At 59.2% G+C, this 54957-nt stretch carries 60 protein-coding genes (2 of these 60 cut by a window edge); 27 read left to right on the forward strand and 33 right to left on the reverse strand.

The annotated features are described in order from the left end of the window. A protein-coding gene (murJ, locus tag MRK42_RS18305) for a murein biosynthesis integral membrane protein MurJ (protein ID WP_042025857.1) crosses the window boundary here: on the reverse strand, positions 1-588 show its start. It extends 978 nt beyond the left edge of the window; 588 of the gene's 1566 nt are visible here — the first part of the coding sequence; it begins with the start codon at positions 586-588; its stop codon lies off the left edge, out of view. 191 nt (positions 589-779) lie between these two features. Here murJ and rpsT point away from each other — a divergent pair, with 191 nt between their 5' ends. Next, on the forward strand, positions 780-1043 hold the full coding sequence (gene rpsT / locus MRK42_RS18310; RefSeq protein WP_042025858.1) for a 30S ribosomal protein S20: 264 nt from the start codon (positions 780-782) through the stop codon (positions 1041-1043). 49 nt (positions 1044-1092) lie between these two features. On the opposite strand, the gene MRK42_RS18315 is transcribed toward rpsT, so the two are convergent. The 5 genes from MRK42_RS18315 to MRK42_RS18335 form a co-directional block, all read right to left on the reverse strand. Further along, complete coding sequence (locus MRK42_RS18315; RefSeq protein ID WP_026457879.1) at positions 1093-1395, reverse strand: metalloregulator ArsR/SmtB family transcription factor; 303 nt, start codon at positions 1393-1395, stop codon at positions 1093-1095. A 48-nt stretch (positions 1396-1443) separates the two neighbouring features. Then, positions 1444-2376: a transcriptional activator NhaR gene (nhaR, locus tag MRK42_RS18320; protein WP_042025859.1), complete on the reverse strand. Its 933-nt coding sequence runs from the start codon at positions 2374-2376 to the stop codon at positions 1444-1446. Then, positions 2363-2767, reverse strand: a complete 405-nt coding sequence (locus MRK42_RS18325) for a hypothetical protein (protein ID WP_354688465.1) — start codon at positions 2765-2767, stop codon at positions 2363-2365. Before MRK42_RS18325 ends, nhaR begins: the two co-directional genes overlap by 14 nt. Continuing rightward, positions 2764-3954 carry a Na+/H+ antiporter NhaA gene (nhaA, locus tag MRK42_RS18330; protein WP_026456084.1) on the reverse strand — a complete coding sequence of 397 codons (1191 nt, stop codon included), beginning with the start codon at positions 3952-3954 and terminating at the stop codon, positions 2764-2766. The genes MRK42_RS18325 and nhaA overlap by 4 nt, the downstream gene beginning before the upstream one ends. A 468-nt stretch (positions 3955-4422) precedes the next feature. Next, positions 4423-5004, reverse strand: a complete 582-nt coding sequence (locus tag MRK42_RS18335; protein ID WP_354688466.1) for a YjaG family protein — start codon at positions 5002-5004, stop codon at positions 4423-4425. Positions 5005-5167: 163 nt separating this feature from the next. Here MRK42_RS18335 and MRK42_RS18340 point away from each other — a divergent pair, with 163 nt between their 5' ends. Beyond that, entirely contained in the window at positions 5168-6112 is a 945-nt protein-coding gene (locus MRK42_RS18340; RefSeq protein ID WP_354688467.1) for a D-2-hydroxyacid dehydrogenase, read from the forward strand. A gap of 75 nt (positions 6113-6187) precedes the next feature. On the opposite strand, the gene mepM is transcribed toward MRK42_RS18340, so the two are convergent. Next, positions 6188-7525, reverse strand: coding sequence for a murein DD-endopeptidase MepM (gene mepM / locus MRK42_RS18345; protein ID WP_354688468.1), 1338 nt, complete (start codon positions 7523-7525; stop codon positions 6188-6190). 260 nt (positions 7526-7785) lie between these two features. Between mepM and MRK42_RS18350 the strand changes: the two genes are divergently transcribed. Together MRK42_RS18350 and MRK42_RS18355 are read left to right on the forward strand one after the other, a co-directional pair. After that, positions 7786-9084 (forward strand): LapD/MoxY N-terminal periplasmic domain-containing protein, encoded by a 1299-nt coding sequence (locus MRK42_RS18350; RefSeq protein ID WP_354688469.1) that lies wholly within the window; start codon positions 7786-7788, stop codon positions 9082-9084. After that, positions 9081-10010 carry a TAXI family TRAP transporter solute-binding subunit gene (locus MRK42_RS18355; RefSeq protein ID WP_354688470.1) on the forward strand — a complete coding sequence of 310 codons (930 nt, stop codon included), beginning with the start codon at positions 9081-9083 and terminating at the stop codon, positions 10008-10010. The genes MRK42_RS18350 and MRK42_RS18355 overlap by 4 nt, the downstream gene beginning before the upstream one ends. Here the strand turns inward: MRK42_RS18355 and MRK42_RS18360 are convergent. Together MRK42_RS18360 and znuA are read right to left on the reverse strand one after the other, a co-directional pair. Further along, a complete protein-coding gene (locus tag MRK42_RS18360; RefSeq protein WP_042071052.1) occupies positions 10005-10679 on the reverse strand; it encodes a transglutaminase-like cysteine peptidase in 675 nt (224 codons plus the stop codon). The two genes, MRK42_RS18355 and MRK42_RS18360, sit on opposite strands and share 6 nt — an antisense overlap. Positions 10680-10752: 73 nt before the next feature. Beyond that, complete coding sequence (gene znuA, locus MRK42_RS18365; protein WP_354688471.1) at positions 10753-11667, reverse strand: zinc ABC transporter substrate-binding protein ZnuA; 915 nt, start codon at positions 11665-11667, stop codon at positions 10753-10755. A 95-nt stretch (positions 11668-11762) separates the two neighbouring features. Here znuA and znuC point away from each other — a divergent pair, with 95 nt between their 5' ends. Both znuC and znuB read left to right on the forward strand, forming a co-directional pair. Then, positions 11763-12527: a zinc ABC transporter ATP-binding protein ZnuC gene (znuC, locus tag MRK42_RS18370; protein WP_026456078.1), complete on the forward strand. Its 765-nt coding sequence runs from the start codon at positions 11763-11765 to the stop codon at positions 12525-12527. Between the two features lie 21 nt (positions 12528-12548). Next, a complete protein-coding gene (gene znuB, locus MRK42_RS18375; protein ID WP_201979686.1) occupies positions 12549-13328 on the forward strand; it encodes a zinc ABC transporter permease subunit ZnuB in 780 nt (259 codons plus the stop codon). A 99-nt stretch (positions 13329-13427) separates the two neighbouring features. On the opposite strand, the gene MRK42_RS18380 is transcribed toward znuB, so the two are convergent. After that, positions 13428-14345 (reverse strand): LysR substrate-binding domain-containing protein, encoded by a 918-nt coding sequence (locus MRK42_RS18380; RefSeq protein WP_342013167.1) that lies wholly within the window; start codon positions 14343-14345, stop codon positions 13428-13430. Between the two features lie 91 nt (positions 14346-14436). On the opposite strand from MRK42_RS18380, the gene MRK42_RS18385 reads away from it, so the two are divergent. Continuing rightward, positions 14437-15294 carry a DMT family transporter gene (locus tag MRK42_RS18385; protein WP_042071044.1) on the forward strand — a complete coding sequence of 286 codons (858 nt, stop codon included), beginning with the start codon at positions 14437-14439 and terminating at the stop codon, positions 15292-15294. A 13-nt stretch (positions 15295-15307) separates the two neighbouring features. Here the strand turns inward: MRK42_RS18385 and MRK42_RS18390 are convergent, their stop codons facing one another. Continuing rightward, positions 15308-15889, reverse strand: a complete 582-nt coding sequence (locus MRK42_RS18390) for a uracil-DNA glycosylase family protein (protein ID WP_354688472.1) — start codon at positions 15887-15889, stop codon at positions 15308-15310. A 98-nt stretch (positions 15890-15987) separates the two neighbouring features. Here MRK42_RS18390 and rarD point away from each other — a divergent pair, with 98 nt between their 5' ends. After that, complete coding sequence (rarD, locus tag MRK42_RS18395; RefSeq protein WP_124240271.1) at positions 15988-16875, forward strand: EamA family transporter RarD; 888 nt, start codon at positions 15988-15990, stop codon at positions 16873-16875. On the opposite strand, the gene MRK42_RS18400 is transcribed toward rarD, so the two are convergent. Beyond that, on the reverse strand, positions 16857-17591 hold the full coding sequence (locus tag MRK42_RS18400) for an ABC transporter substrate-binding protein (protein ID WP_124240270.1): 735 nt from the start codon (positions 17589-17591) through the stop codon (positions 16857-16859). The genes rarD and MRK42_RS18400 overlap by 19 nt on opposite strands. 44 nt (positions 17592-17635) lie before the next feature. Between MRK42_RS18400 and MRK42_RS18405 the strand changes: the two genes are divergently transcribed. Beyond that, positions 17636-17971, forward strand: coding sequence for a GIY-YIG nuclease family protein (locus MRK42_RS18405; protein WP_216993659.1), 336 nt, complete (start codon positions 17636-17638; stop codon positions 17969-17971). A gap of 75 nt (positions 17972-18046) precedes the next feature. Here the strand turns inward: MRK42_RS18405 and pspG are convergent, their stop codons facing one another. The 4 genes from pspG to MRK42_RS18425 all read right to left on the reverse strand — a co-directional run bounded on the left by pspG (position 18047) and on the right by MRK42_RS18425 (position 20119). Then, positions 18047-18265 carry an envelope stress response protein PspG gene (gene pspG, locus MRK42_RS18410; RefSeq protein ID WP_042025875.1) on the reverse strand — a complete coding sequence of 73 codons (219 nt, stop codon included), beginning with the start codon at positions 18263-18265 and terminating at the stop codon, positions 18047-18049. Positions 18266-18310: 45 nt separating this feature from the next. Then, positions 18311-18517 (reverse strand): PspC domain-containing protein, encoded by a 207-nt coding sequence (locus tag MRK42_RS18415; RefSeq protein WP_026457503.1) that lies wholly within the window; start codon positions 18515-18517, stop codon positions 18311-18313. Positions 18518-18519: 2 nt separating this feature from the next. Then, a complete protein-coding gene (gene pspA, locus MRK42_RS18420) occupies positions 18520-19182 on the reverse strand; it encodes a phage shock protein PspA (protein WP_216993658.1) in 663 nt (220 codons plus the stop codon). 208 nt (positions 19183-19390) lie between these two features. Next, complete coding sequence (locus MRK42_RS18425; RefSeq protein ID WP_216993657.1) at positions 19391-20119, reverse strand: 1-acylglycerol-3-phosphate O-acyltransferase; 729 nt, start codon at positions 20117-20119, stop codon at positions 19391-19393. A gap of 164 nt (positions 20120-20283) precedes the next feature. Between MRK42_RS18425 and MRK42_RS18430 the strand changes: the two genes are divergently transcribed. The 8 genes from MRK42_RS18430 (at position 20284) to MRK42_RS18465 (ending at position 26861) form a co-directional block, all read left to right on the forward strand. Then, positions 20284-20658 (forward strand): hypothetical protein, encoded by a 375-nt coding sequence (locus MRK42_RS18430; protein WP_354688473.1) that lies wholly within the window; start codon positions 20284-20286, stop codon positions 20656-20658. Positions 20659-20709: 51 nt separating this feature from the next. Next, positions 20710-22764, forward strand: a complete 2055-nt coding sequence (locus MRK42_RS18435; RefSeq protein ID WP_354688474.1) for a protein-disulfide reductase DsbD domain-containing protein — start codon at positions 20710-20712, stop codon at positions 22762-22764. Between the two features lie 10 nt (positions 22765-22774). Further along, a complete protein-coding gene (locus MRK42_RS18440; RefSeq protein WP_354688475.1) occupies positions 22775-23521 on the forward strand; it encodes a DsbA family protein in 747 nt (248 codons plus the stop codon). Positions 23522-23524: 3 nt separating this feature from the next. Further along, positions 23525-24046 carry a protein disulfide oxidoreductase gene (locus MRK42_RS18445; RefSeq protein WP_354688476.1) on the forward strand — a complete coding sequence of 174 codons (522 nt, stop codon included), beginning with the start codon at positions 23525-23527 and terminating at the stop codon, positions 24044-24046. A gap of 299 nt (positions 24047-24345) precedes the next feature. Further along, complete coding sequence (locus MRK42_RS18450; protein WP_026458058.1) at positions 24346-24630, forward strand: DnaJ domain-containing protein; 285 nt, start codon at positions 24346-24348, stop codon at positions 24628-24630. Positions 24631-24636: 6 nt separating this feature from the next. Continuing rightward, complete coding sequence (locus tag MRK42_RS18455; protein ID WP_042025881.1) at positions 24637-25167, forward strand: hypothetical protein; 531 nt, start codon at positions 24637-24639, stop codon at positions 25165-25167. Positions 25168-25179: 12 nt separating this feature from the next. After that, positions 25180-25947: a hypothetical protein gene (locus tag MRK42_RS18460; RefSeq protein WP_042025944.1), complete on the forward strand. Its 768-nt coding sequence runs from the start codon at positions 25180-25182 to the stop codon at positions 25945-25947. 11 nt (positions 25948-25958) lie between these two features. Then, positions 25959-26861 carry a hypothetical protein gene (locus MRK42_RS18465; protein ID WP_354688477.1) on the forward strand — a complete coding sequence of 301 codons (903 nt, stop codon included), beginning with the start codon at positions 25959-25961 and terminating at the stop codon, positions 26859-26861. A gap of 85 nt (positions 26862-26946) precedes the next feature. Here the strand turns inward: MRK42_RS18465 and MRK42_RS18470 are convergent, their stop codons facing one another. The 4 genes from MRK42_RS18470 to MRK42_RS18485 all read right to left on the reverse strand — a co-directional run bounded on the left by MRK42_RS18470 (position 26947) and on the right by MRK42_RS18485 (position 31654). Beyond that, complete coding sequence (locus MRK42_RS18470; RefSeq protein ID WP_042072636.1) at positions 26947-28161, reverse strand: aromatic amino acid transporter; 1215 nt, start codon at positions 28159-28161, stop codon at positions 26947-26949. Between the two features lie 82 nt (positions 28162-28243). Beyond that, positions 28244-29701, reverse strand: coding sequence for a tryptophanase (gene tnaA / locus MRK42_RS18475; protein WP_354688478.1), 1458 nt, complete (start codon positions 29699-29701; stop codon positions 28244-28246). Positions 29702-29881: 180 nt separating this feature from the next. Further along, entirely contained in the window at positions 29882-30001 is a 120-nt protein-coding gene (tnaC, locus tag MRK42_RS18480) for a tryptophanase leader peptide (protein ID WP_082037478.1), read from the reverse strand. A gap of 735 nt (positions 30002-30736) precedes the next feature. Then, entirely contained in the window at positions 30737-31654 is a 918-nt protein-coding gene (locus MRK42_RS18485) for an IS5 family transposase (RefSeq protein WP_354688479.1), read from the reverse strand. Between the two features lie 119 nt (positions 31655-31773). On the opposite strand from MRK42_RS18485, the gene MRK42_RS18490 reads away from it, so the two are divergent. After that, positions 31774-32025 carry a hypothetical protein gene (locus MRK42_RS18490; RefSeq protein ID WP_042025886.1) on the forward strand — a complete coding sequence of 84 codons (252 nt, stop codon included), beginning with the start codon at positions 31774-31776 and terminating at the stop codon, positions 32023-32025. A 139-nt stretch (positions 32026-32164) separates the two neighbouring features. Here MRK42_RS18490 and MRK42_RS18495 read toward each other — a convergent pair whose 3' ends face one another. Together MRK42_RS18495 and MRK42_RS18500 are read right to left on the reverse strand one after the other, a co-directional pair. Further along, complete coding sequence (locus tag MRK42_RS18495) at positions 32165-32377, reverse strand: hypothetical protein (RefSeq protein ID WP_026457462.1); 213 nt, start codon at positions 32375-32377, stop codon at positions 32165-32167. A gap of 64 nt (positions 32378-32441) precedes the next feature. After that, complete coding sequence (locus MRK42_RS18500) at positions 32442-32765, reverse strand: hypothetical protein (RefSeq protein ID WP_342013159.1); 324 nt, start codon at positions 32763-32765, stop codon at positions 32442-32444. A gap of 425 nt (positions 32766-33190) precedes the next feature. Between MRK42_RS18500 and MRK42_RS18505 the strand changes: the two genes are divergently transcribed. Next, on the forward strand, positions 33191-33610 hold the full coding sequence (locus tag MRK42_RS18505) for a hypothetical protein (RefSeq protein ID WP_354688480.1): 420 nt from the start codon (positions 33191-33193) through the stop codon (positions 33608-33610). Between the two features lie 46 nt (positions 33611-33656). On the opposite strand, the gene MRK42_RS18510 is transcribed toward MRK42_RS18505, so the two are convergent. The 8 genes from MRK42_RS18510 to nudF form a co-directional block, all read right to left on the reverse strand. Next, positions 33657-34637 (reverse strand): IS5-like element IS5 family transposase, encoded by a 981-nt coding sequence (locus tag MRK42_RS18510; RefSeq protein WP_279458731.1) that lies wholly within the window; start codon positions 34635-34637, stop codon positions 33657-33659. Positions 34638-35173: 536 nt separating this feature from the next. After that, entirely contained in the window at positions 35174-37465 is a 2292-nt protein-coding gene (gene parC / locus MRK42_RS18515; protein WP_354688481.1) for a DNA topoisomerase IV subunit A, read from the reverse strand. Positions 37466-37528: 63 nt separating this feature from the next. Further along, on the reverse strand, positions 37529-37840 hold the full coding sequence (locus MRK42_RS18520; RefSeq protein WP_354688482.1) for an antibiotic biosynthesis monooxygenase: 312 nt from the start codon (positions 37838-37840) through the stop codon (positions 37529-37531). 20 nt (positions 37841-37860) lie between these two features. Then, positions 37861-39747 (reverse strand): DNA topoisomerase IV subunit B, encoded by a 1887-nt coding sequence (gene parE, locus MRK42_RS18525; protein ID WP_354688483.1) that lies wholly within the window; start codon positions 39745-39747, stop codon positions 37861-37863. Positions 39748-39879: 132 nt separating this feature from the next. After that, positions 39880-40467, reverse strand: a complete 588-nt coding sequence (locus MRK42_RS18530) for a YqiA/YcfP family alpha/beta fold hydrolase (RefSeq protein ID WP_274161329.1) — start codon at positions 40465-40467, stop codon at positions 39880-39882. 12 nt (positions 40468-40479) lie between these two features. Then, positions 40480-41298, reverse strand: coding sequence for a 3',5'-cyclic-AMP phosphodiesterase (gene cpdA / locus MRK42_RS18535; RefSeq protein WP_354688484.1), 819 nt, complete (start codon positions 41296-41298; stop codon positions 40480-40482). 22 nt (positions 41299-41320) lie between these two features. Beyond that, a complete protein-coding gene (locus tag MRK42_RS18540; RefSeq protein ID WP_026456746.1) occupies positions 41321-41770 on the reverse strand; it encodes a DUF1249 domain-containing protein in 450 nt (149 codons plus the stop codon). 203 nt (positions 41771-41973) lie between these two features. Then, positions 41974-42615, reverse strand: coding sequence for an ADP-ribose diphosphatase (gene nudF / locus MRK42_RS18545; protein ID WP_354688485.1), 642 nt, complete (start codon positions 42613-42615; stop codon positions 41974-41976). Positions 42616-42924: 309 nt separating this feature from the next. On the opposite strand from nudF, the gene tolC reads away from it, so the two are divergent. Beyond that, positions 42925-44247, forward strand: coding sequence for an outer membrane channel protein TolC (gene tolC, locus MRK42_RS18550; protein ID WP_026456748.1), 1323 nt, complete (start codon positions 42925-42927; stop codon positions 44245-44247). 86 nt (positions 44248-44333) lie between these two features. Here the strand turns inward: tolC and hldE are convergent, their stop codons facing one another. Further along, entirely contained in the window at positions 44334-45761 is a 1428-nt protein-coding gene (hldE, locus tag MRK42_RS18555) for a bifunctional D-glycero-beta-D-manno-heptose-7-phosphate kinase/D-glycero-beta-D-manno-heptose 1-phosphate adenylyltransferase HldE (RefSeq protein ID WP_224210446.1), read from the reverse strand. Between the two features lie 204 nt (positions 45762-45965). Here hldE and lpxL point away from each other — a divergent pair, with 204 nt between their 5' ends. The 7 genes from lpxL to MRK42_RS18590 all read left to right on the forward strand — a co-directional run bounded on the left by lpxL (position 45966) and on the right by MRK42_RS18590 (position 54132). Then, a complete protein-coding gene (gene lpxL, locus MRK42_RS18560) occupies positions 45966-46889 on the forward strand; it encodes an LpxL/LpxP family Kdo(2)-lipid IV(A) lauroyl/palmitoleoyl acyltransferase (RefSeq protein ID WP_042025896.1) in 924 nt (307 codons plus the stop codon). Between the two features lie 642 nt (positions 46890-47531). Beyond that, positions 47532-49460 carry a PTS mannitol transporter subunit IICBA gene (locus tag MRK42_RS18565; protein WP_354688486.1) on the forward strand — a complete coding sequence of 643 codons (1929 nt, stop codon included), beginning with the start codon at positions 47532-47534 and terminating at the stop codon, positions 49458-49460. Positions 49461-49497: 37 nt separating this feature from the next. Continuing rightward, positions 49498-50646 (forward strand): mannitol-1-phosphate 5-dehydrogenase, encoded by a 1149-nt coding sequence (locus MRK42_RS18570; RefSeq protein ID WP_042025898.1) that lies wholly within the window; start codon positions 49498-49500, stop codon positions 50644-50646. A 116-nt stretch (positions 50647-50762) separates the two neighbouring features. Beyond that, on the forward strand, positions 50763-51284 hold the full coding sequence (locus tag MRK42_RS18575; protein ID WP_042072650.1) for an MltR family transcriptional regulator: 522 nt from the start codon (positions 50763-50765) through the stop codon (positions 51282-51284). Positions 51285-51455: 171 nt separating this feature from the next. Continuing rightward, the gene (locus MRK42_RS18580; RefSeq protein WP_354688487.1) at positions 51456-53243 is read left to right on the forward strand and encodes a sodium:proton antiporter; all 1788 of its coding nucleotides are present in this window, start codon (positions 51456-51458) and stop codon (positions 53241-53243) included. Further along, entirely contained in the window at positions 53240-53818 is a 579-nt protein-coding gene (locus tag MRK42_RS18585; RefSeq protein ID WP_354688488.1) for a DNA-J related domain-containing protein, read from the forward strand. The genes MRK42_RS18580 and MRK42_RS18585 overlap by 4 nt, the downstream gene beginning before the upstream one ends. Before the next feature lie 65 nt (positions 53819-53883). Beyond that, on the forward strand, positions 53884-54132 hold the full coding sequence (locus tag MRK42_RS18590; RefSeq protein WP_354688489.1) for a hypothetical protein: 249 nt from the start codon (positions 53884-53886) through the stop codon (positions 54130-54132). A gap of 41 nt (positions 54133-54173) precedes the next feature. Here the strand turns inward: MRK42_RS18590 and MRK42_RS18595 are convergent, their stop codons facing one another. Further along, positions 54174-54692 carry a mechanosensitive ion channel domain-containing protein gene (locus tag MRK42_RS18595; RefSeq protein ID WP_026457682.1) on the reverse strand — a complete coding sequence of 173 codons (519 nt, stop codon included), beginning with the start codon at positions 54690-54692 and terminating at the stop codon, positions 54174-54176. A gap of 9 nt (positions 54693-54701) precedes the next feature. Continuing rightward, positions 54702-54957, reverse strand: the 3' end of a protein-coding gene (zntB, locus tag MRK42_RS18600; RefSeq protein WP_042072654.1) for a zinc transporter ZntB. Its footprint extends 710 nt past the window's final position; 256 of the gene's 966 nt are visible here — the last part of the coding sequence; its start codon lies beyond the right edge, outside the window — the gene reads right to left on this strand; it ends in the stop codon at positions 54702-54704.

Here is a 54957-nt window from a genome sequence, read left to right on the forward strand (position 1 = left end):
GAGCTCGGGCTTCTCCATCATGGGCGCTATCCACCAGGCGGCCGCAATCATGGTGATGTTGAGAAATACTGGGGTAAACGACGAGACGGCAAAACGGCCGAAGGTATTGAGAATGGCCCCCGCCATGGCGGTAAAGGTGATGAACCAGAGATAGGGGAAGGTTATCTTGAGCATCAGACTGGCCAGCTCGAACTTCTCGGCGGCAGGTCCACCATGCAGCCAGTCCCAGAACCAGCCCCAGCCAAAGATGGCGGTCAGTACGCCCGATCCCACCACGCCGAGCAGGGTCACCACGGTAACTATTCCCCCCAGGGTGCCCGCTACGGCGGCCAGCAACTCGCGCACCTCCCGCTCGTCACCGTTTTTTTTGTATTCCGTCATCACGGGGACAAATGCCTGGTTGAAAGCCCCTTCGGCGAACAGGCGGCGCAGAAAATTGGGAATGCGATTGGCGAAGAAGAAGACGTCGGCAGCCACCCCGGCACCGAGCAGATTCGCGATGACCACATCGCGGATCAGCCCCATCACACGGGATGCCAACGTCATTCCGGACACTATCATGCCGGATTTGATCAATTTCTTACTCAAGACGGGGCCTCTGGAACTGTCAGAATGAAAAGAATGCTGCTAGAATCGGCCGACAGTTTAACCGTCTCCCATCTGACACACCACCGGGGGGCGGTGTTTATTTGCACAAATCATTTGACAATATGTGGTTGGGAAGGCATATTTCTGGGCCTTTTCAATACACTCGCTAAGACAGTTTTAGGAGTTTTACCTTGGCTAACATCAAATCTGCTAAGAAGCGCGCGATTCAGGCAGAAAAACGCCGTCAGCACAACGCCAGCCGTCGTTCCATGACCCGTACCTACCTGAAAAAAGTAATTGCTGCCATCGCCTCTGGCGATAAAGCTGCTGCTGTTGCTGCTTTCGCTGTTGCTCAGCCGATCATGGATCGCATGGCGACCAAAGGCCTGATCCACAAGAACAAAGCTGCTCGTCACAAGAGCCGCCTGTCTGCCCAGATCAAAGCTATGGCTTAATCAGCTCACGCTGATCAAAGCTGAAAAAACCGGCCATTGTGCCGGTTTTTTATTTCTCTTCGCTGCAGTAGAGTCGATGCAGCAAACTGATCACCTCGCGCACCTCATGGCTGCGCAGCGAATAAAAGACCGTCTGGGCCTCTTTTCTGGTCGTAACCAATTCATCCCGCCGCAACAAAGCCAGGTGCTGTGACAGGGCAGACTGACTCAGCCCCAACCGCTCGTTAAGCTCCCCGACCGACAGCTCTCGCTCCAATAGCTGGCACAGGATAAACAGCCTGCGTTCATTGGCCAGCGCCTTGAGAAGCGCCACCGCCTGACCGGCTTTGGCTTCCATCTCTTCCAGTTGCATCACATTTCTCCTCTGCCAGTCGGCGATGATACGTGGTGACGAGCCGTTTTAAAATGACAGGGTGGCAGGCTGGATCGCCGAGAAGTTCTCCTGCCCGGCAAACAGGGAGGTGAAATCACTCTCGCATACCCGTTTGACTGCGGGGTGCTGGATCATCCGCTCGGCGAAGATGACGTAGTACTCCTCCGTCAAATCCTGGGTTTCCCCCAGCAACATCACCTCTTCCCCCTCCAGGATCTCCTCCCGGTAGATGGTGGGAGCCATGAAGATACCCTGATTGAAGAAACCAAATGCCTTCATCAGGGCCGCATCGTCAAACTCACCCAGGATACTCGGCGATACCCCCTGCTGTTCGAACCACTGGGTCAGTTGACGCCCCATGGCGGTACGGCGTCCGGGAATAAGCAGCTTGCGCTCCTCCAGACAGGCCGGGAAAGGTTTCTCGGGTAACGGCGCCTTGCAGAAGAAGCTGACACCACAGCCCCCGAGCCGCTTGGAGAGCAACCCCGCATGCTGGCTGGAATCCACCGGACAATCGGAGAGGATCATGTCGAGCTTGTGTTCGCTGAGTTGTTCCAGCAAGAGTTCGTGGGTCGATTCGAAACAGCGCAGATGAATGGAGCCATCGTTGGGGATGACAGATAGCAGCACCCGGCTGGCAAGGCGTTTGGAGAGGGCATCGGCGATACCGACGTCAAACAGGATCTGGCTCTCCTTGCGATAGTTGACGATATCCAGCATCTCGTAGGAGAGGCTGAACATCTTGTCGGCATAACGAAAAACCAGTTGGCCAAGTTCGGTCGCTTCGAGGGAACGTCCCTTGCGCTTGAGCAGTTTGCCACCCAGGCGCTGCTCCAGCAGCTTGATCTGGCCGGTCACGGTTTGTGGTGTCAAAAAAAGGGCTTCCGCTGCCTGGGTAACGGAGCCCTTCTTTTGAGTCATCCAGAAATAATAGAGGTGGTTGTAGTTAAGGTGTGACATCCGATGGGGTTACCGCTTTTCGCGGGCTCCGGTAGCAGCTGAGTTCAACCGCCAGAATGTCATACATGTCGCTGACCGAGTCAACCTTGTTCAAGGTAAACTGCTCCATCAAGCTGGCCTTGAGGCGATCTTTATCCGGCTGGCGATCACCACAATAACGCTTGTTGGTGTGCTTGAGCCGCTCCCCCGCCCGGCTGCTCAAGGCCCGCTCATAGAAAGTTTCTCCGAAACGAGCCTTGGCCTGCTTGTCACCGAGCAGTAGGGCACTGTCCACTACTCCGTTCAGGTAGGTAGAACAGCTGGTCGAGGCTGCGTCCCGCTTGCACTCTTCCAGACCATCAGCCCAGACAAGGGGGCTGGCCAGCAACAGTAACAACCATGGTGTTTTCATAATCCCTCCGCATTTTGATCTCCCTCCCCCTTGGGAAGAGACAACCGCAGTGCCAGATAGCCAACCAGCGCTGCCATGGTGGAACCCGCCAGGATCCCGAGACGGGAGTAACTGCCATAATCCATCCCGCCATGCTCGAAGGCCAGCGATGCGATAAACATCGACATGGTAAAACCGATACCACAGAGAATGCTGACCGCAAAAATCTGCTTGAAATTGACTCCATTCGGCAACTGGGCGATCCCCAGCTTGACCGACAACCAGCTGATGGTAAACACCCCGAGCGGCTTGCCAACAAACAATCCCAGCATGATCCCCATGGGCACCGGGCTCATCAGGGAGGAGAGACCAATCCCCTCCAGCGAGACCCCGGCATTAGCAAAGGCAAACAGCGGCAGGATCAGGAAGGCGGACCAAGGGTGCAGCGCATGCTCCAGATGCTTGAGCGGCGACGCATAACGCTTGCCATTGAGCGGGATCATGAAGCCCACCACCACACCAGCCAAAGTCGCATGAACACCGGACTTGAGCACGGCCACCCAAAGTACCAGACCCACCACCATGTAGAGGCTAATCCTGTCCTCGCCACGGCGGTTCATCCAGAACAGGATCAGGGTCGCCATGATGCCTACCGCCAGCGCTGCCAACGACAGCTGTTGGGTATAGAAGAGCGCAATGATGATGATGACACCCAAGTCATCCATGATCGCCAGCGCCAGCAGGAACACTTTCAGGCTCACCGGCACTCGCTTGCCCAGCAGCGCCATCACGCCAAGGGCAAATGCAATATCGGTAGCGGCAGGGATCGCCCAGCCTGCACGGGCTACTTCGTCCGAATAGTTGAAGAAGGCATAGATGAGGGCCGGAGCCAGCATGCCGCCTACGGCCGCAATGGCCGGGAAGGTCGCCTGCACACGGGACGAGAGCGCACCTTCCAGCATTTCGCGTTTGACTTCCAGCCCAACCAGCAGGAAGAAGATCGCCATCAAGCCATCGTTGATCCAGAGCAGCAGCGGCTTGTTGATGTCAAGGGCGGAGATACGTACCTGTACCTGGGTATCGAGGAATGCCTGATACCCACCAGCCAATCCTGTGTTGGCCAATACCATTGCCAGCAATGCCGCCATGATCAGAATAATCCCGGAGGCAGCCTCCAGTTTCAGAAACTTCTTGATTACGTCACTCATGGTTAAAAAGTCCACAGTATTGCTTTTGTTTGAGTCTATAACGCGTAACAACTGATGGAAAATCGTTTCTTGTTGCTCAATACAACGGGAATACCGAAACGAAAAACGAAGGCGCACAATTTCCATGCGCCTTTTCCATCCCCATTCACTACCGATAACCTAGTCATTAAAATGAATTTCCAGTTATTTTCATGAATAAACTCCACTCTGGTTGGTACTGCTCCATCCAGGTTGTCACAGGCTTGCTCAAAGGCCCCATGAGCCGTCGTCGGAGTAGTTGAGTCATGTTCATCCTGGTGCGTTGGAAATCTTCGCAAGCAACAACATATGACGCGCCAGTCACCCCTCCCCCCTGACTTAAGGCTATACCCTGAGGCGGTAAATAAAAACTCGATAAAAAAAGCCAGTCAGGAGAATGACTGGCTTTTTGATTGAGTGACGAAGGTGTCACCTCGAACTAAAGAGAGATTACTCTTCCAGGCTGATGCCTATGTTGGAAACGCCCCCCTGGGAGGCAAACTTCTTGATGGCAAGGATGCGATCACTGTCGCGCTCGTGAGCAACCCGCTTGAGTAGTTCAACCTGAAACTCCAGCTCGGCCTCCATGTATTCGTGCTCGTAGAGCTCCTCTTCGCTCAGCTCGCGCTCTTCCAGCATATCGATAAAGCCGGCCACTGTACCAACCGAGGCATGGCTGGCGTCATTGGCCTCTTCCCCCACCCGGCAAATGACAGAGTTGTAGGCACAACCCAGCGCCACACAGGCATCCAGCGCCGGGTAGGCACCGTAAGATTCAAACTTGCGGGGATCCGGAATGTGCGACTCGAAATCTTCGAGTATTGTCCCCAGATTGACCCGGGATCCCTTGACGGTGAGGTAGTTCCACATCTGGTCCAGCGCATGCCGGAAAGAAGCGGCATTGCCAAAACCGGAGGCCTGGCTGAACAGGGCATAGTTGGGGTACATGCGCTCTGCCAGCGCCAGGGTGTAGACGGTCTGCTGCCAAGGCTGTAGCTCGGCCAGTCGCTTATAAAACTTGTCACCAAACACTGGAGTCGGATCCTTTGCAAAATGTGGGGCAGATTGTAGCCCACACAGGACGTGGCGAAAACGAAAATGCGCCCTGGTCGGCTATGTTGCAACATCAACTCGGGTAAGATGAGGGCAAGGGCGACATCTCGTTGCGCCGCGAATTCTGATAAGGAACAAGAGTATGAGCCAACGCACCCTTCTTTTGCTCAGCCAGGATAATGCTCACTACGAACGTCTGCTCAAGGCCGCCAACCTCCCTCACCTGCGCATTCTGCGGGCAGACAATCAGGCCGATGCGGAAAAACTGATCGGCGAAGCCCATATCCTCATGGCGGAACCGGCCCGCGCCAAACCCCTGATCACCAAAGCCCGCAAGCTGACCTGGTTGCAATCCACCTATGCGGGGGTCGACGTCTTGCTGGAGGCGGGTAGCCGTCGAGATTACCAGCTCACCAATGTACGCGACATCTTCGGACCACTGATGAGCGAATATGTGTTCGGTCATCTGCTCAGCCTGATGCGTCAACTGCCGCTCTACCGGGAGCAACAGAAGCAACGCCTGTGGCAGAGCCACCCCTATCAGGGTCTCAAGGGGCGCACCATGCTGATCCTGGGTACCGGCAGCATTGGCCAGCATATCGCCCATACCGGCAAACACTTTGGTATGAAGGTGCTCGGTATCAGCCGATCCGGGCGGGAACGAGCCGGATTTGAACAGGTCTATCAGCTCCCTGCCCTGAACAAGCTGCTGGCCCAGGCCGATGTCATCGTCAGCGTGCTGCCTGCCACGCGGGAAACTCGCCATCTCTTCAATGCGGCCCGTTTCGAACACTGCAAGCCGGGGGCCATTTTGTTCAATGTGGGGCGTGGCAGCGCAGTCCACTCCGATGATCTGCTTAATGCCCTGCGCACCGGCAAGCTGGCCATGGCGGTACTGGATGTGTTCGAGCAAGAGCCCCTGCCGGCTGACAGCCCGCTTTGGGGGCAGCCCAATCTGATCGTGACCCCGCACAACGGCGCCTACAGTTTCCCGGAAGATGTGGCCCAGATCTTCGTGCGCAACTATATCCGCTTCATCGACGGTCAACCGCTGGAGGGCAAGATCGATTTCGACAAGGGTTACTGATCCGGCCCCACCTCCCAATGAAAAAGGCCCCGCCTGTGTGGCGGGGCCTTTTTATTGCGTCAGCAAGAGACGATATCAACTCGCCTCCAGCTCCTTGCGATAACTCTTCACCTGCGCCAGGAACTGACGACGTTCCTTGCCACTGAGCGCTTCGGCCATCGGCAACTTGGCTGTCATGGCATTGACCGGACGGTTGTTGATGCGCAGCTCGTAGTGCAGGTGGGCACCGGTAGAGCGGCCGGTATTGCCCGACAGGCCAATCTTGTCGCCCATCTTCACCCGTTGGCCCGGCTTGACCAGCAGCTTGCTCAGGTGCAGATAGCGGGTCGCCAGGGTTCGTCCATGTTTGATGACGATATAGGTGCCCGCCAACGGGTGACTGGTCGCCTTCTGGACGACGCCATCACCGGTTGCCAGCACTGGCGTCCCTATCGGCAAAGCAAAGTCGGTGCCTTCATGGGGACGGATAGCCCCCGTCACAGGGTGTTTGCGCGCCGGGTTGAAGTTGGAGCTGATCCGGTAACGGCTGTGGGTGGGATAACGGCGGAAACCGCGCTCCAGACTGCTGCCCTCACCATCGTAATAGTTGCCATCTCCGGCAAGCCAGGCCGATACCGTCTTGCCCTGACTGGTCACTTCGACTCCCAGCAGCTGGCTGTTGCCCGTGCCCTTGCCTTCAACCGTCTCCTGACGCACCAGCACCTTGAATTTGTCGCCCTTTTTCAAGTCCTTGGCAAAGTTGAGCCGCCATTGAAACAGGTTTGCAATCTTCTGGATGTGGTTGGCAGGAATGCCGGCATTACGGGCACTGACATAGAAGCTGCCGTTGATCACTCCGTTGTAGCGTTGTGGCTGCCACTCCACTTTCTCGTTGAGCATGGAGGAGGTGTAGGCATCATCGCTGCGCGACATTACCAGCGTTTGCTTGATGTTCAGACGGATCTTGAGTTGCTGCAGTATGTTGTCCTGATCGATCAGCAGCTCGATATTTTGCCCGGGTTTGAGACGAGCCAGATAGTTCTTGTTGTCAGCATCCAGCACCTTGTAAAGGGTGGTGGTAGAGAGTCCCAGATTGTTAAAGATCGCCGTCAGATTCTCACCACTGCGGACCTGATAATCCTGCCATTGTGGGGTGGTATCGACCGGGATGTCATCTTCGGGTGTGCTCGGCTCAACCAGCTCGTGATCCGGGATTTCGTTGAAGTCGGTGTTGTTTTCGTTGGTTGCCGTACCGGCAGTATCAATTGGCAACTCAAGGCGCAACGGCCGTTCCAGGATATCGCCTGGTGCCGGGAGCAATGCGACGGCTGAAAGGGTCATGGCAGTCAGCATTACCATGGCATAAAAGTGTTTGCGGGGAACCGGTGGTTCCCAGTTGGCAGCCTGCGCGACCAAGGGACGGAGACGTTTCATCCGCTATCCTGTGTTTAGATCTAAATAGTGTGAGTTGCGATGTCAGTTGTGACAAAACCGTATAAAACTGATTTTTGGACAAATAAAGATACAAAAAGTTCATCGCAATCTGCATGAACCTCACATTTTATGCATAACCTTCCCTTATGGGCAGAAATGATCGCCTTTTTTAACGATTTTTTCTTATTTTTAAGAACTGGGTCAGACTCGATTCGGAACAAGGTACATAAATGTTGCAATAACTTTTCCATGGAGTGGATATGTCGCTAGCCAAATTGTTAAACAGAATGATTTTTGTTCTGTTTCTAATCGGTGCCGTTCTGCTGCTTCTGCTTGAGATCACGACCGTCCGCCAATCCATCATCGACCAGATGTCGGCCAATCTGGAGACGGCGATTACCGCCCTGGGTCTGGTACTGCAGGGCACCCTGCTCAACGATGACAAGGTACTGGCCGAAACCATCGTCAATGCCATGTTCGATGGCGGTTTTGTCAGCGCTGTGACCCTGGTTGATCCCGATGGCCAAATACTGCTCAACAAGGTATTTCAATCCTCCCAGCAGAATGTGCCGTCCTGGCTCCCTTCGGTCATTGACATGCCACCTGTCAGGAGCGAACAAGAGCTGACCGATGGTTGGCGCATACTGGGCACACTGACGCTGGAAGGACACAGTGGTTATGCCTATCAGCATCTGTGGAATGCCATCAGCCGCACCGGCTTTGCCTTGCTGGCAGGGCTGCTGGTTTTTACCCTGGCGATCTCCTGGGCCTGCAAGCGACTGCTGCGACCACTGACAGATATCAACCTGCAACTTGGCCGGCTTCGCAAGCATCAGTACAACAACACCTTGTCCACCCCCTGGCTGCACGATCTCAGAGAAGTGGCATCCTCCATCAATCAACTGATCTCGGAACGAAAACGGGATCTGCTGCAACAACGCCTCAAGATCACCCAACTGGGTAAACAGCTTCCAATGACACCTCACGTTCCGTTGCATGGAATGGTTTCACAAGCTAGAGGAGGCTATCTGCAAACATTTTTCTCGACCCAGGGAGAGATCCCCCTCTATCAACGATTCCTGCCTGAGCAAACAGTGTCAGCCGACAGTGAGCTCGCTGTTATCGAAGCGGCTCTGGCGCCATGGCTACAACAAAACGTCGAGGGCATCTCTTTGCCGCTTTCCCTGCTCAACCATCCACAATGGCCGGAAATAGCCTCCTTGCTGACCCAGGGCCGTGGCAAGACACTGGATTGGCGCTGGGATCTCCCCGCCTTTCCGAATCAAGGGCAGTCCCTCCTGCTCTCACTGCAAGAGCAGGGGGTTGAACTCGCTTTCAGCGCCATTCCTCTCAATGCGGACACCCTCAATCAACTCGATCCTCTCAATCCCGTGTTTATCTGCTGCCAGATAACAGAGGCTCCTCTTTACTGGCATCTGGTCTCGCAAACCATGCATGCAGCCGGTTACACCCTGTTGGCCGAGGCGGGCGAGCTGGCTGACGTGGACAAGTTGCGCAGTTGGGGGATCGACGGATATGCCAGGGAGGTTCAATCATGAGAAGGATAAGCCTATTATTGGCCCTGCTTTGGCAACCGGCTGCCACGGCAGCCTCCGTCACCATTGGCACCGGGGGTGAACAGGGGATATACCATCAAATCATGGGGGAATTTTGTCGCCTGGCTCCGCAGTTGAACTGCCAGTTGCAAGCCACCTCCGGCTCACTGGAGAACTTGCAGCGCCTGAAGAGCAGCGACGTCTCTTACGCCATGGTGCAGTCAGACTGGCTCTACCAGGCCAGCCAGGGCGCAGGCCCTTTCACCGGCAGGCCACAACCCGAGTTACGAGCCTTGTTCGCCACTCATGCCGAGCCTTTTACCATAGTGATACGCGCCGATGGCGATATCACCAAACTGGAGCAGCTCAAAGTTGCCCCCATCGACATGGGGCTGAAAAACTCCGGTACCCGCCAAACCGCCCTGGCTCTGTTCAACCTGCTGGGAATAAAAGAGCAGGATCTCGACCTCAAGAGCATGGCCAACCTGCCCGAGTCCCTGTGCAGCAAACAGATAGATGCCTTCGCCGTCGTCATGGGCCATCCGAACCGCCATGTACTCAATGCCGCCAAACGCTGCGCCATTAGTTTCTTGCCGGTAGATGGAGAGCTCAGGGAACAACTGATCAAAGACGTCAAATACTACCAGCGCAGTCAAATACCAGCCCGCATCTATCCGGGCAATCTCAAGCCGACTCCGACCTTCGCCATCGCCGCCACTCTGGTCACCAATGCCACTATGCCGGAAGAGGCTGTTTACCAGCTGACCAAGGCCATGGTGGACCAGCAAACCAGATTCAATGAACAGACCTATGGCTATGCCAATATGTTTTATCGGGCCCGCAACAAGACGGGTCCTGTGCTGAGCATTGAACAACACCCCGGTGCGGCGCGTTATTTTGCCGAGTTGAAAGCGGCCGGGAAACTATAACTGACGGCGTGGCGTGCGCAGATGTTCGCTGGAGAAGCGGGTCTTCATGGCAGTCCACTGCGCCAGCCTGTCTGCGCTCCCCGCCAGGGTTCCCTCCCGACGGGACTTCATGATCCAGATGCTTTTGGCATCGAAGCTGTAGACGGGAATAAGATCGGTGCGCTTGCTGCCTGGCAGGATCCGGCTGTTGATATTGTCGAGCACTAGCGGGTCTGATTTGGGGGTCGGAAAATAAAGCGTCACCATGTGAAACTGGTTGTATCTCACCGCCTTGACGTAGGCCAACCGCAACTTCCCCTCCGCTACCCCCAGCTCCATGAGTGTGTAGTATTTGGAAATGCTGTAGTCCTCACAGTCTCCACCGCGGGCGCCGATAAATTCCAGCGGATTGGCCCAGTAATCCTCCATCCCCCACAGCTTGGGATCATCGCTGTAGGTCAGATTGTTGAAGTAATTGTTCACCAGCTCGAGCTTTTGCTGATCCGTGGTGCCAGCCCGCGGCGCAAGCAGGCGGGAGAATGCCTCGGCCCGCTGGATCGCCCTGCCGCCATACACTTCCTGCAATTTGGCCTGCAATTCGGGGCTGGCGATATAGTCGGAGAGACGAGAGGCCTGCACGCTGTTCCCCAAAAGGACCAACGCACAGGCAGGGATGAGCCACCATTTCATACCGGACACTCCATGCCAGATGCTGGAGGTCAGTATAGTCGGCGGGCCAAGCGCTATCGCGACAAGGACAGGCTTAACGGCACTGGGCGAAGGCATCTGCCAATTGCTGCATGAACTGGGGATAGCCATCCGGACCGAGCGGCACCTGCTCGCCCACTTCGTCCAGCAGCAATACCCTGGCCCCGGTATTGCGGGCCACCGACTCTATAACGGCGGGGGAGAACTGCGGTTCGGCATAGATGCAACTGGCCTGCTTCTCTTCCAGCGCCTTGCGGATTTCCACCAGCGTTCTGGCTCCCGGGCGGCGTTCCGGACTCACTGTGAAGTGACCCTTCGAACTCATGCCGTAGTGGCGCTCCCAGTAGCCATAGGCTTCATGGAACACGAAATATCCCTTCTGGTTCACCGCCTTCATCTGTTCAGCAATGATCTTGTCTTTGGCATCGACCTTGGCATCAAAGGCGGCGAGATTGGCCTCATAACGAGACTTATTGGCCGGATCCTGCTTGCCAAGCTCGACGGCGATGGCGCGAGCGATGACCTTGGCCTGGGTCGGTCCCAGCCAGAGGTGGGGATCGATGCCCTCGTGGTGATGTCCCTCATGGCCATCGTGGTCATGACCTTCATGTTCTTCATCTGCGTGCTCTTCATGCCCCTCCCGCCTGGCGTAGTCAAACAGCGGCATGCCCTCGACCTGTGTCAGGGTCAACACATGAGGATGGTTGGCCAGTGGTTTGGCCATGAAGCCTTCCAGTTCAGGACCGACCCACACCACCAGATCGGCGCCATTGATGCTGCGAATATCGGAAGGACGCAGGGAGAAATCATGAGGAGACGCGCCGGTTGGCAGCAAAACCTTGGGCTCGCTCACGCCGTCAGTAATGGCGGCGGCGATAAAACCGAGGGGCTTGATGGTAGTCAGTACCTCGAGGGCACGAACGGGCAAACTCACTGCCAGCAGGGCAGTGATCAGGGCAAGAATTCGCATTGGGGGTCTCGTCAGCAGGTGTCAGTGTGATAATATAACAAACCAATATTTTTGTTATATTATAACTCTCACTGGCTGTAAACCCCGGAGTTGTCATGACCCAACTGGTGGAGCTGAAAGAGGTCAGTCTGTCGTTCGATGGACGCTCTGTGCTCGACAAGGTCTCCTTTACCCTCAATAAAGGCAAAATTACCACCCTGGTCGGCCCCAACGGGGCGGGCAAGAGCACCCTGAGCAAACTGGTGTTGGGCCTGCTCACCCCGGATTCCGGCGAGATCAACCGTAGCCGTGATTTACGGGTCGGTTATGTCCCCCAGCGCCTCTATCTCGATCCCACCTTGCCGCTGACGGTTCGCCGCTTCCTGCAACTGGGCAAAAACAGTCGCCTCTCCATCGAGGAGGCACTGGGCCGGGTCGGCGCCCAGGAGTTGCTGGACAACCGGATGCAGAAACTCTCAGGCGGCGAGATGCAGCGGGTGCTGCTGGCCCGCGCCCTGCTGGTCAAACCCGAGCTGCTGGTGCTTGACGAACCGGTGCAGGGTGTCGACATCAACGGCCAGATCGAGCTCTATGCCCTCATCGGTCAACTGGCCGCCGAGCTCAACTGCGCCGTGCTGATGGTCTCCCACGACCTGCACCTGGTGATGGCCAGCACCCACGAGGTGATCTGCCTCAATCGCCACGTCTGCTGCCATGGCGAGCCGGAAAGCGTGGCGCGCCACCCCGAATTTGCCCGTCTGTTCGGGCGGCCCGAGCAGGAGGTACTGGCGGTCTACACCCACCATCACCACTGCGATGGCGAACACCATCATCATGAACCGCAGGCTCCCGTCATTCGCCTGCCCTCTCGCAACAAATAGCGCAAGCAATAGGACCTTCAAGTGGACAGCTTTCTGTTATACGCCCTCGCGGCAGGTCTCGGCATCGCTCTGCTGGCCGGCCCCCTCGGCAGCTTCGTGGTATGGCGCAAGATGGCCTATTTCGGCGACACCCTCTCCCACGCCTGCCTGTTCGGTATCGCGCTGGGTATCCTGCTGCAGGTGGATCTCACTCTGGCGGTGGTGGTCTGCTGCCTCGCCATGGCCATGCTGCTGGTGATCATGAGCCGCAACCAGCAGGTGGCCACCGACACCCTGCTCGGCATCCTGGCCCACAGCGCCCTGTCGCTGGGTCTGGTTACCTTGAGCTTCATGGACAACGTGCGGGTCGATCTCATGGCCTACCTGTTCGGTGACCTGCTCTCGGTACAGCCGATGGACCTGCTCTGGATCTATGGTGGCGGCGCCCTGGTGTTGCTCACCCTGTGGCGATTGTGGGATCCCCTGCTCTCCATGACCATCTCGGAGGAGCTGGCGCGGGTTGAAGGGATCCGGGTAGATGTGCTGCGCTGCGTGCTGATGCTACTGATTGGCCTGGTGATCGCCGTGGCGATGAAATTTGTCGGAGCGCTGATCATCACTTCGCTCTTGATCATTCCCGCTGCCACCGCTCGCCGCTTCAGCCAGACGCCGGAGCAGATGGCCGGCTTTGCCGCACTGATCGGCTGCCTGGCGGTACTGGGCGGCCTCACCCTCTCTTGGTATCAGGACACTCCGGCCGGTCCATCGGTCGTCGTCTGCGCTACCAGCCTCTTTATCCTGAGCCAGTTCAAACGCGCTTAAACATCGTGCCTTCTGATAGCGGTGGACTCTCCACCGCTATCAGGACTCGCCCGGGATCGGCCCCTCGGCCGTCCGTATGTGCCACCAGCCTCTTCTTGTTCAAACGCGCCTGAGCGGCTCCGTCTCCCCGGGGCGCAGGCTGGCCTGCGCCTCCTGCCAGAGCCACTGGCGCAGCCGATTGATGGCGGGCTCATGGGCCCGCGATCGCTTGCAGACAAAGTAGAAGTTGTCCCCGGTCTCGAGGGCATGCAGCGGCAAGCGCACCAGACGGGGATCCTCCGGCTGCAGCATGTAGTCATTGATGAGTGCCACCCCCTGATCCCAGTTGGCAGCCTCCAGCGCCAGCAGGATGTGGCTGAAGTGGTGCATTCTTGCCTCGGGCGCAATCATCAGCCCGCCCGCCTCGGCCCAGCGCCGCCAATCCTCCCCCTTCTCCCTGTAAATTGCCTGGATGGAGAGCAACGGCAGCTGCCACAGGGCCGCCGGCCACTCTCCCTCCACCTGCTGCCACAGGCGCCGGCTGCACACCGGCATCAGCCGCTCCCGATAGAGCAGATCGTGGACATAGCCGCGCCCCTCTGGGGAAACAGTGATGAAGCAATCCGCCACCCGATCAGAAAGCTCGGGATCCTCTGCCACCATCTCCAGGCTCAGATCCAGTTCGGGATAGAGTTGGCGCAGACCGGCCAGGCGCGGGATCAGCCACTTCACCGCAAACGAGCTGTAGACCGCGAGGCGCAGCCGCATCTCGCCGCCACCACGCAGCTGCTCGCTGCACTGGGCGATTTGGGCCAGACCCGCAGCAATGCCCTCGAAATAGGCCTCCCCTTGCGGCGTCAATGACAGCGCTCGCCCCTGGCGCAACAGCAGCCGCTCCCCCAGAAAATCCTCCAGCAAGCGTATCTGGTGGCTGACCGCGCTCTGGCTGACGTTGAGCTCAAGGGCGGCGCGGGAGAAGCTCAGCAAACGGGCAACCGCCTCAAAATATTGGACGGCGCGCAGGGGGGGCAATTTCATTATCCAAAAATCTCATAGATGGTTATTTTTTATCATTTTACTGGATAACTACGCCCGAGCTACCCTTCTCTTCTCTGAAACGGGAGGCGGTATGAATGCAGTCGGGATCGGCATCCTCTATCTGGTGCTGGGCAACATGGTGGCGGTTTTTTCTGATGCGCTGGTCAAGGTACTGGAGCCGAGCCAGCCCGTCTTTCAATTTGTCTTTTTCCGCCAGCTCTCTGCCGCCATCCTGCTGGCCCCCTGGCTGCTCTGGTCGTGGCGCCGCCACCCGCCGGTTGCGCTCAAGTGGCATCTGCTGCGTGCCCACATCTGGGCGGTCGGCGTCTGCCTGATGGTGATCGCTCTCACCCGTTTGCCACTCGCCACCGCCAACGCCCTCTTCTACGCCGCGCCCCTGATGATGGTGCCGCTGGCCGTGTGGCTGGCGGGGGAGGCCATCTCGCGCCAGAAGGTACTGACCGCCTTCATCGGTTTTGTCGGTGTGCTCATCGTACTGCGCCCGACCGAGGTAAACTGGGCTGCACTCGCGGCACTCGGGGTGGCACTCTCCATGGCGGTCAACAATTTGCTGATCAAGCGGATCCCGCTCAAGCAGCCCATCGCCCAGACCCTGTTCTTCACCAATGTGCTGAGCATGCCCTTCATCCTGGCGCTGGCCTTCTGGGAAGGGGGAGAGTGGCAGTGGCAGATGTGGTGGCCAGCCTTCGGCTCGTCGGCACTCATCATGGTCTATGCCGGATTGTGCGTGATGGCCTATCGCAAGGCGGAGGCGAGCAAGATCGCCTCGGCGGAATACACGGGGCTGTTGATGGCGGTCGCCATCGGCGTCTGGCTGTTTGACGAGCAACCAGGGTTACCGCTGCTGCTGGGCTGTCTGTGCATCATATTGCCGCTGGTGGCCATGGCCCGTGGCAAGCCAAAACCGCTGGCCGAACCTGCGGTCTGAACAAAACCGAGGGTCACGCCAGCAGGGGAGCGAGCCTCTTCCTCAGGTGCGGGAGCACATCCTGCTCGAACCAGGGATTTTTCCTGAGCCAGAAGGTGTTGCGCGGTGAAGGGTGCGGTAACGGCAGCCAGCCGGGCCCGTACTCTGCCCAGCTGCGCACTGTTTCGGTCAGCGACCCCTTGCCCACCTCGCGCAGATAATAGTTTTGCGCGTACTGGCCGATGAGCAGGGTCAGCTCGATATTGGGCAGCAACATCAGCACCTTGTCGTGCCAGGTCGGGGCACACTCGGGCCTGGGTGGCAGATCCCCCGACTTGCCCTTGCCGGGGTAGCAGAGGCCCATCGGCATGATGGCGATGCGGGATTCATCGTAGAAAGTGGCCTTGTCCACTCCGAGCCAGTGACGCAGCCGGTCGCCGGACGCGTCGTCCCAGGGGATGCCGCTGGCATGAACCCGGGTACCGGGCGCCTGGCCGATGATCAGCAGACGAGCACTCCCGGCCCCCCGGATCACCGGGCGCGGCCCCAGCGGCAGATGGGCTTCGCACAGACGGCAGGCCCTGATTTGCTCAAACAGGATATCGATTCGTTGCATGGGGCTCATAGTAACAGCTTTTGCCAGCTTCCCTCTTGTGAAAGCCAAACGAGACACATATCATCTCAACGCGCGTTTAATTTAATAAACAGGTAATCATGAAAAACTGGCTAGGTACAGGCACGGCCGCTCTCTCCTTCATTCTGTGGGGCATGCTGCCGCTCTATTATCAGTTCATGCCCGAGGTCAACATGTGGGAGCTCATCTCCCACCGGGTGCTCTGGTCCGTGGTGCTGCTGGGTGCCCTGTTCCTGCTGATCGGTCACAAGGTTCCCTGGGCCAGCCTGCGCAGCGAGCCACGCCAGCTTGGCCTCATCCTGCTGGCGGGCCCCGTCATGTCCATCAGTTGGTGCATGTTCACCTGGTGTCTGACCACCGGCCAGGTGCTGGCAACCAGCCTCGCCTTCTTCATGACGCCGCTGTTCAATATCGTGTTCGCCGTGCTGTTCCTGAAAGAGAGGCTCACCCCGCAGAAGCACCTGGCGGTCGCCCTGGCGCTGGCGGGGCTCGCCTATATGCTGTTTTGCTACGGCCAGTTGCCCTGGTTCTCCCTCATCATGGGTGCCAACTTCGCCCTCTATGGCCTCATCAAGAAGAAGATCCACTACGACACCGGCACTTGCCTCTATCTTGAAGCACTGGTACAGCTGCCCGTCGCCTTGTTGCTGATCGGCCTGCTGGCGTGGCAGGGCGAGGGAATGTTCGTCAATGGTGATCTGACCGACAAGCTGCTGCTGATCGGCAGTGCTCCTGCTACCCTGCTGCCGGTGGGGCTGTTCTGCTACGCCGTGGCCAGAACCCGGATGAGCACGGTGGGATTACTGCAATATATCGAGCCGAGCCTCGCCTTCCTGATCGCCATCTACTGGTTTGGCGAGACGCCGGATCCGGTGAAATCGGTGGGATTTGCCTTCGTCTGGGCCGGCCTGCTGGTCAGCCTGCTGCCGCTGCATCGCCTCAGACGACCTCAGGGGGCCGTGCGGTAGGACTCCAGAACCTGGTGCCAGCGGGGATCCCTGTCCATCTGCTCGGCGATGTCGTTCAATCTGGTATGCAGATCGCGGCGAGACTTGGGCAGCAATATGTGGCGGGAATAGGTGGACTGGGCAAAGGGAGAGACGAACAGCTTGCCCTCGAACGCAGGATCCCGGGTGAAGAAGGCCAGCGCCGAGCCCGGGACCAGGGTCACATCGATACGGCCCCGTACCAGCATGCTGAAATTGCTCTTCACCTTCTTGGAATCATGGCGAATGACCTCTCCCCTCGCCACGGCCTCATCAATACCCTGATAGCGATACCCCTCGACGCCCCCGAACACCAGCCCCTTGAGTGAATCCGGCCCGTGATAGATGACCGGCTTGTTCACGCTGGAGATGAGTTCGTTGGTGTCGCGCATGATGGGCAGGGTCCAGAGGTAGCGTTCGCGCATGGGATCTCCCATCCAGGCCGGATTGACCCAGGCAACCAGGCTGTCGAAGCCGGGATCCGACATCTCCAGCGCCAGTCTGGCACGATTGACCGGCCAGAGCTCTATTCTGGGTTCACCCCCCAGCTTTTCATTGAGATACTTGACCAGCTCCCGACTCATCCCCGCATCAGGCCCGGTGTTGAAAGGGGGATGCTGATGGTAATCGTAGAGACGGAGCGTCTCTCCCATCGCGGGTGTCGCCAGTAGGAACCACAACCAGAGCCAGAATCGCATTGCACCTCCCAAGGTTAGCCTTGAGTTTGGCACAGAGAGCACGAATGAAAAAATCCGCGGCACAGCCCGCCTTATCTTCCTCCCCGCCCGTCGACTGGTTCGTCTATATGGTGCGCACCGCCACAGGTGCCCTTTACACCGGGATCAGCACGGATCCGGGTCGCCGCCTGCGCCAACACCAAAGTGGCAAGGGATCCCGTGCCCTGCGTGGCAAGGGGCCGCTTATCCTGGCATGGCAACAACAGGTAGCAGACAAGGGCACGGCCCTGCGCATCGAATACCGTCTCAAGCAGCAGTCCAAAACGGTCAAGGAGCGGCTGGTGCAGGAGCCCGCCTTCTGGCCGGCCTGGTATCGGGAGTGGCAATCCCGGCACGTTTGAGCGCAAACATAAAAAAGGCCACTCTATTGAGTGGCCAACAAAGGGAGTTCGGGAAGCATTAACAACGCATGACAACTAGAGGTAGGTGTTGGTACGGCGCTTGCGGTTGCTGATGAGCCAGCAGACCACCAGTACCAGCAGCAGCCAGGGCGCCAGCTTGATGATGAGAGCAAGCATGCCGCCCAGGGCTCCCAGCAGCACGAACAAACCGCTGACCAGCAACATGGCAATCAGGGTAAAGCCGGTCAGCGCCATGATCACCAACACCACCAGCAATACGAAAAATTCCAGCATATCTTGCTCCTTACAGAGGATGGGGCCGACTCGCTGACCCTGCGGTCAATCCAGCCAGCGTTTCAATTCATAACGGGGTGGCATCACCAACACTGCCAGCAGATAGGCGGCCAGAGTCACGGGCGGAAGCAGGATCAGGGCGATCAGTGCCACGATTCGCACCGTGACACGGGAAACCCCCAGCCGATTGGCAATCCCGGCGCACACCCCGGTCAGTTTGCGATGCACCAGATCCTTGGGCCAGGGGCGCATGATCACACCTCCGCCTTCTGGCCTTTCAGGCGAGCCAGCTCACGCTCTATCTCGTCATTGAGCTCCAGCTCGCGGAACTGTGCCTCGAGCGAAGGATTCTGGCCCAGGGTCGCCGCTTCAAGCTGGGCTTCCAGCTGATCGATCCGCTCCTGAAAACCGTCGAAACGGGCCATCAGCTCGTGCATCCGCTGGTTGTCAACCTGGGCGCGGGCCCGCAGCCGGCTGTGGGCAGTTTGCTCGCGCAGGGTCAGCATTTTCTGCTTCTCGCGAGCCTCGGTCAGCTTGGCCGCCAGCCGTTCGCTGTCGGCGGTCAGCTGGGCCAGCACCTCGGCTACCCGGGCCTTGTCCTGCTCCAGTTGCTCGCAACGCTTGACCTCAGCCAGCTTCTCGGTGAGGGCGGCACGAGCCAGATCCTCACGCCCCCTCTGCAGGGCCAGTTCGGCCTTGGCCGACCACTCCTGGATCTGGTGCTGCAATGTCTGCTGGTGCCGCTCCAGCTGTTTCTGTTCGGCGATGATGCGGGCGGCCTGGGTACGCATCTCGACCTGGACCTGCTCCATCTCCTCGATCATCAGGCGCAACATCTTTTCCGGCTCTTCGCTCTTGTCGAGCAGGCTGTGCAGGTTGGCATTGATCACGTCGGTCAGGCGGCTGAATACGCTCATGGTCTGGCTCCTTGTTGATGGGATGGTTAGCTCTTCCCAAAGCATTACAAGTGCCGTGCCAAGATATTTTTATGTTTTTTTACAATGAGATGGGTATTGATGACACCGAATAACCGGCAATGGGTTAGCGAATATCACCAACAAAATGGTGAAATTCACCAATAAAAAAGGGAGCCAGCGGCTCCCCTTCATTTTGCGCGACGAGGCGTCATGCAGCCTTGTGATGGCCGAGCTTGCTGTCCAGTTCGACCAGCTTGGCCTCCATCCGGCTGCGGCAGACCTCGGACAGCTCGCGGATGCCGGCGGCGCCGTGCTCCTTGCTGCATACCGGAGCCATCACCTCCAACAGCACCTCGCCGTTGTCCCAGCGATTGAGGTCGATCTGGCCAAAGTAGCTGGAGCAGACGATGGGCACCACGGGCACCTCGGCCTGCACGGCAGTATGGAAGGCACCGGCCTTGAACGGCAACAAGCCACGCCCCTGGGAGCGGGTCCCCTCCGGGAACATCCAGATGGAGGTGCCGCGCGCCTTGATGCGATCCACCACCTGGCCAATGGTGCCAATGGCGCGGGAACGGTTGGATCTGTCGATCAACACGTTACCGGAGAGCCAGAAGATGAGGCCGAAGAAGGGCAGCCACAGCAGGCTCTTCTTGCCCACCGCCACCACGCCGGGTTGCACGGCGCCGGTCACGGTGAAGATGTCGTAGTTGCTCTGGTGGTTGCAGACATAGACCGCTGGCCCCACCGACTTGACCGCCTCATCCACCATCACCTTGACCCGGATCCCGATCAGCGGGCACACCGCGTGATACATGCGGGCAAATACATAGACGTTGTTGGGGTGACGCGGACGGGCCAGACAGAGCAGCAGACCGAACAGGAACCAGAAGACGAGCAGCAGACCAAGCAGCAGCACACGGGCAAGTTTGAGCATCGAACACCTCGAATTTGAACTCGGCGCAGTATACTGATCCCCCTTTTAGCGAACAAGCGTTCGCCAGACAGAACTGACCAGGCTCACCGCCACGGCCGGGCCCCCGGCTTGCCCCGCTTGCCATTGCTCGCTAGGATGTGGCCATCTTGATGGACGGGGCGAGCATGATTCACCAACAACGCGTGGCGAAACACCTACTGCTACTGGTCTGCCTGCTGGTGCTCAATTGTGCGGCCCAGCCTCTGGCCCGGCTGGCCCTGCTCGATCAGGCCATCGGCTGCCAGATCCAGCTCACCCAGGTAATGGACGACGAGCAGGCCGAGGCCAGCCCCAGTCCGCAACCCACCAGTTGCCAGCTCAATGGCAAATGGCTGAGTGCCACCACCCTGCTCTGCATCGAACAGATCTTCTTTGCCGTCGCGCTGCTGATCACCCTGCTGGCGCCGCACTGGCGCTACACGCCCCCCTTGCCGCCCCCGAGAGCCATCTCGCCGCCGGAGCGGCGTCTGCACCTCACCCTCTGCGTCTGGCGGGAATGAGCCCGGCTGCGTTCTTTGTCAGTCATCACTCATTTTTGCGAGACCAAACAGATGTCAAATCTCTTCAAGGCAACCCTGCTGCTGGGTTGCTTGCTGTGGCAATCCATAGGGTTGGCCAGCGACACGGGCTGGCTCACCAGCCCCCAGAACGATCACGCCAGGGTGCGGCTGCAGGCCGATCGCAGCGCACCGGAGAAGGCCCGTATCCTGCTCGATGTCGAGCTCGAATCGGGCTGGAAAACCTACTGGCACAGCCCGGGTGAAGGGGGGATTGCGCCCCGGATCCTGTGGGACGAGCCGGTCGAGGCGTTCCAGTGGCGCTGGCCCGCGCCGCGCCATTTCGAGGTGGCCGGACTCAGCACTCAGGGTTACGAAAAGAGCGTAAGCTTCCCGCTCAGTCTGAACTATCCCGCTGACAAGCCGCTCAAGGGGACTCTGCGCCTCTCGACCTGCAGCAATGTCTGCATCCTCACCGACTACCCCTTCACCCTCGCAGCCGGAGGCGAGGCACCGACCGGCTTTGATTTTGCCTATGCGAAGGCGGCGAGCAACCTGCCCCAGCCGCTGCCCGCCGATATCCGGATCAGCCTGGGTTATCAGCAAAACCAGCTGCAAGTGATGGCCGAGCGGCCCGCCGGCTGGCAGACGCCGGCGCTCTTTATCGATGCCCTTGAAGGGGCGGAATTCGGCAAGCCCGAGCTTGAAGTGAAGGAGACCACCCTGATCGCCCGAGTACCGGTCAGCGATGGCTGGCAAGGGGATGCACCTGACTTGCGCGGCAAGGCGCTTGGGGTACTGCTCTCCAGCGGGGAGCAGGCCTGGCAGGGCCAGGCCCCCATCGGCGAGCCCCTGAACCTGCCCGAACCGAGCCAACCCCTGCTCTGGTTGCTGGGGGCGGCGCTGCTTGGCGGCCTCATCCTCAACCTGATGCCCTGCGTGCTGCCGGTGCTGGCCCTCAAGCTGGGTTCCGTGCTGCAACACCAAGAGCGAAAACGGCGCAATGTACGCAAGCAGTTCCTCGCCGCCAGCGCCGGGATCATCGCCTCCTTCTGGGTGCTGGCGGCCATGAGCAGCCTGCTGCGCGCCCCAAGTTTCGGAATGAGTGGGGCGGTTGGCTGGGGCATCCAGTTCCAGAGCCCGACGTTCATCGGCTTCATGGTGCTGGTGACCCTGCTGTTTTGCGCCAATCTGCTGGGGCTGTTCGAGATCCGTCTGCCCAGTTCCCTCACCACCCGGCTCGCCACCCGTGGTGGCCAGGGTCTGGGTGGTCACTTCCTGCAAGGGAGCTTTGCCACCCTGCTGGCCACCCCCTGCTCGGCCCCCTTCCTCGGCACCGCGGTGGCGTTTGCGCTGGCGGCGCCGCTCGGCCAGCTCTGGCTCGTCTTCACGGCACTCGGTATTGGCATGAGCCTGCCCTGGCTGCTGGTGGCTGCCGTGCCGCGCATCGCGCTCTGGCTGCCCAAACCCGGCCGCTGGATGAGCCACCTGCGCCTCCTGCTCGGGCTGATGATGCTGGGCTCCAGCCTCTGGCTCGCCAGCCTGCTCGGCAATCATCTGGGCAGCACGACCACCGGCTGGCTGATGGTGGTCATGGTGCTGGTGCTGCTGGTAGGGATCATCTGGCGTTACGGCATCCGGGGCTTCACCCTTGCCCTCTCCCTCTCGGCCCTCATCGGCGGCGCCCTGCTGCTGGGAGGCGCGTTCACCGTTCAGGGCCGCAACAGCGTCGATCGGGTAGTCTGGCAGCCTCTCTCGGAGCAAGCCATCACTGCGGCGCTGGCCCAGAAGAAACGGGTCTTCGTCGATGTCACCGCCGACTGGTGCGTGACCTGCAAGGCCAACAAATACAACGTGTTGCTGCGCGATGAGGTACAAACCGCCCTCTCGGCCCCCGATGTGGTGGCCCTGCGCGGTGATTGGAGCAGACCCGACGACGCCATCGCCGCTTTCCTGCGCAAGCGCGGCGCCGCAGCCGTCCCTTTCAACCAGATCTACGGCCCCGGCCTGCCACAGGGGGAGACCCTCTCGCCCCTGCTCGACCAGGACGACCTGCTTACCCTGTTGAGCCAGGCGGGCCTCATCCGCCCCGGCATAACCCGATTCTAAGGAGAACCTCATGAAACCGACTCTCAGCACCCTCGCCCTGTTTACCGCCCTCTCTGCCGGCATACTGACGGCGCCGTCCCTGCACGCCGCGTCCTTTACCCCGGAGCAGGAGGCGCGCATCAAGGAGCTCATTCGCGAAACCCTGGTGGCCAACCCGAAGATCCTCGACGAGGCGGCCGAATCCTGGGAGAAGCAGAACGCCGCGGCCCAGGCGGCCCAGCTCGGCGATTTCATCAAGGGCAACAAGGATGTGCTGTTCAACAGCACCACCAGCCCGCGCCTTGGCGCCAAGAATCCCAAGCTGACCCTGGTGCTGTTCACCGACTACAACTGCCCCTACTGCAAGCAGTTCGATCCCCGTCTCACCAAGCTGCTCAAGGCCTATCCCAACGATCTGGGGTTGGTGATCAAGCTGTTGCCGTTCAAGGGACAGAGCTCCGCCAAGGCGGCCCAGTACAGCCTGACCCTGTGGCAACAGGATCCGGCCCGCTTCCTCACCCTGCACGACAAGCTGATGAGCAAGCAGGGCATGCTGACCGAGGCGGACATCAACAAGGCGCTGGCCGCCACCGGCAATACGGCGCTCAAGCCCGATACCAAGGCCACCGAAGAGCTGCGCAATAGCTTGCGCATCGGCACCATCCTGGGGGTGCAGGGCACCCCGGCAACCCTGATCGGCAACCAGCTGGTACCGGGGGCCATCCCCTATGAGGAGCTGGAGCAGCTGGTGAAAGACGAGCTGGCCAAGCTGGGGTAAATCATGGCGACCACACCCACCCGGCCCCGCTGGCAACGCTGGGGCAAGGAGGCGCTCTGGCTGTTGCTGATGGCGCTGGTTATCTCCACCCTGCTGGATTTGTGGCGCAGTCCCACCCTGCCTGAGGGAGCCATGAGCGCCCCCATTACCCTGCAGGATGGCACCACCACGGATCTGGCAACACTGAGCCGGGGCAAGCCGCTGCTGGTCTACTACTGGGCCAGCTGGTGCGGGGTATGCCGTTTCACCACGCCGACCGTGGAGACCCTGTGGCAGGAGGGGGAGAACGTGCTGACAGTGGCGCTACGCTCCGGCAGCGACGCCCAACTGCGTGAAGGGATGGCGAAGAAGGGGCTCACCTTTCCCACCCACAATGACGAATCGGGAGCGCTCGCCGCCCGCTGGCAGGTGGGGGTGACCCCCACCTTCCTCATCGTCAAGGATGGGGAGCTGGTAAGCAGCACCACGGGCTGGAGTTCGGGGCTCGGGCTGACACTGCGCCTGTGGTGGGCGAGCCTTCACTAACCCGGCGCCACGCCAACCGCACATGCCCGGCCATGCCGGGCATTTTTTCAACCTCCGTCACAGATAGCACCTCCCGCCATTGCCAGAATGGTAACAATCGGCACTTACGCTGTGTCTGACGCCATTCGTCCGCCTGCCAACGAGCCCGGTGATGCAACTTGCTCGCCATATCATCGCCAATGCGTGGCGGTGCGGATCCGTTTCCGTTAAAATGACGGGTTTTTGCCGTGCCTGGTTTGCCAAGCCCGACCAGGCACCCGCAGTGTGAATTCCAAGATGCCAGCGATGCAGGATCTGCCATGAACAACTACTTTCGGGTGCTGGGCGTCAAGTCCAACGCCAGTGAAAACGACATCAAGAAAGCCTATCGACGGCTGTCGAACCAGTACCACCCCGACAAACTGATCGGGGCCACTGACGACGAGAAAGAGCAGGCTGCCATCAAGCTGCACCAGATAAAGCAGGCCTATGAAGTGCTATCCGATCCAAAGCAGCGGGCCGCTTTTATCAAGGATTTCAACAACGTCATCGTGACCGATCCCGCTTCTGCCATGCAGGAGATGTGGGACCAATTCTACCCCTGAGGCATCATGCAAAAAAAATGGGATCAGGCACGACTCAAGGCCCTCTTGAGCGATGCCAGTGAAAATATCGAATCCTACCGGGATCAGGACGACCCCAAGGCGCTGGAACAGTTCACCGGCAAGATGAAGGCCCTGCTGCTGGCCGACATGAGCATGCTGGAGTTTATGCCCGAATACCTGCCGCTCGCTCTCTATGGCCGGGTGCAGTTTCCGCCCAAGGCCAAACCGCAGTGGACCCGCTGGCTCACCAGCGGCGAGCAGCCCTCCTGGGACGAGTTCAAGGTGTCGGTGGCGTTCAGCAACGCCGAGCTGCCGCTGGTCAAAGCGGTGCGCGCCCAGAGCGAAGATCAGCTGATGGAAGCCTGCGCCGTGCTGTTCCAGCTCGACAATCCGCTGCCGCGCGGCAGCCGCCGTGCCGATGATGACTATGAGCTGCGCGACGACGAGGATGAAGACGGGGAAGATGCCGACGCCGACTACAATGGCGATGAGCGCGACGACGGCGATCAGGATATGTACGACGAAGTACGTTTCTAATTGGGGCAACGCATGAACAACAGTCTGATAGAAATTACCGCCATCGAGATCAAAGAGCTGGCCGTGGTCGAGCCGAAGCAGGCCAGCGAGAAATTCGAACTGATCGCCAAGACCATGTCTGACGATCAGCTGGCAGAAGTGATTGAAAACATTGATATCGTTACCCTGACCCAGATCAACGGCCAGCACGACATCTCCTTCCCCTCCATCATCTCCGAGCTGATGACCCCGGAGCGGATCCGCGACATCGTCTGCCAGCAGCCCCTCTACTGGGAAGAGGCGATCAAGAACAACGCCGACGAGCTGCAACAGCACACCTTCGACTTCCTCAACTACCTGATCCGCACTCAGGAGAGCGAAGCCAAGCAGCGCGAGATCCTCGAATGCGTAGCCGAAGACCCTGCCGGTCTCTTCTACCTCGCCATCCCCTTTATCGAGTTCTATCGTGGCGATCGCTACGAGGACGACGAAGGCTACCGCGACGTGCTGCACGCCGAGGAGGAAGATCTCGAAGAGTCCCTGCGCTACAGCGAACGCCAGCAGAGCGAGGATGTCCACGACTACGCCCTGGATGACCCGAGAAGCCTGCTGATGCTCATTCGCGAGCTGGCCCCCGAGGTGGAAAAATCCATCAAGGCGCTGCTGCGCAATGAACACTCCACCTGGGACGGCATCATCAACAAGTTCGCCGCCGAGCTGGTGATGCAGGCCAAAGAGAAGAACAAGGTCGAGGAAGACGAGTACGGCGACGTCGACGACATGTTCAGCTTTCTGGATTAAGGAGCCCATTCATGCAGTTAGTCATTCGCGATGCCAACCAGGGCCCCTTTCTCACCCAGGTGCTGCGCTTTGGCCACGACAACGAGCGTTTGAGCCAACAGCAACTGGCCGCCATCAAGGGCAAGGCGGTGCTGATGAGCCTCAAATTCGCCGACAAGTACTACAACAAGTACAAGATGCACCTGCTGGAACAGGCCGCCCACGACGTCATCGGCGTGGTGAGCTTAGGATTGCAGGAACTGTCCCAGCGGGATCCGGCCAAGGCGCTGGCACTCTTGCAGGCGCCGGAGGGGCCCATCAAGCCGTTCCAGAAAGGCTGGTCGATGCTTATCACCGTCAGCCCCAGGCAGACCGGCAACAGCCTCTACGGTGATGTGGATGCGCGCCTGCTGGACAAGATCTCCAGCCCCCCCGATGTGGAGGAGTGGCAGGGGTGGCAGGAGTACGAGAAGGCGCTGGCCGAGCACAACAAGAACCGATTGATGGGGCTTATCGACCAGCACTTCTTCGCCTGCGAGAACGATCACCCTACCATGGAAGACAAGCTGGCCGAGGCCCTGCTCTATCGCATCCTCTGCGGCAAGGGCAGTGACGTCGCCCCGCTCAAGGTGAAGCAGGACCTCAAGCGCAAGCTGGCGCGGGAGATTGAGCTCAAGGAGGAGTGGTACGACACCGACCATCTGGCGACCCAGCTCGCCCTGATGCTTGGTGAGCTGCCCGCCGACATGGCCGCAGCGATCCGCCAGGAGCTGAGCCCGGGCTTTGTCCCCAACCTGCTCCACACCCTTGGGTTTGTGCGCCAGTACCAGCTGCTGCAAAAAGAGAACGCCTCGCCGGAGAAGCTCGACAGCTTCGAGATGCGCGCCGGCATCAAGCACCCGCTGCTCGGTTGGCCCCTCTATCACGACTTCTGATGGCCAGCCTGCCAACAGGCGGCTCTCTCTGTAATCCAACGCCCGGCTTGCCGGGCGTTGTGCTGTCCGATTTCTGCCTGCGCCACTACCCGGTGAAGATGGGCAGCAGGTTTGCCATATTGAGCAGATGGAACAGCGCTATCAGGATGCCAAACAGGATCACCCCCATCACCATGCCCTGGCCGCCCGGTGCCACGAAGCCCTGATCTCCCCCTTCCGCCTTGCGCGCTTTCATCACCAGCAGGGCCGGGACTATGCAGGTCCAGACGGTGGCGGCCGCTCCGGCGTAACCGATGGCGATGATAAAGCCGAATGGAAACAGGAGTGACATCAGGAGCGGCGGCAAAAAGGTCACCGCCCAGGACTTGGCGCGACCGCGGCGACTGTTGTCGAACTTGAACAGATCAGCCAGGTAATCAAATACCCCGAGCCCCACCCCGATAAAGGAGGAGAGAATCGCCGCCATGGAGAAGGCGTGCACCGCATGGTCGACCCTGCGGGAGTCGATCACCGATCCCAGCGCATTGAGCAGCGCGTCCACCTCGCCCCCTTGAGCGATGACGGGGCCAAACTGCTGGCGCGGCAGGTTGCCGAAGATGCTCACCAACCAGAGGATGTAGAAACCGAGGGCGATCAGGGTGCCCCCCAGAATGGCCCTCTTGGCCTTGTGTTCGCTCCCGTAATAGGCACGCATCGAGGCCACCGAGTGGTGATAACCGAACGAGGTCAGCGCCACCGGCAGCAGGGCCAGGGCGTAGGGGGCATACCCCATCTCCTGGTGCATGGAGTCAAACAACTGATCCACATTGACCCGCATCGCCAGCCCGGAGACCCCGAACACGAAGCTCAGCAGCATGAAGGCGATCAGCACCACCGAGATCCGGTCCACCGCCCGGGTCGAGTGCCACACCAGACTGGAGAAGAGCAGCACAAACAGCACGGAGGCGATCTTGCTGTCGATGCCAAGCAGCCCATGCAGGATCAGCCCGGACGAGGTGATGTAGGCGTAGAGCAGGATCCCGCCAACAAAATAGACCGCCAGGTTGTTGAACATGTTGACCCTGGATCCCAGCAGATCCCGGGTCACCGTATTGAAGGAGACGGTCAGCTCGTAGCCCTTGAATGCCTCCAGCAGCATCCAGCCAGAGACCGTCATCACTATCATGGTCAGGGTGATGACCAGAGTGGACCAGCTGGCCCAGGCCCCCGCCCCGGCGCTGGGCAGCCCCAGCATCCCTGCCCCGACACAGACGCTCGCTATGATACAAGCGCCCCCCACTATGGATGGATTTTTAGCCATCGTATTCCCCCCTGTCTTGTTCCCTGAATGCAGATTCAAAAAAGGCACAGAATCTTCTGTGCCTTGCTTTGCTTATTGGTTGTTATGCTTCGGCCAGCTGTCTGGCCGTCGTCGCCGTATTTGGCGCCACCTCTTCAAGCCGGGCGGTGAAGTGACGCAGCACCGGCGGCTCATAGGTGAAGGTCAGCCCCTTGATATTGGCGGCGTTCTTTTTGACCTCCTGGAAAGCCTCAATGATGAAGTCCATGTGGGTCTGTGTGTAGGTGGCGCGCGGTATGGTCAGGCGCAGCAGCTCGGCCGGGCAGGCCATCTGCTTGCCGGTGGCCGGGTCACGGCCCTGCAGCAGGGAGCCTATCTCGACCGCGCGGATGCCGGCGACCTTGTAGAGCTCGCAGGCCAGGGCGTGGGCCGGGAACTGATCCGCCGGGATGTGGGGCAGCAGCTTGCCCGCATCGACGAAGGCCGCGTGACCCCCTGCCTGCTGGCAGACCACGCCGATCGCCTCCAGCCCGTCCACCAGGTACTGCACCTGCTGGATGCGATAGGCGAGCCAGTCCTGGCGCATACCGTCGCGCAGACCAACCGCCAGCCGCTCCATGGCGCCCCCTTCCAGACCGCCATAGGTGGGGAAGCCCTCCTGCACCACGCACAGAGTGCGGCACTCGTTGTAGACGTCCAGCATCGACTCATCCTTGAAGCAGAGCAGGCCGCCCATCTGCACCATGGCGTCCTTCTTCGCGGACATGGCGAGGCCGTCGGCATACTTGTAGGCCTCGCGGGTGATCTGCTCGATGCTCCAGTCGGCGTAGCCGGGCTCGCGCTGCTGGATGAAATAGGCGTTCTCGGCGAAACGGGCGGAGTCCATGATCACCGGGATCTCGTATTGACGGGCGATGGCATAAACCGCCTTGAGGTTGGCAATGGAGACCGGCTGGCCCCCGGCCGAGTTGCAGGTGATGGTGCTGACGATATAGGGCACGTTGGCCGGGCCCGCCTCCTTGATGGCCGCCTCCAGCTTGTCGAGATCGAAGTTGCCCTTAAAATCGGCGGTGACGCTGGTGTCGAACGCTTCCTTGGTATAGACGTTCTTTGCTACGCAGCAGTTGATCTGGGTATGGCCCTGGGTGGTGTCGAAGAAGTAGTTGGAGAGCGCCACCATCTTGCTGCGATCCAGCCCCTTCTCCTGCTCACGCTTCTTGATGAGAACCGGAATGTAGATCTGCTCGGCGCCGCGCCCCTGGTGGGTCGGGATGGTCAGCTCGTAGCCGAAGATCTCCTGCACCGCCTTGCGCAGGGCGTGGAAGCTGCGGCTGCCGCTGTAGGCTTCGTCGCCGCGCATCATGGCCGCCTGCATGTCCTGGGTGATGGCGCCGGTGCCGCTGTCAGTCAGCAGATCGATAAAGACGTCTTCGCTGTCGAGCAGGAAGGGGTTCATACCGGCCTGCTTGATGGCGGCCTCACGGTAATCACGGGTAGTCCGTTTTACCGGCTCAATGACACGAATGCGAAACGGCTCGGGCAGGTGTTTGAAATGTTCCATGGTAAACCTCGGCATTATTTTGGCGAACAGGATCGCCATCCGGCGCAAATTAAAGGATGCGCAGGAAAATAGATAAATAGAGACCCGGCTTGGCTACATATGGCGACAAACCAGATATCAGAAACAGAATGTCATCACAGGAAGATGCGCAGAAGGGGCCGCCGGCCCACAGCGGAAGGCTTATTTGATTGGGAAGAAGAAGGCTATCTTGCGATCAAGATTGAACCATTTGCAGGAAGTGAATGTGCGATTCATGGTGCCCACCCAGTTGAAAATAAAATGTCGATATGACCAGCTCATTATGAACAGAAGGCATCCGGGTTCAATACGCCAGATAAGTAAACTGGGATCTTGATAACATTTTATAAAACTCTTTTTGTAACGGGAGTGACGCTCGCCCCGTCACGGCATAGAGCCAAGCGCAGCCAAATAAAGTATGAACATAACAAAGAAACACATAACACTTTGTATTTATTGCTATTTAATGATTTTTTCAATACAAGGAAATATAAAAAGTCATCCGCCTACCGGGTGATTTCACCAACAGATGGCCATCAGTCCATGTTAAATTTTGTTGCACTTGCAATCAGCTTGGTTCCCTCTCCTCCCCTTATCAAGGACCATCATATGCCCTTGTTCCTGACCGCAAGATGACCGACTGATGGCCAACCTTTTATATCCCTCTGTATTCAAGAGATTAAAGTCAGGGGGCGTCACTCAATATAAAAAAGAGAAAACCAGAAATACGCTACCCGTTGGAATGAGATGGGAGATTATTAATCATCAGATAATTTAACAGGCAGATTAAACCGACTCGTTACGTGCACCATCATCGGCATTTCGTGATAAACAGCCTCCCCAACAAAAGCTCTGGATATATCCAGTCACCTTGTCTACCCCCTTTGCGCAATTGTGCCGCCAGGTTCAGCGTTTATAATTCCCGCCTGAGATGAAGTGGGGTATTTGACAAGATGAGCAGGGCGTTGTTGCCCAAATCAGCCAGCAAGTCATGACTTCCCCAGCTCTGGGTAACCGCTACACTCGAGGCTTTCTGACAAGTAGGCCCAGAGTATTCAGCTTGTTTATGGCGCTTACATACGCCATGACTTCTCCCACTTGGCCGTTGTAGTTACGCAGACTGATTTTCCCCGCCAGCAACTGCTTGAACCGATACATCGCCGTCTCTGCCAGCGAGCGACGGTGATACCCCGATATCTTCTTCCAGTGCGCCAGCCCTTCCTTGCGCATCACCAGCACAGCGTCATTTCTTGGGTGTCCCTTTTTCCATAACCCCGCGCTCTTGCGAGGCGGGATACAAGCTGTCGCCCCTTTGCGCGAGATAAGCTGATGGCTGGCTTTGCTGTCATAGGCGCCATCTGCATAAACTCGTCCCAGCTTGCGCCGCAGTGGATTGAGCAAGGTCGGCAACACCTCGGCATCATGGACATTTTCCAATGACACCTCCGCCGCCACGATATCGTGGGTTACCGGGTCTACTGCCAGATGCAACTTGCGCCAGACTCGCCGCTTCTCAGCGCCGTGTTTTCTGACCTTCCACTCGCCTTCACCAAACACCTTCAGCCCGGTTGAGTCGATAACCAAGTCGGTAATGCGTCCCTTTGGGGGCTGTCGATAGGCCACTGTCACCGTACGTGCTCGCTTGCTGACACAGCTATAGTCCGGTGCGCACAACGGCACATTCATCAGCTCGAACAGGGAGTCGAGTAGTCCCTGAGTGGCCCGCAGAGTGAGGTTGAAAATCCCCTTGAGCATCAGGAAGGTACAGATGGTCTGGTCAGTGTAAAGCTGGCAGCGGCCCCGCCGCCCATGATGGTCGTGGTGAAACCAGTTGCTCATGGCCTCGGCATCAACCCAGAAGGTGAGTGAACCACGATTAATCAACGACTTGTTGTATTTAGGCCAGTTGGTGATGGGGTGAAGCGACGTGCTCATGATGCAGACTTGAAGAGGATGGTGGTGATCAGATCACCAAGTCCTCAGTTAGTTCCATTCAAGCTGTATCGATTTGGGCAACAACGCCGATGAGCAGAAAACCGGACCGGATTACCGCGATGCAACAGATCATCGATGCCGTCAAACAGGAGTTCCCCCTCTATCAGGCCGACACCTTCAAATGCGGCCCCGACAACACCTGCATCGGCTGCCCGAAGAAGCTGATGGAACTGGTCGATACCGAGCTCTGCTACTGGCAATACCAGATCAATCGCGGCATCCCGCCCACCTTTGACGAGCTATCCAGCTTTGGCAAGATGTGTCGCAATATCCGGCGGGCACTGGTGCGCAACGGCCGGATCCCCGCCTGACCATTTCACTGTGTCTTAAACCTCTGATAGGGCTGGCGGAGTGAAACCAACGCCCCGCGCCCTGCTTTGGCAAACCAGAATGGAAGAAGGAGCCTTATCGGCTCCTTCTTGTTATCTAAGGTGGCGCAGCCTGACCTGATCAGGTCAGGTAGTAGCGCCACATCCGCACCGGCTCCGAGTAACCGACCCGGATACAAAATGGCGAAAGGTCCTGATTGGCCTGCTCCAGCGTGAGGGTCTGCTGGGCATCCTCCTCGCACCACTGCACAAAATCGTCGCTGTTGAAGCTGTAGTGATCCCCGTGAAAGATCCCGTGAGCCTCGATAAGCCCGATGGCTTTTTCTGTTTCCATGATTGGCCTCCTGGCACTGGGGTGTCCCCTTCCAGTTTAGGCCCCGGGCAGGAAGTTGGCAGGGTCAGGGGGTGATGGTCCACATGGCGCTGTCCATCCCGGTCTCGCGAAAATCGATGACCACGGGATACTCGGTGCCGCAGCCCGTCACAGTCCAACGCTCTTGCCAGTAGCGGCTACCCGGCTCCCCCTTGGGCAGTTGCAGCACGGCGGGCACAAAACGCTCCGGCGCCTCGCAACCCTTGGTTGCCACCCAACCCGCGACACCGACCATGGCATCCCGGATCAGTTGCTGGTTGGCCATGGTCCCCTCCTGCACGGGTTCACGGGTCTCGGCACGCAGCGGCAATAGCCAGGCGGCACACAACAAAAACAGGGCAACTCTCATCCTCTCACCATCCTTGCATCAACAACGCCAATGCTTGGTTCGATTGGCACTTAACCATCATTCCCTGAGAGACATCCAAACAGAACCCGCTATATATGACGACGGCAAGGATCGGAATCGCTTTGCCACTTTCCCCTCTTACTTGGCAGTCAAAAGCCACATCAAGCAGCAGCTTAATCGGCCGCACCGCAGACTCCATGCCAATGGGAAAGAAGATCTGATGGATGACCGGTAGCCTTGCGGTAACTTATTTTCGCGATCGTCAGATTACGCTTCACTAATCAAGACTACAGCCCTTCAATAATAATGATATTGAGTTATCTCACACTATCAAGAGCTGAGACTTCAACGTCAGTTTATGTAAATGTACACTAACTCATAAGTTAAGATGGATAACTTAATAACAACTAATGGACTGTCGATATATGGGAAATGCAATTGAGGTTATAGATAACGAAAGTACTGGATTAATAAATTACGATGATGCACAAATTGATTTGTTTTTTAAAATACATCAAAAAATAAATGCAAAGAGTGAAGAGATCTCAAAGTCTTACAGTAACAACATTCTTGTTAAATTAGATGATATAAAAGAATTACATTTCAAGACTATCCAGTCAATAAACTCACTATACCCATCAAAAAGTAATATCAATGTGAGGATAGCAGTTTCACATCATGAAGGCGAATCAGAAAGGTTTAACTCCTTTGAAGCTTTTGAAGAGCGTAACTTAACAAGCCCTAAGGAAAGTGCGAATAAGCAGGTCATTTCTTCCCAAGCTGGCTCGCTGATTAAAATTTCGCGGATCCGGGCCGATTGTTCTCCCGTAAACACCTCGAATTAGCCTATTTAGGCCGTTTTTTCGCCATTCCTGGCGTTATTTCCGGTTTTTAGTGAGATCTCTCCCACTGACGTATCATCTGGTCCACCCGAAACAGGTTGGCCAGGGTGAATAACATCGCCAGTTGGTTATCGTTTTTCTGTAGCCCCTTGTATCTGGCTTTCACGAAGCCGAACTGCCGCTTGATGATGCGAAACGGGTGCTCCACTTTGGCCCGGATGCGGGCTTTCATGTATTCGATGTTGATGGCCGTTTTGTTCTTGCGTGGATGCTGTTTCAAGGTTCTTACCTTGCCGGGGCGCTCGGCGATCAGCCAGTCCACATCCACCTCGGCCAGCTCCTCGCGCTGTGGCGCCCCTTGGTAGCCGGCATCGGCTGAGACAAATTGCTCCTCTCCATGCAGCAGATTACCCAGCTGATTGAGGTCATGCTCGTTGGCCGCGGTGGTGACTAGGCTGTGGGTCAGGCCACTCTTGGCATCGACACCAATGTGGGCCTTCATGCCAAAGTGCCACTGATTGCCTTTCTTGGTCTGATGCATCTCCGGATCGCGTTGCTGCTCTTTGTTCTTGGTCGAGCTGGGTGCCTCAATGATGGTGGCATCGACCAAGGTGCCTTGAGTCATCATGACGCCTGCTTCGGCCAGCCAGCGATTGATGGTCTTGAACAATTGGCGGGCCAGTTGATGCTGCTCCAGCAGGTGGCGGAAATTCATGATGGTGGTGCGGTCCGGCAAGGCGCTATCCAGGGATAACCGGGCAAACAGACGCATGGAGGCGATTTCGTACAGAGCATCTTCCATCGCGCCATCGCTCAGGTTGTACCAATGCTGCATGCAGTGAATGCGTAGCATGGTTTCCAGCGGATAAGGTCGCCGGCCATTACCAGCCTTGGGGTAAAACGGCTCGATGACTTCCACCATGTTTTGCCATGGCAGAATCTGCTCCATGCGGGACAAGAAAATCTCTTTTCTGGTCTGACGGCGCTTACTGCTGAATTCACTGTCGGCGAAGGTGAGTTGATGACTCATGATGGCCCTCGGAAATGCGGCTCCGGATGAACATTATGATCTCATATCACAGACTTGTTCGCACCTTCCCTAAAGAAGATCTCTCACTTAATTAGTAAGCTTGGTAAACTTTCCATTTATGCTGCTCTAGGTTTTTTTACAACAAATGCAATTGACAGTTCAATTCTATCGTCAGACTCTATAGTTAAGTTTTTAATTGTTTACGCATCACTCTTTGTTATTGTAGGCGGTATATCAGAGCTCTTCTTAAAAAAACTAGAAGATTCTATTGATAGTTACCTACCCATGTCATACCTAAACATAAATAAAGGCGATGCAAAATTAATATCAGATTTCTCTGGTAGAAATAAATCTTCTCTACTTTGGTCTATATTTGGACTTCTAGGAACTATTTTTATCGGCCTTGCAACAAGCGCATCATATGATCTAATCAAATGGCTAATTCTATAATTACAGCTAGAACGGATAATAATACAACATAAAAAGTATTGAACTATAAATAGAAAGGGCGCTTTCGCGCCCTTCATTATTAATAATTACCCTTCCTGATTTTCCCCAGCTACCGGTTCGGTTCCGGCTGCGGGTTCAATCTCGATACGATCGACGCGCTGCAAACCGCGGGGCAGCTTGGCGCCGCGGCGGCCGCGCTCGCCGCGGTAGTAGTCGAGATCAGAGGGTTTGAGGGTCAGCTTGCGCTTGCCGGCAAACAGGGTGACCGACTGCCCCTGCGGGATCACGGCGGCCATCACCACAAACTCCTCCCGCGCCTTCACCCGAGCCGACGGAATGCTGATCAGCTTGTTACCCTTGCCCTTGCCGAGCACCGGCAAGGTGTTGAGCGGGAACAGCAGCATGCGCCCTTCGTTGGAGATGGCCATGCAGAGATCGGTCTCTGGCGAGCCGATCTTCTGGGGTGCCATCACCTGACCCCCTTCCGGCACTGTGAGCAGCGCCTTGCCGTTCTTGTTCTTGCCGATGAGATCGTCATAGGTGCAGACAAAGCCGTAACCGGCATCGCTGGCGATCAGATACGGCTCGCCTTCGTTGCCCATCACCAGATGACGTACCTCTTCACCGGCGCCCAGTGCAAAGCGGCCGGTGAGCGGTTCGCCCTGACTGCGCGCGGATGGCAAGGTGTGAGATTCGAGGGCGTAGGTTCTCCCCAACGTGGAGAGGAACACCGCCTGCTGGTTGCTGCGGCCACAGGCGTGGGCCAGATAACTATCCCCCGCCTTGTAGGAGAGCCCCTCGGCATCCACATCGTGGCCCTTGGCCGCGCGCACCCATCCCTTGTCAGAGAGGATCACGGTGACCGGCTCGCTCGGGGTGAGCTCCTTCTCGGTCAGGGCCACTGCGGTAGCACGCTCCACCAACGGGGTGCGGCGATCGTCGCCGTACTTCTCGGCGTCCGCCAGGATCTCTTTCTTGAGCAGGGTGCTGAGACGACGCTCGGAGCCCAGGATGAGTTCGAGCTTGTCGCGCTCTTCGGCCAGTTCGTTTTGTTCGGCACGCAGCTTGAACTCTTCGAGCTTGGCCAGGTGGCGCAGTTTCAGCTCGAGGATCGCCTCGGCCTGGGTCTCGCTGATGTTGAAACGCTCCATCATCACCCGGCCCGGCTCCTCCTCGGTGCGGATGATCTCGATCACCTCGTCGATATTGAGGTAGGCGATGAGCAAGCCTTCGAGGATGTGCAGGCGAGCCAGCACCTTGTCGAGGCGATACTGCAGGCGGCGGCGCACCGTCTCGCGGCGGAAGCTCAGCCACTCGGTGAGGATAGTCTTGAGGTCTTTCACCTGGGGACGGTTGTCCAGACCCAGGATGTTGAGGTTGACCCGGTAGTTCTTCTCCAGATCCGTGGTGGCGAACAGGTGGGCCATCAGCCCCTCCACATCCACCCGGTTGGAGCGCGGCACGATCACCAGACGGGTCGGGTTCTCGTGGTCAGATTCATCGCGCAGATCGGTCACCATCGGCAGCTTTTTCGCCACCATCTGGGCGGCAATCTGCTCCATGATCTTGGCGCCGGAGGCCTGATGGGGCAGCGCTGTGATGACGATGTCGCCATCCTCTTCGCTCCAGACCGCCCGCTGCTTGATGGAGCCCTTGCCGGTCTCGTAGATTTTGCGGATATCGTCGCGCGGGGTGATGATCTCGGCGTTGGTCGGGTAGTCCGGCCCCTGAATGTGCTGCATCAACACATCGAGCCCCGCATTGGGGTTGTCGAGCAGCTCGGCACAGGCGTAGGCCACTTCCCGCGCGTTGTGGGGCGGGATGTCGGTCGCCATCCCCACCGCGATACCGGTCACCCCGTTGAGCAGGATGTGCGGCAGACGGGCGGGCAGCACCACCGGCTCCTTCATAGTGCCGTCGAAGTTCGGCGTCCACTCCACCGTGCCTTGGCCGAGCTCTGAGAGCAGCAGCTCGGAGAAGCGCGACAAGCGCGCTTCGGTATATCGCATGGCCGCGAAGGATTTGGGATCGTCCGGCGCACCCCAGTTACCCTGACCGTCCACCAGCGGGTAGCGGTAGGAGAAGGGCTGGGCCATCAGCACCATGGCTTCATAACAGGCGATGTCGCCATGGGGGTGATATTTACCCAGCACGTCACCCACGGTACGGGCGGACTTCTTGTGCTTGGAGAGGGCGGAGAGCCCCAGCTCGCTCATGGCGTAGATGATGCGCCGCTGCACGGGCTTGAGGCCGTCGCCGATGTGCGGCAGGGCCCTGTCCATGATGACGTACATGGAGTAGTTCAGGTAAGCCTGCTCGGTAAAGGCGCGCATGGGCTGGCGCTCTACCCCGTCCAGACTGAGCTCTAGATCACTCATGTGGTGCTTCTCTTGGTTATTTGGGTCGCGGCCGTGGCCGCCAAAATCGTGGGCAAGGGCGCGTTACAGACCGTAATCGCGCTCCACCCTTGCAATGCGTGTCTTGAAGGTGCGATACCACTGCTCGCGACCGAGGCGCTGGGCCTCCTGGTGCTCGAGATCGCCCTTCCAGTGACGGATCGACTCGAGATCGCGCCAGTAGGAGACAGTGATGCCCACCCCGTCACGGGCCGACTCCACACCGAGAAAACCCGGCTGGGTGCGGGCCAGTGCCAGCATGCGTTCGGCCATGGCGGCGTAGCCCTCATCCACGTCGGAGCGCTCCGAGGTGAAGATCACCGCGTAGTAAGGGGGTTCCGGGGTATTGGCTATCATCTGTGCTCCTTGTCCGGCTCTCACACCTCGGCGAGGTTGCCCTTCTCTTCCAGCCATTCGCGGCGATCACCGGCGCGCTTCTTGGCCAGCAGCATGTCCATCAGCTGCAGCGTCTCTTCCCCTTCGTCCATGGTGAGCTGCACCAGGCGACGGGTGTTGGGATCCATGGTGGTTTCCCGCAGTTGCTTGGGGTTCATCTCACCCAGGCCCTTGAATCGGGTCACCATCACCTTGCCCTTCTTCTTCTCGGCCTCGACCCGCTGCAGCACGCCGTTCTTCTCGTCCTCGTCGAGGGCATAGAACACCTCCTTGCCGATATCAATACGATACAGGGGCGGCATGGCCACATAGACGTGCCCCTGTTCCACCAGGGCGCGGAAGTGCTTCACAAACAGGGCGCAGAGCAGGGTGGCGATGTGCAGACCGTCCGAGTCCGCATCCGCCAGGATGCACACCTTGCCGTAACGCAGGCCACTGAGATCGTTGGAGTCGGGGTCGAGCCCGATGGCCACCGAAATATCGTGCACTTCTTGCGAGGCGAGCACCTGACCGGCCTCCACCTCCCAGGTGTTCAGGATCTTGCCGCGCAGGGGCATGATGGCCTGGAACTCGCGATCCCGCGCCTGCTTGGCGCTGCCGCCCGCAGAGTCACCCTCCACCAGGAACAGCTCCCCCTGCATGGGATCGGCGCAGCCGCAGTCGGTGAGCTTGCCGGGCAGCGCAGGGCCCTGGGTAATCTTCTTGCGCACCACCGTCTTGGCGGCGCGCATCCGGCGCTGGGCGCTGGAGATGCAGAGCTCGGCCAGCTGCTCCGCCAGTTCTGTGTTGCTGTTCAAGTAAAGGCTGAAGGCATCCTTCACCACGCCGGAGACAAACGCCGAGCTCTGACGGGAGGAGAGGCGCTCCTTGGTCTGACCGGCAAACTGCGGATCCTGCATCTTGATGGAGAGGATGTAGGCGCAGCGATCCCAGATATCTTCCGGGGTCAGCTTGACCCCGCGTGGCAAGAGGTTGCGGAACTCGCAGAACTCGCGCATGGCGTCGAGCAGCCCCTGACGCAGACCGTTGACGTGAGTACCGCCCTGGGCGGTGGGAATGAGGTTCACATAGGATTCAGCGAGGCATTCGCCCCCTTCCGGCAACCAGCAGAGCGCCCAGTCCACCGCCGACTGTTCGGAGCTGAACGAGCCGATAAAAGGCTGCTCCGGCAGGCAGGTGAACTGCTTGACCGCGTCGACCAGATAATCCTTGAGGCCATCTTCGTAGCACCACTCCAGCTTGATGCCGGTGTTCTTGTCGAGGAACTTGATGGTGAGGCCCGGGCAGAGCACGGCCTTGGCTTTGAGCAGGTGCTCCAGCTTGGTGACCGAGAACTTGGGCGAATCGAAGTAGCTCGCCTGCGGCCAGAAGCGCACCCGGGTGCCGGTGTTGCGACGGCCACAAGTGCCGGTGATGGTCAGCTCCTGCACCTTCTCGCCGCGCTCGAAGGCGATGTCGTAGACCTGACCGTCGCGGCGCACCGTCACCTCGACCCGATCGGAGAGGGCGTTCACTACCGATATCCCCACCCCGTGCAGACCGCCGGAGAACTGGTAGTTCTTGTTGGAGAATTTGCCGCCCGCGTGCAGCTTGCAAAGGATCAGCTCCACCCCGCTGACACCCTCTTCCGGGTGGATATCGACCGGCATGCCGCGACCGTCGTCGATCACTTCGAGGGACTGGTCTTCATGCAGGATCACCTCCAGATTGCGGGCGTGACCTGCCAGCGCTTCATCAACGCTGTTGTCGATGACCTCCTGGCCGAGGTGATTGGGCCGGGTGGTGTCGGTATACATGCCGGGGCGGCGACGCACCGGCTCAAGGCCATTGAGGACCTCAATGGCATCCGCATTGTATTGAGTAGACATGGAGGGCCTTGCGAATTGACGTTTGGAGGGAATCTTAACTGCTAGGCGGGGGTAGAACAAACTCCCCGCACCGAAAGCTTGATCTGGAGAAGAACAAGCAGGGCGAGACCGCCCTTATTGACTCAAACCTGACTATAACCCGAGGAAACGGATGATCTGGGCGGGGTAGCGCTCGAACGCCACAAAGGCGTGGTTGCCGCCGCACTCCAGCGAGAGGCGGGCAAAGCGGTATTCATCCAGCGCCTTGCGATAGTCGAGCACCTCATCCCCCTGCTGTTGCAGGATCCAGAGCCGCTCCGGCGCCGTCACCGGTACCGCCAGTGCCCGCAGCTCATCCATATGTTCAGGCAGCAGTACATACTGCTCCCCGGTATAGGGATTGGTCTGGGGGCCGAGGTAGTCACAGAGCAGCTCGTGGGGGCGCACCGCCGGATTGATCAGCGCCGCGCGGCAGCCGTACTGCTCGCTCACCCGGGTCGCCATAAAGCCGCCGAGGGAGCTGCCCACGGTGCCGAGCTTGTATTCACTACCATAACGACGCTGCAGATCGGCAATGGTCTGCTCGATGGCCGCCCAGGCCGCCGCTGGCGTATTGGGCTGGGCCGGAATGATCACTTCGATGTCGGGCCGGTTGGCGGCCACCCAGGCAGCCATCTGCTGCGCCTTGGCGGAGCCCGGTGAGGAGTTGAAACCGTGCAGATAAAGGAGAACGGACTTCATGCAATGCTCTCCTCAATAACCGGTGGCGTTGGGGTCGGGCACAAACTGCCCCACCGGCAGGCGCCACACCTCGCTGGCCACCCGCCCATCCGGATAGAGGGTGAGATAGCGCCAGCCCGGGCCGGATTCATCCAGCGCGAAGCCATCAGAGAGCGGTTTGAACTGAATGCAGGTGGAGGGGCTGGCAATCAGCCGCACCCCGCGGTGCACCTCGTCAAACTCCTGATGAACGTGGCCGAACAGGATGGTCTTCTGCTGCGGATGACGAGCCAGCACGGCGAACAGGTCATCGGCATTCTTGAGATTGTGCTGATCCAGCCATGCGCAGCCCACCGGTACCGCCTGATGGTGCAGGGCGATGAGGGCGTGACGATCCGGATATTGGCGCAGAGCGTTGTCGAGCGCCTCCAGCTGGTGATCCCCGATCATGCCGTGAGGTTTGCCGCGCACCTGGGTGTCGAGCAGGATCACCTGCCAGTGCTCGCCCACCAGCTGCTTGGCCTCGCTGATCCCGGCGGCATGCAGGTGCTCCGTCATCAGGGGGCTGTCGTCATGGTTGCCGGGCAGCCAGTAGATGGGGCGGGAGAGCGGCGCCATCATGGTGGCGAAGCGCTGGTAGGACTCCGGACTGTGGTCCTGCGACAGATCGCCGGTGGCCAGGATCAGGTCGTAAGGGTAGGCGTTGGCCTGCACCTGCTCCAGCACGGCGGCCAGGCTCTCTGCGGTGCGCACAGCCAGCAACCGACCCTCGGCGCTGGCGAAAAGATGGGTATCGGTAATTTGCAGCAGGTGCACACTGCCATCCTGCGCCTGAGGTAGCTCTGTTTCCAAAATCACGCTTCTTTATATTTGTTCAACTGGAGATATTGATCGGACTGGTACCATGTCTGAGACAAAATTTCAGCCATTCGGCCAGAAACAGATTTACCTGCTCCTTTTCATCCCGCTGGTGCATCTTTTTATTGGGGTAATCATAACGTGGTTGCAAACGAGAAATCTGTTGCGTTGCACACACTTCCGCCATTCGCACATCATGATACAAACGAATCTCTATTTGCGCCTGCAGATATTCGGGCAATTCGGGGTTGTGCTGGCTCAGCAGCACCTCGCTGGTGAAGCGGCTCTCGCCACAGACGGTGAGCTGGAACTGCAGATCGTTGCCGACCCGGTAGCGCCGCTCGGCCCCTACCTCTCCACCCGGGGGCAGCAATTTCATCAGCGCCATGTAGTTAACCTCACAGGTGCGCTGCAAGGACATCAAATCAGGTACATAGCGTTTGAACGGGCTCTGGACTAACGACATGTTGCAGCTCCATCAATCCCATCCCACGGGGAGTTGACCCCGCAGGTGCGCGGCAGGGACATCAAGTCAGGTACATAGCGTTTGAACAGGCGCTGGACTAACGACATGTTGCAGCTCCATCAATCTCATCCCACGGGTAGTTGACCTCGCAGGCAAGCAGATCTGGCACGTGAACGCTGGCCTGAAGCCGGGTCACCGCCATCTCAGCGATCCGCCAGCCAGCGGGTGCGCAGCTCGCCATGATTGAGAGCCAGCCACTGCAGGGCGATGACGGAGGCAGCGTTGTCGATGCGCCCCTCCTTGAGCCAAGCATAGGCCTGCTCGCGGCTCACCACGTGCACCCGGATATCTTCCCCCTCTTCCGCCAGACCGTGCAGCCCTTCGGCCTTGCTGGCATCCACCTCGCCCACATAGACCTCGATCCGCTCCGTGCTGCCACCCGGACTTACCAGATAGCTGATGGCGTGCTCGCAGCGACCCACTTCGATGCCGGCCTCTTCCACTGCTTCGCGACGCACCACGGCCTCGGCGGTCTCCCCTTCATCTATGATGCCGGCCACCAGCTCCAGCAGCCAGGGGGTGCGACTGGTTTCCATGGCGCCGATGCGGAACTGCTCCACCAGCACAATCTGGTCGCGTACCGGATCATAAGGGAGCAGCGCGGCGGCATGGCCCCGCTCGAACAGCTCGCGGACTATGGGTTGATTCCAGCCACCAGCAAATAACCTGTGCTGCAAACGATAAACGTTCACCTTGAAGAAGCCGTTATAACCCGATGATTTTGAAATTATTTTTACGTCTTCGGCGGCATAATGCCGATCCTGCGGCAGGGGATGCTGTGACATACGAGGCTCCCGTCAGCTTGACTTGAATCTGTTTGACCATAAAATCCGAGGAACATGAATGAACATTCATTCACTCTCTGCACCAAGGTCAATGAGGGGTGGATTTTAGCAGCCACAGACCATTTGGCTAGGCACAGGGGGGAGAAAATAGCGTTCGGTTCTTGACGTTCCCGTCACTGGACCGGAGACTCTTGGCATTAAATTTTGCTAACTAGTAGAGTGATTAAGCTGCAATCAAGCTTGGTCGGTGACAATATTTGCCCTCTTCCAGCAACCATTTTGGGTTACTACATAAGGTTAAAACGATCTATGAAAAGAACACTCTTGTCCGTCATGGTGTTGCTGGGCGTCAGTGCCGGTGCCCATGCCGAGAACCTGCTCGACATCTACCAACAGGCCCAGCTCAAAGACCCGCAGTTGCTGCAATCCAAGGCAGTGCGCGACCAAGCCTTCGAGAAGATCAATGAATCCCGCGCAGCCCTGTTGCCCCAGATCAACCTGGGCGCCGGTCTGAACTACCTGCAGAACAAGAACGATACCCAGACCGGTACCACCGCCAGCGGCTCCCTCTCTCTGGATCAGTCCATCTATCGTCGCAGCAACTGGGTCAACCTGGATCTGACCGAGAAGAGTGCCACCCAGTCTGACGTCGCCTACAACCTTGAAATCCAGAACCTGATGCTGCGTACCGCCCAGGCCTATTTCAACGTGCTCAAAGCGATGGACACCCTGGAATTCGTGCGTGCCAACAAGGTGGCCGTAGAGCGTCAGCTGGAGCAAACCCAGCAGCGTTTCGAGGTGGGTCTGACCGCCATCACCGACGTGCATGAAGCCGAAGCCTCCCGTGACCAGGCGCTGGCGGACGAGATCAGCGCCGAGAACGAGCTGGACAACAGCTACGAGACCCTGCGCGAGCTAACCGGTATCGACCATCGTTCGCTGGATGTGCTCAACACCGAACGCTTCAGCCCGCAGAAGACCGCTTTTGGCTCCGACAAGTGGCTGGAGCTGGCGCTGGACAAGAACCTGCAACTGCACAGTGCCCGCATCGCGAAAGACATCGCCAAGGAACAGATCGATCTGGCCAAGACCGGCCACGAACCGACTCTGGATCTCGGTGCCGGTCTCTCCGCCAGCAACACCGACTACAAGGATGAAGTGATCAACCCCGAGAGCAATGGCAACCAGGCCAATGTCGGGCTGACCTTCAAGCTGCCCATCTACAGCGGCGGCGCCACCAGCTCCCAGGTTAAACAGGCACAGTTCAACTATGTGGCCGCAAGCGAGCTGCTGGAGAAGAACTTCCGCTCGGTGCAGAGCACAGTGCGCTCTTCCTACAACAACGTGAACGCCAGCATCGGCTCGGTACGTGCCTACAGCCAGTCCGTCATCTCCGCCGACAGCGCCTTGAAGGCGACCGAAGCCGGTTATGAGGTCGGTACCCGTACCATCGTCGACGTGCTGGACTCCACCCGCAAGCTGTACGACGCCAAGCAGAAGCTCTCTGCCGCCCGTTACAACTACATCCTCAACATCCTGAGCCTGAAACAGGCGGCCGGCATCCTGGAAGAGCAGGATCTGGTGGAAGTGAACCAGGGACTGATGCCCGCCAGCGCCAAACCCAAGGCCTGATAGCATGACCCGGATATGAAAAAGGCGACCATAAGGTCGCCTTTTTGCTGCCCGTTGCCAGGCTTGAACGCGGGCCCCGCTCGACCTTAACCGCGTTCGCGGATGGTCTTGATGATGTCGGTAGTGGAGCAGCCGTCTTCGAAGTTGAGAACACGCACTTCGCCACCGTTGGCAGTCACCTCGGCGTAACCGGCGATCTCTTCCGGCTTGTAGTCGCCACCCTTGACCAGCAGATCTGGCAGGATCTCGGCGATCAGACGCTGCGGCGTGTCTTCACCAAACGGCACCACCCAGTCCACGGCACCCAGCGCAGCCAGCACCGCCATGCGACGCTCGGTGGGGTTGACCGGGCGACCCGGTCCCTTGAGACGGCGCACCGACTCGTCGGTGTTGACCGCCACGATCAGGCGATCCCCCAGCTTGCCGGCATTGGCCAGATAGGAGACGTGACCGGCGTGCAGGATGTCGAAGCAGCCATTGGTCATCACCACCTTCTCGCCGCGCAGGCGGGCGGCACGCACGGCCACCTTCAGCTGGGCCTCGGACATGACGCCGAAGCCGGTCTCCTGCTCGGTGTAGAGGGCATTGGCGAGCTCCACCGGGCTGACGGTGGAGGTACCCAGTTTGCCGACCACGATGCCGGCAGCCGTGTTGGCCAGGGCACAGGCTTCATCCAGGCTCTTGCCTGCCGCCAGTGAGGTAGCCAGGGTGGAGATCACGGTATCGCCGGCACCGGTGACGTCGTAGACCTCGTGAGCCTGGGCCGGCAGGTGCAGCTCGGGCTGCCCTTCGCGGATCAGGGTCATGCCGTTTTCGGAGCGGGTCACCAGCAGGGCATCCAGCTCGAAACGCTTGACCAGTTCCAGGCCTTTGGCGACCAGCTCGTCTTCGCTCTTCACCTTGCCTACCACGGCTTCAAACTCGGACATGTTGGGGGTCAGCAGGGTGGCGCCACGATACTTCTCAAAGTCGGTTCCCTTGGGGTCGACCAGCACCGGGATACCGGCGGCGCGGGCACGCTTGATCATGCCGGGCACGTCGTTGAGGGCACCCTTGCCGTAGTCGGAGAGGATCATCACGTCGGAGTTCGGCAGCGCCTGCTCCACCTTGCCCATCAACAGGGACGCATCGACCGCATGGAAGCCCTCTTCGAAGTCGAGGCGCAGCAACTGCTGGTTGCGCGACAGCACCCGCAGCTTGGTGATGGTCGGATAGTCGGCCAGACGCACGAAGTCACAGGCAACCTTGACGCCGGCCATCTGGCCAGCCAGGGCATCGGCCGCCTCATCCTGACCGGTCAGGCCCAGCAGCACGGCCTGGCCACCCAGCGCGGCGGAGTTGAGGGCCACGTTGGCAGCGCCGCCCGGGCGCTCCTCAATGTGCTCAACCTTGACCACGGGCACCGGTGCCTCGGGCGAGATCCGGCCGGTGGGGCCATGCCAATAGCGGTCAAGCATGACATCGCCAACGACCAGAATGCGGGCTTTTTCAAACTCGGGCAGGGTGATCTTCATCTGTATAGACTCTCAAAACCTGAAAAATCAGCCGCCGATTTTATCACACTCTTTTAGCCGGTGTAGAAAAAGCCGAACGCGGTTGCCAACCCTTGTCACGTAAAGCGGACGCAACGACCCCTCTGACCAGCGCACGGCTATTCGCCCACTCGCCCCCTTTTCGGATAGAATCTCCCGATTGTGTTTGCGAACAAGAGATTAGCCATGGCACACGACAACGCTCCCCGCCTTGAGCCCCGCCTGTTTCATCCCCGTTACTGGGCCAGCTGGTTCGGCCTCTCCCTGCTTTGGCTGCTGACCCTGCTGCCGTGGCGCAGCCAGATGTGGCTGGGGCGCCACCTCGGTCGTCTCGCCGCCAAGGTGCTCAAATCACGAGTCAGGATTGCCCGCCGCAATCTGGAGCTGGCGATGCCCGAGCTGACCAAGGATCAGCGGGAGAAGCTGCTCGTGCAGAATTTCGAGAGCGTGGGCTGCGCCATCTTCGAGGTGGGCATCGCTTGGTTCTGGCCGGATTGGCGGATGCGCAATCTGATGAAGGTAGAAGGAGAAGAGCACGTCATCGCCGCCGTGGAACAGGGCCAGGGCATGCTGTTGCTCTCCTGTCATTTCCTGACTCTGGAGCTCAATGCCCGCTGCTTTGGCCTGGTACGTCCCGGGGTCGGCGTCTATCGCCCCAACACCAACCCGGTGCTGGAATATGCCCAGTACCATGGCCGCTGTGCCTCCAACAAATACCTGGTGGATCGCACCGACGTGAAGGGGATGATCAAGGCGCTGCGCAACGGCGATGCGCTCTGGTACGCGCCGGATCACGACTACGGTGCTCATGCCAGCGTGTTCGTACCCTACTTCGCGGTGGAGCAGGCCGCCACCATCACAGGCACCGCCACCCTGGCGCGGGTGAAGAACACCGTCACCCTGCCCTGCTACAACATCCGCACCAAAGAGGGCTACACCCTGCACATAGGGGCACCGCTGGCCGATTACCCCACTGGCGATGACCTGGCCGATGCCGCCCGTGCCAACAGGGAGATAGAAGCCGCCGTTCGGCAGGCGCCGGAGCAATACATGTGGCTGCACCGCCGCTTCAAGACCCGCCCCTCCCCCGAGGACGCCGGCTTCTACTAACGCCCCCTGTGATAAAAAGCCCATAAAAAAACCGCCTGCTGGCGGTTTTTTTATGGGCCTTCCACGAACCTCGATGCCCTCTCTCATCGCCTTCATCAAACGGCCTTTGGCAAGAGAAATCGACGCTCACATAAATCCCTTTCTCCCCTCTGCAAGTAACACCGGATGCTAAACGAACGAGACCTAGTTACTTAGGGCAAAAACTGAAAGTGGGCTACAAATTTATTGATTCATTGATAATCAGGATCTGATCGCCAGAAATCGATTGCTACCACCCCGAATAGTTGCACTCGCCAGCAAGCCTCGTTTGGATGCAAAAATTAAATTTGTGATACAGATCATCTATTGCAATATCTTGCGCAAACGATAAATAGCGATGTCGATCACAAAAAATGGGGAGCAAAAACAGGAAATGTCGAAATGTAGCCGAATTACATGAATTTAATGTGATCAGCGTCACTATGGATGGAGGTGCCACCCCGGGGTATGTGAGATGTAGATCACAAGACACCCCGTTTTCAGCCTAATTTGATCGCAAGCTGGTAGATTGAAGTTGCTTAGACGACTAGGGATGGGGGTTCGGCAAAACCCGTCATCCCGACTACTACTTTCAATCAAACAGGCTTAAAACGGGGTGCCGTCATGTTATCACCGGATACCAAAGTCAAGATACAGAATTTTGGACGCTTCCTGTCCAATATGGTCATGCCCAACATAGGCGCCTTCATCGCCTGGGGGTTCATTACCGCCCTCTTCATCCCCACTGGCTGGCTGCCGAGCGAAACCTTGGCCAAGCTGGTCGGTCCCATGATCACCTACCTGCTGCCGCTGCTGATTGGCTACACCGGCGGCAAGCTGATGGGTGGTGAGCGGGGCGGCGTGGTGGGCGCCATCACCACCATGGGGGTCATCGTCGGTACCGACATCCCCATGTTCATGGGTGCCATGATGGTTGGCCCCCTCGGCGGCTGGACCATCAAGCGCTTCGACAAGGCGATGGACGGACGCGTCAAGAGCGGTTTCGAGATGCTGGTCAACAACTTCTCCGCCGGTCTCATCGGCATGTTGCTGGCCATCCTCGCCTTCTTCGTGATCGGTCCCTTCGTCAAGGTGCTCTCCGGCATGCTGGCGGGCGGTGTCGGCTTCCTGGTTGACAACAACCTGCTGCCCCTCACTTCCATCTTCGTCGAACCGGCCAAGATCCTGTTCCTCAACAACGCCATCAACCACGGCATCTTCTCGCCGCTGGGGATCCAGCAGGCCACCGAGCAGGGTCGCTCCATCTTCTTCCTGATCGAAGCGAATCCGGGCCCTGGCATGGGCGTGCTGCTGGCCTACATGGTGTTCGGTCGCGGCGCCGCCAAGCAATCTGCCGCCGGCGCCTCCATCATCCACTTCTTCGGTGGCATCCACGAGATCTACTTCCCGTACGTACTGATGAATCCGCGCCTCATTCTGGCCGTCATCGCCGGTGGCATGACAGGGGTCTTCACCCTGACCCTGTTCAACGCGGGTCTGGTCTCCCCGGCGTCTCCGAGCTCCATCTTCGCCGTGCTGCTGATGACACCCAAGGCTTCCCTGGTGGGCGTGCTGCTCTCCATCGCCGCCGCTACTACCGTCTCCTTCCTGGTCGCCGCCGTCTTTGTCCGTGCCCAGCAGCCGGAAGCCGACGAGGCCGATGCGCTGGATGAAGCCACTCGCAAGATGAAAGCCATGAAAGGCGGCAAACCGGAAAGCGCCCCCGCCAAGAAGAGCAATGGCGAACTGATGGCGGTACGCAATATCGTGGTTGCCTGCGATGCGGGCATGGGCTCCAGCGCCATGGGTGCCGGCATGCTGCGCAAGCGGGTGCAGGCCGCCGGTCTCGATATCAGCGTGACCAACCGCGCCATCGATCAGCTCGATGATCAGGTGGACTGGGTCATCACCCACAAGGATTTGACCGAGCGGGCCCGCCGCCATGCGCCGAATGCTCACCACATCTCGCTCACCAACTTCCTCGACAACGCGCTCTATCAGGAGCTGGTACAAAGCCTGACCCAGGCCCGCGCCGCCAACGACGACGTGGCCAACCCCAAGCTGCTGGTGGCTGCCAACGATGACAACTATGAGCAGCAGGAGCCGGAAGTCTTCACCCTGAGCCTGCAGGACGTGCATCTGGGCCTCAAGGCCGACAACAAGGAAGAGGCCATCCTGGCGGCCGGCAGGCTGCTGGCGGAGCGGGGCTATGTGGCACCGGACTACGTCAACGCCATGCTGGAGCGCGAGCAGCTGGTCTCCACCTATCTCGGCGAGTCCATCGCCGTGCCCCACGGCACCATCGCCGCCAAGGAGCACGTCAAGCGTACCGGCATCGTCATCTGTCAGTATCCGGCCGGCGTTCCGTTCGGTGAGGCGGCGGACGAGGTGGCACGCCTGGTGATCGGCATCGCCGCCCGCAACGACGAACACATTCAGGTGATAACCCGCCTGACCAATGCACTGGATGAACCCGGTCTCATCGACCAGTTGGCCAGCACCACGGATCCCCAGGAGTTCCTGGATCTGCTGGGTGCCGAACAGGCCGCCTAATCATCCTTCATCGTCTTTGGTTATAGAGGTTAACATCATGAAAACTTTACATTTTGGTGCAGGCAATATCGGTCGTGGCTTCATCGGCAAACTGCTGGCGGATGCCAGCCACCAGGTCACCTTCGCCGACGTCAACGAGACCCTGATCGACCAGCTCAACCACCGTCAGGAGTACAGGGTCCACGTGGTGGGGGCAGACCAGAAGCTGGACGTGGTGCGCAACGTCGCCGCCGTCAGCTCCGCCGGTCATGAGGTGATCGCCCGTCTCATCACCGCCGATCTGGTGACCACGGCGGTCGGCCCCAACATTCTGGACAAGATTGCCAGCACCCTGGCCAAGGGGCTACAGGCACGCTTCGATGCCGGTAACCTGACTCCGCTCAACATCATCGCCTGTGAAAACATGGTGCGCGGCACCAGCCACCTCAAGCAGGAGGTACTCAAGTATCTGCCTGTCGCGTATCATGCCACCCTCGAATCCTGCGTCGGTTTCGTCGACTCGGCGGTGGATCGCATAGTCCCGCCCACGGCCGCGGCCAACGACGATCCACTGGAGGTAACGGTGGAGAGCTTCAGCGAGTGGATCGTCGACCAGACCCAGTTCAAGGGCGAGCTGCCCCAGGTAGCAGGCATGGAGCCCACCGACAACCTGATGGCCTTCGTCGAGCGCAAGCTGTTCACCCTCAACACCGGCCACATCGTCACCGCCTACCTCGGCAAACTCAGGGGCTATCGCACCGTACGCGAGGCGATCGAGGATCCGGTGATCCGCAGCAAGGTGCGCCGCGCCATGGAGGAGAGCGGTGCCGTGCTGGTGAAACGCTACGGCTTCGACCCACGTCTGCACGCCGCCTATATCGAAAAGATCCTGGCCCGTTTTGCCAACCCCTATCTGGTGGACGAGATCGACCGGGTTGGCCGTCAGCCGCTGCGCAAGCTGGCGGCAGGGGACAGGCTGGTGAAGCCACTGCTCGGCACCCTGGAGTACGGCCTGCCCAATGATCACCTGCAGGAGGGGATCGCCGCGGCGCTGCACTATCGCAACGCCGATGATCCCCAGGCGGTGGAATTGCAGACCCTGCTGGCGGATCTGGGCCCGGCCAGGGCACTGGCCCGGGTGACCGGGCTGGAGGCCGACAGTGAGATAGTGGGCACCATCGTCGCCCGTTACGAGAGCATGAAGTGATCGGAGGGGCGCTTGCTGTGATCACAAGCCATTGAAGGATCGGCCAATACGCCCCATATGACAGCAACCGGGAGAGAGGCCTTCTCTCTCCCAAGTCAGCAGGACCCAATGAAGTTATGACCACACACCAGGAAGATGAAGTACTGGAACGACTAAACGAGCAGGATGGCCCCCGAGGCTTCTTTCTCGAAGCCGTCACCATCCTGGAAGAAGCGGTCGACTCCCTGATGCGACAAGCCTTTCGTCAGGAGGAGTACGCCGTCAAATACGCCATCGAACCCTTGCTCAACCAGAGCGGCCCCCTCGGTCAGCTGGAGGTACGGCTCAAGCTCATCTTCGCCCTCGGCCTCATCTCCCTCGAACGTTATCAAGATCTTGAAGCCTATCTGAAGTTCCGCGATTTTCTGGTGCGCGACCCCAAGGACTACCGATTCTGCGACAAACCGGTTCGTGATCTGCTCGAGCGCCTGCACGGCATCAACTCCGGCAGCATGCTCTCCCAGGAGCCCCCCGCCGACGAAGCGGATTGGCCCTTCTACCAGATGCAACTCAACCGACTCGATCAGATGGTGCGCTCCGCACTGGTGCTGGCGATCGCAGACTGCGTCAACGATCTCCACAAGGAAAGCCCCATCTAATCAGGCCCTGCGGCCCGAGCCAGGCGACAAGGAGTCGCCCTCCCTTTTTCCGGCACCTTCCATTGCCGTTTTCTCCCTGTCATCGTCGCTGTTCCTCACTCTACGGGGTGTCAATCCGACCATGAACCCCACTACACTAGCTCCAGGTCCATCTCCTGAATCGAGGTCTTCATGATCGCTCTCTCCCTGGCTGGCATCGCTCTGGTCTCCGTGCTGGCCCAATGGCTTGCCTGGTCGCTGCGGGTGCCTGCCATCCTGTTTTTGCTGCTCACCGGCCTCACGCTGGGGCCGGTCAGCGGCCTGCTCGACCCGGATGCCCTGCTCGGGGATCTGCTATTCCCGCTGGTATCGCTGTCGGTCGCCATCATCTTGTTCGAGGGGGCGTTGACCCTGCACCTGAAGGAGCTCAAGGGGATCGGCAAGGTGGTACGCAACCTCTGCTCCACCGGCATGCTGGTGAGCTTCGCCGTCATCGGCAGCGCCGGTTACTTCCTGCTGGGACTGGACTGGCGGGTCGCCATGGTGCTCGGCGCCGTGCTGGTGGTGACGGGGCCGACCGTGATCGCCCCCATGCTCAACGTGATCCGTCCCACCCGGGAGGTGGACCGCATCCTGCGCTGGGAGGGGATCGTCATCGACCCCATCGGCGCCCTGTTTGCGGTGCTGGTGTTCGAGGCGGTGCGCCTCGGCAGCCAGGGGGATCTGGTCAGCCACACCCTGCTGGCCCTGGCCAAGACGGTGGGCATCGGCACCCTGACCGGGGTGGCGGCAGGCTGGTTCACCACCCTGCTCATGCGCAAGGACTGGCTGCCGGTCACCTTGCACAAGTTCGGTGTGCTGGCGCTGGTGCTGATCACCTTCACCTTCTCCGACTGGCTCAGCCACGAATCCGGCCTGCTGGCGGTGACCGTGTTCGGCATCTGGCTCGCCAATCAGGAGGGGCTGGATCTGGAGGAGGTGCTGGCCTTCAAGGAGGACCTCGCCGTCATTCTCATCTCCAGCCTGTTCATCCTGCTGGCGGCCCGCCTCGATCTGGCCCAGCTCTGGCAGCTCGGCCCCATGGTACTGGCGCTGCTGTGCGTGGTGCAATTCATCGCCCGCCCACTCTGCATCCTGGTCTCGACCTGGGGATCGGATCTCTCCTGGCGCGCGCGGGCCCTGCTCGGCTGGATCGCACCGCGCGGCATAGTGGCGGCGGCGGTCAGCGCCTCCTTTGCCATCAGCCTGCATGAAGCAGGTATCCCGGATGCGGACAAGCTGGTGCCCCTGGTGTTTGCGGTGATCATCTCCACCGTGGTGCTGCAGAGCCTCACCTCGGCACCGCTGGCGGAGCTGCTCCAGATGCGCCAAAGCGCCCCCAACACCCTGCTCATCATAGGTGCCAACTCGGTGGCGCGGGCCATCGGCAAGGCGCTGGCGGACCAGGGGGTGCCGGTTCAGCTCTGCGACCCGGCCTGGGAGTTCTGCCGCCAGGCGCGCATGAGCAACTTGCCCTGCTACTTCGGCAATCCCCAGTCGGAACATGCCGAGCTGCATCTGCCCCTCACCAGCATCAGCAACGTGCTGGCCCTCTCCCCCAACCGCCACAACAACGCCCTCGGGGTGCTGCATTTTGCCCACCTCTACGGGGAGGAGAGGGTCTACTCCCTGCGTTCCAGCGAACAGCACGGCAAGGCGAATCGGGAGAGCGCCACCTTCCGCGCCCGCCAGAACCTGTTCGGGCCAGAGGTCACCTACGCCCGCCTGAGCAGCCTGCTGAGCCGCGGCGGCCAGATCAAGGGGACCCGCCTGAGCGAGGCGTTCGACTGGGCGCAATATCAGGAGGCCAACCCGGGCGCCATCCCGCTATTCGTGCTGGATGCCAAGGGTACGCCGCAAATAGTGACGGGGCCGGTCAGCCCGGATGCCGGTGAGTTACTGATCGCCCTGCAACCGCCAAAAGAGAACCCCTTGCCGTGAGCACCGGCACGCCTCCAGGCAACCCGCTGCTCGCTCCCCTGCTGGCACTGCTGCAACAGGCGAGCGGCAGCTACAAGGTGCACGAGTTGCTGGCCGAACTGCGCCGGCAGGGGGCCATCCCCACCCTGGCCGAGGATGAGCAACTGCAGCTGTTTCGGGTCAACTTCCTCATCATGAACGCCCTCTACCAGCTGCAGGAGGAGCTTTATGAGGAGGGATGGTGGCTGGTGATCAGCACCCTGGATATCCGGCTGGAGGCTCGTGCTGGCAAGTCGACGGATGAAAAGGCAATGGCGCACAACCACTCTCTTCGCGACTACTACTGCGACTGGCAGGTGTTCTGGCAGACCGACCGGGAGGAGGTAGAGGCACTGCTCAACCGCTTCAGGCGAGGCTTGGATGGCGAGGAGAACCGGCGGGAAGCGCTGGCCCTGTTCGGGCTTGCGGCCGATGCGACCCGGGAAACCATCCGCCAGCGCTGGCGGGTACTGGCACTGCGTCATCACCCGGATCGGGGCGGCGATGCAGAGGCCTTCATGCGCATCCGCTGGGCCTGGGAGTGCCTGCGAGGGTGAGCCCTTTGCGGCTCTTTGGTGCCGGACATAAACTGAAGAGGGATATTCCTCCACAGGAGCGCATCATGACCGTCAGTGAACTTCGCAAGCTCTATCAGCAACAGACCCTGCAAGAGGCCGAGATCCTGCACGACATTGCCATTCCCGGCTGGCTCATCGAGTTTCGTGGCAAGGATGGCACCCTGTTCGAGCTGACTGACACCCTGGGTTGCCCCATCAGCTTCGGCACGGTCGAACAGGCCCGCGAGCATGTCCACCTGGTGGCGGACTGCCCGGTGCAGGTAGAACACCTCTACCGCTTCTTCGAGCGCTGAGCGCCCCCAACCAGAAAAAGGCTCCTTAAAGGAGCCTTTTTTCATTCCGGTTGCAGCGGTTCCGGCTCCTTGCCCTCCAGTCGCCTGACCGGTTTTTGCAGGATCAGGTTGGCGGGATAGGTGACCAGATCGCCGTTGTCATCACGCACCCGCACATAGAAGAGGCCGATCTCGGTGATGACGCCGGTGACGGAGTCATCCTTGTCGAGGATGCGGATCCGGTCGCCAATCCGGTAGGGAAAGGCGAAGAAGATGGTAATGCTGGCGGTGATGTTGGAGAGGATCGACCACTGGGCCACCATGGCCACCCCCAGCACGGCGAAGAAGGAAGAGGCCAGCACCACCAGCCGGGAGAAGTCGAGCCCCCACACCCCGGCCAGGATCAGCAAGGTGGCGCAACCTTGCAGGAAGTGGAACACATGGGCCACGTAAATGACCCGGTTCTCGCTTACCTGCTTGGTCTGGGCCAGCGCCAGCAGGCTCTTGCGAATGATCCGCCGCAGCAGGGCATGGGCCAGCAACAGCAGCAGGGTGAGGCCGATGGATTGCCACATGGTCAGGTTCATGGGTCACCACCAGCGTTTGTGCTTGAGCCAGACCGCCAGCCCGACGGCCAGCGCGGTCAGGGAACCGCAGAAAATCCAGAAGGCGGTCGGGCTGTCAGCCCCCGGGATCCCCCCCAGGTTGATGCCGAACAGGCCGGTCAGGAAACTGGCGGGCAAAAACAGCAGCGCCATCACCGACATCTGGTAGGCGCGACGGTTGGTCGCCTCCGCCATCAGGTTGTTGATCTCGTCCGCCAGCACGGCGGTACGCGCCACCCCG

This window comes from Aeromonas sp. 19NY04SH05-1 (assembly GCF_040581895.1).
In the GTDB taxonomy this organism is placed as follows: Bacteria; Pseudomonadota; Gammaproteobacteria; order Enterobacterales; family Aeromonadaceae; genus Aeromonas; species Aeromonas enteropelogenes.

Coding starts and splice junctions, on each gene's coding strand:
- MRK42_RS18315 (WP_026457879.1), bottom strand. CDS start 1,395: ATGCAACTGGAAGAGATGGAAGCCAAAGCCGGTCAGGCGGTGGCGCTT.
- nhaR (WP_042025859.1), bottom strand. CDS start 2,376: ATGTCACACCTTAACTACAACCACCTCTATTATTTCTGGATGACTCAA.
- MRK42_RS18325 (WP_354688465.1), bottom strand. CDS start 2,767: ATGAAAACACCATGGTTGTTACTGTTGCTGGCCAGCCCCCTTGTCTGG.
- nhaA (WP_026456084.1), bottom strand. CDS start 3,954: ATGAGTGACGTAATCAAGAAGTTTCTGAAACTGGAGGCTGCCTCCGGG.
- MRK42_RS18340 (WP_354688467.1), top strand. CDS start 5,168: ATGAGCCAACGCACCCTTCTTTTGCTCAGCCAGGATAATGCTCACTAC.
- mepM (WP_354688468.1), bottom strand. CDS start 7,525: ATGAAACGTCTCCGTCCCTTGGTCGCGCAGGCTGCCAACTGGGAACCA.
- MRK42_RS18350 (WP_354688469.1), top strand. CDS start 7,786: ATGTCGCTAGCCAAATTGTTAAACAGAATGATTTTTGTTCTGTTTCTA.
- MRK42_RS18355 (WP_354688470.1), top strand. CDS start 9,081: ATGAGAAGGATAAGCCTATTATTGGCCCTGCTTTGGCAACCGGCTGCC.
- MRK42_RS18360 (WP_042071052.1), bottom strand. CDS start 10,679: ATGAAATGGTGGCTCATCCCTGCCTGTGCGTTGGTCCTTTTGGGGAAC.
- znuA (WP_354688471.1), bottom strand. CDS start 11,667: ATGCGAATTCTTGCCCTGATCACTGCCCTGCTGGCAGTGAGTTTGCCC.
- znuC (WP_026456078.1), top strand. CDS start 11,763: ATGACCCAACTGGTGGAGCTGAAAGAGGTCAGTCTGTCGTTCGATGGA.
- MRK42_RS18380 (WP_342013167.1), bottom strand. CDS start 14,345: ATGAAATTGCCCCCCCTGCGCGCCGTCCAATATTTTGAGGCGGTTGCC.
- MRK42_RS18385 (WP_042071044.1), top strand. CDS start 14,437: ATGAATGCAGTCGGGATCGGCATCCTCTATCTGGTGCTGGGCAACATG.
- MRK42_RS18390 (WP_354688472.1), bottom strand. CDS start 15,889: ATGCAACGAATCGATATCCTGTTTGAGCAAATCAGGGCCTGCCGTCTG.
- rarD (WP_124240271.1), top strand. CDS start 15,988: ATGAAAAACTGGCTAGGTACAGGCACGGCCGCTCTCTCCTTCATTCTG.
- MRK42_RS18400 (WP_124240270.1), bottom strand. CDS start 17,591: ATGCGATTCTGGCTCTGGTTGTGGTTCCTACTGGCGACACCCGCGATG.
- MRK42_RS18405 (WP_216993659.1), top strand. CDS start 17,636: ATGAAAAAATCCGCGGCACAGCCCGCCTTATCTTCCTCCCCGCCCGTC.
- pspG (WP_042025875.1), bottom strand. CDS start 18,265: ATGCTGGAATTTTTCGTATTGCTGGTGGTGTTGGTGATCATGGCGCTG.
- MRK42_RS18415 (WP_026457503.1), bottom strand. CDS start 18,517: ATGCGCCCCTGGCCCAAGGATCTGGTGCATCGCAAACTGACCGGGGTG.
- pspA (WP_216993658.1), bottom strand. CDS start 19,182: ATGAGCGTATTCAGCCGCCTGACCGACGTGATCAATGCCAACCTGCAC.
- MRK42_RS18425 (WP_216993657.1), bottom strand. CDS start 20,119: ATGCTCAAACTTGCCCGTGTGCTGCTGCTTGGTCTGCTGCTCGTCTTC.
- MRK42_RS18430 (WP_354688473.1), top strand. CDS start 20,284: ATGATTCACCAACAACGCGTGGCGAAACACCTACTGCTACTGGTCTGC.
- MRK42_RS18435 (WP_354688474.1), top strand. CDS start 20,710: ATGTCAAATCTCTTCAAGGCAACCCTGCTGCTGGGTTGCTTGCTGTGG.
- MRK42_RS18440 (WP_354688475.1), top strand. CDS start 22,775: ATGAAACCGACTCTCAGCACCCTCGCCCTGTTTACCGCCCTCTCTGCC.
- MRK42_RS18445 (WP_354688476.1), top strand. CDS start 23,525: ATGGCGACCACACCCACCCGGCCCCGCTGGCAACGCTGGGGCAAGGAG.
- MRK42_RS18450 (WP_026458058.1), top strand. CDS start 24,346: ATGAACAACTACTTTCGGGTGCTGGGCGTCAAGTCCAACGCCAGTGAA.
- MRK42_RS18455 (WP_042025881.1), top strand. CDS start 24,637: ATGCAAAAAAAATGGGATCAGGCACGACTCAAGGCCCTCTTGAGCGAT.
- MRK42_RS18460 (WP_042025944.1), top strand. CDS start 25,180: ATGAACAACAGTCTGATAGAAATTACCGCCATCGAGATCAAAGAGCTG.
- MRK42_RS18465 (WP_354688477.1), top strand. CDS start 25,959: ATGCAGTTAGTCATTCGCGATGCCAACCAGGGCCCCTTTCTCACCCAG.
- MRK42_RS18470 (WP_042072636.1), bottom strand. CDS start 28,161: ATGGCTAAAAATCCATCCATAGTGGGGGGCGCTTGTATCATAGCGAGC.
- tnaA (WP_354688478.1), bottom strand. CDS start 29,701: ATGGAACATTTCAAACACCTGCCCGAGCCGTTTCGCATTCGTGTCATT.
- tnaC (WP_082037478.1), bottom strand. CDS start 30,001: ATGAGCTGGTCATATCGACATTTTATTTTCAACTGGGTGGGCACCATG.
- MRK42_RS18485 (WP_354688479.1), bottom strand. CDS start 31,654: ATGAGCACGTCGCTTCACCCCATCACCAACTGGCCTAAATACAACAAG.
- MRK42_RS18490 (WP_042025886.1), top strand. CDS start 31,774: ATGCAACAGATCATCGATGCCGTCAAACAGGAGTTCCCCCTCTATCAG.
- MRK42_RS18495 (WP_026457462.1), bottom strand. CDS start 32,377: ATGGAAACAGAAAAAGCCATCGGGCTTATCGAGGCTCACGGGATCTTT.
- MRK42_RS18500 (WP_342013159.1), bottom strand. CDS start 32,765: ATGAGAGTTGCCCTGTTTTTGTTGTGTGCCGCCTGGCTATTGCCGCTG.
- MRK42_RS18505 (WP_354688480.1), top strand. CDS start 33,191: ATGGGAAATGCAATTGAGGTTATAGATAACGAAAGTACTGGATTAATA.
- MRK42_RS18510 (WP_279458731.1), bottom strand. CDS start 34,637: ATGAGTCATCAACTCACCTTCGCCGACAGTGAATTCAGCAGTAAGCGC.
- parC (WP_354688481.1), bottom strand. CDS start 37,465: ATGAGTGATCTAGAGCTCAGTCTGGACGGGGTAGAGCGCCAGCCCATG.
- MRK42_RS18520 (WP_354688482.1), bottom strand. CDS start 37,840: ATGATAGCCAATACCCCGGAACCCCCTTACTACGCGGTGATCTTCACC.
- parE (WP_354688483.1), bottom strand. CDS start 39,747: ATGTCTACTCAATACAATGCGGATGCCATTGAGGTCCTCAATGGCCTT.
- MRK42_RS18530 (WP_274161329.1), bottom strand. CDS start 40,467: ATGAAGTCCGTTCTCCTTTATCTGCACGGTTTCAACTCCTCACCGGGC.
- MRK42_RS18540 (WP_026456746.1), bottom strand. CDS start 41,770: ATGTCGTTAGTCCAGAGCCCGTTCAAACGCTATGTACCTGATTTGATG.
- nudF (WP_354688485.1), bottom strand. CDS start 42,615: ATGTCACAGCATCCCCTGCCGCAGGATCGGCATTATGCCGCCGAAGAC.
- tolC (WP_026456748.1), top strand. CDS start 42,925: ATGAAAAGAACACTCTTGTCCGTCATGGTGTTGCTGGGCGTCAGTGCC.
- hldE (WP_224210446.1), bottom strand. CDS start 45,761: ATGAAGATCACCCTGCCCGAGTTTGAAAAAGCCCGCATTCTGGTCGTT.
- lpxL (WP_042025896.1), top strand. CDS start 45,966: ATGGCACACGACAACGCTCCCCGCCTTGAGCCCCGCCTGTTTCATCCC.
- MRK42_RS18565 (WP_354688486.1), top strand. CDS start 47,532: ATGTTATCACCGGATACCAAAGTCAAGATACAGAATTTTGGACGCTTC.
- MRK42_RS18570 (WP_042025898.1), top strand. CDS start 49,498: ATGAAAACTTTACATTTTGGTGCAGGCAATATCGGTCGTGGCTTCATC.
- MRK42_RS18575 (WP_042072650.1), top strand. CDS start 50,763: ATGACCACACACCAGGAAGATGAAGTACTGGAACGACTAAACGAGCAG.
- MRK42_RS18580 (WP_354688487.1), top strand. CDS start 51,456: ATGATCGCTCTCTCCCTGGCTGGCATCGCTCTGGTCTCCGTGCTGGCC.
- MRK42_RS18590 (WP_354688489.1), top strand. CDS start 53,884: ATGACCGTCAGTGAACTTCGCAAGCTCTATCAGCAACAGACCCTGCAA.